This window comes from Cypionkella sp. (genome assembly GCF_034376685.1).
GTDB lineage: Bacteria > Pseudomonadota > Alphaproteobacteria > Rhodobacterales > Rhodobacteraceae > Cypionkella.
The window spans coordinates 1-56,829 of sequence record NZ_JAXMJJ010000086.1; the positions used below are offsets into that span (position 1 = coordinate 1).

Genomic DNA, 56,829 nt, shown 5'->3' on the forward strand with positions numbered 1-56,829 from the left:
GACATGGGCACCATCGTTCCGGCCATCTCGGGGCCCAAGCGCCCGCAGGACTATCTGCCGCTGACCGATGCGAAAGCCTCGTTCGCCACCGAAATGGCGGCCTCGTTCAAGCGCCCACTGGGCACCGAAGTGGCCGTGAAAGACCATGATTTCACCATGTCGAGCGGTAAAGTGGTGATCGCCTCGATCACCTCTTGCACCAATACCTCGAACCCCTATGTGATGATCGGCGCGGGGCTTGTGGCGCGCAAAGCGCGTGCTTTGGGCCTGAAATCAAAGCCTTGGGTGAAAACCTCTCTCGCCCCTGGCAGCCAAGTTGTCAGCGAATATCTCAATGCCGCAGGTCTGCAAGAAGACCTCGACGCGGTGGGCTTCAACCTTGTCGGCTATGGCTGTACCACCTGTATCGGCAACTCTGGCCCGCTGGACCCTGCCATTTCGGCCGCGATCACCGAAGGCGATCTGGTTGCCACCGCTGTTCTGTCCGGCAACCGCAACTTTGAAGGCCGCATCAGCCCCGATGTGCGCGCCAACTATCTGGCCTCGCCGCCTTTGGTCGTCGCCTACGCGCTGGCAGGCGATATGAACATCGACATCACCACCGAGCCTTTGGGCATGGGCACCAACGGCCCGGTCTATTTGAAAGACGTCTGGCCGACCAACAAGGAAATCTCTGACCTTGTCGAAGCCACCGTCACCCGCGCCGCGTTCCAGAAGAAATACGCCGACGTGTTCAAGGGCGATGAAAAATGGCAAGCGGTTGAGGTGACGGATTCGGAAACCTACGACTGGCCGCCGACCTCGACCTACATTCAGAACCCGCCCTATTTCAAAGGCATGCCGAAAACGCCGGGCGTGATCAGCAACATCCAGAACGCCCGCGTGTTGGCTTTGCTGGGCGACCTGATCACCACCGACCACATCTCGCCTGCTGGGTCGTTCAAAGCTGGAACGCCTGCGGGTAAGTATCTGACCGAACGGCAAGTTCCGGTATCCGAGTTCAACTCGTATGGCGCTCGGCGTGGCAACCATGAAGTGATGATGCGCGGCACCTTCGCCAACATCCGCATCAAGAATGAGATGCTGGACGGCGTTGAAGGTGGCTACACCAAGGGCCCAGACGGCGTGCAGACCAGCATTTTTGATGCCTCTATGGCCTATCAAGCCGAGGGCACGCCCTTGGTGATCTTCGGCGGCATCGAATACGGCGCAGGCTCCAGCCGTGACTGGGCTGCCAAGGGCACAGCCCTGCTGGGCGTCAAAGCCGTGATCGCGGAATCCTTCGAGCGTATCCACCGCTCCAACCTCGTCGGCATGGGGGTGATCCCGTTCGAGTTCACCGGCGGTGATACCCGCAAGACGCTGGGCCTGAAGGGTGACGAAGTGGTCAGCATCGACGGCCTTGCAGGCGATCTCAAGCCGCTTTCGACCGTGCCCTGCACTATCACTTATGGCGATGGCACCGTAAAAGTCATCCAGATCAAGTGCCGGATCGACACCGAGATCGAGATTGAATACGTCGAACACGGTGGTGTGCTGCACTATGTTCTGCGCGATCTTGCCTCACGCTAAACGCACGACTCAGCTCTAGATTGCACGCCAACAAGCACCCTTCGGGGTGCTTGTTTCGTTTACTTGATCAGAAATACGGGTAAATTCCCCAGTTATTGCGTTCATATCGGAAGCGCTGCGTTTCCAAATGTGAAACAGTTTACCGTCTTTTCACGACAAACCGTGGACAATCCGGGAGCAGCGCTTCCTGCAGAAAGGCCCCGCATCTTCTAAAATAACTAATAAAATCAACGGCCTTAGTAAAACTGCGCAACGGCGGGCCTCGCGGGTTTCCCCGACAGCCCCCAACAACAGCAAAATGAACACTGCCCGAAGCATTAATACATCCCAAGGTTGTCATTTGATTCAATCGCCGCTTCGATTTACATAACACACAGATATTTTATCAACCTAAAGGCGACTTCTCGCCTCCGCCCGAGGAGATGCTGCCATGCCAGACCGCACCAGAGACATCGAGCTTTACGAAAATGAGGGCGCGCTGCTCACCTTGGGGTCTAGTCAGGTCATCAGCTTTACCAACTTCGACAGCTCGAGCTCTGCTACGGTCACTTTTGACGATTCCGCGCCCAATAATGGCGCATGGAACTCGGGTGAAACCGCGACCATCGGGGATGATCCAGCGACCGTTCTGGGCACGGGGCTGTCTTATGCCGGGGTCAAGGTGACCATTCTGGGCATCACTCTGGCCAATATCCAACTCAGCACTCCGGTGCAAACTGCCCTGCTGGATGTCAACGGCACCCAGATGCTGCATTTCTATAACGCCGATGGTTCTGAGGCTGACCCAGCCGCCCTGCTGGATTCTCTGGCCACACAACTGGTGACCGCACTCAGTAGTGGCATCCCACCACTGTTGCAGGGGGCGGTGAAAGCCATCCTCATGAATCCGCTGCAATTCGTGCAGAACAACGCCTTGCTGACCATGACGCTGACAGCAGGCGGATCGGTGCCTTTTGTGCCCTGCTTTACAGCGGGCACGATGATCATGACCCGCAAGGGTGAGGTTGCCGTCGATAGACTGCGCGTTGGCGATGAGGTGCTGACGGTGGACAAAGGTTTCCGCCCGATCCGCTGGATCGGCAGCCGCACCCTGAGCGCCCGGCAGTTACAATGTGCACCGCAACTGCGCCCGATCCGCTTTGAAATTGGCGCCTTGGGCAATGGCCTGCCGCTGCGCCCGCTGGAAGTCTCGCCGCAACACCGCTGTCTGATCCGCTCGGAGATCGCGCAACGCATGGTTGGTGCGCGCGAGGTTCTGGCCGCCGCCAAGCATCTGCTGGCGGTTGAGGGTGTCTCGGTGGTCGAGACCAACACACCAGTGACCTACTTTCACATCTTGCTCGACAGCCACGAGCTGCTGATTTCCAACGGTGCGGCGACAGAATCGTTCTTCATCGGTCCGGTGGGCATGTCGTCGATGTCAGCCAATGACCGGTTGGAGATCATCACACTGTTCCCCGAACTGTCCACCGAGGAGGCTCATCTTGTCATGCCACCTGCCCGCAAATTTCTCGTCGGTCACATCGCAAAATCCATCGTCGCCCGCGCCATCAAGAACACCAGCCCCGTCGTCGAGCCGCGCAACTACACAAGTGCCTAAGCCAGACGACAGCGAGGGCAGCCGCAAGAGTTGGTGGATTCTGCCCTGTATCGGCGGTGGCGCGGCGGTCTGGGCTTTGCTGATCTACAGCATCCTCCCCTGAGCTTCAGACCGGACTTTTGCATATTGCGCAACAGTTTGTTTCTCCTGCTATGCTCCGTAACATCTGCAACCTTATGTTCTTGTTAAGTTCTTACGGGCATTCTGAGGATATCCGCTCAGAAAGATGCCTCGATGCCGCAACGCTTTCCACCCCTTGCCCCGCAAGAACCAATGCGCAGCCGGTTTCCCGCAGTGGTGCAGGCGCTGCCTCTTGGCGAGTTGGGTCTTTTCGCCCTGATCGGCCTTGTGCTGCTGCTGGCTTGATCAGCCACCACAGGCCACCGCACCCGCAGGCAACGGCCACAGCGTGAACGCAGCGCCATCTGCCGCGCGGCAGGTCAGGATCGGGCGATTGTAACCGTTGTTGTGAAACAGGCACTCCACCGTGACACCGGCTTGCGTTCCCGTCATCAGATTGGTGACCTCGAAGGCCGGACCGAAGCTCATCGTCAACGCGGCCCCGGTGCAGCCCGCGATCACCACACCCTGCCCGTCCGGGGCAATCGTCACCCGGTCGTTTTGCAGCATCGCATCGCCGCCCTGCCGCCCGATCCGCTCATAGCTGCCGCTGAAATAGGCTGGCCCCGGCGTGCCGGGTTTTGCCAGAACCGGGCTTGCCGCACATAGCAAAAGCATCAGGGCGGATACGGCCCTCACTCCGCCAAGGCCTTCTCCAACTCGGGCCGGAAGCGTTGCAGGTAGTCGTCGCCCACCATCGGCCCGATGAACTTATAGGCCACCGAGCCATCGCCGCGCAGAATGAACGTCTCGGGAGGCGCGGTCACCCCCCAATCCAACCGGGTCTTGCCCTTGGGATCAAAGGCAATCGCCGCAAACGGGTTGCCATCATCCGCCAGAAACGCCGCTGCATCATCCGGGCGGTCCATCATATTGACACCAACGACATGGATACCTTCGGCCGCCAGCGCCTTAAGCGTCGGATGCTCGGCGCGGCAAGGCGGGCACCAGCTGGCCCAAAAGTTCACCACCGTCACCTCACCCGTCCGCAGATCAGCATCGGTCAGGGCCGGAAACCCCGGCAAGACGCCCGCATTCAGGCTCGGTGCCTGCTTGTCGATGAACATCGACGGCAGCGCATTCGGATCGCTGCGCTGCATGCCTATGTAGAACGTCGCGGCCAGCCCTGCGAACAACAAGGGCGGCACAAACATCAGCCATTTAGCCATTCTTCTTCTCCTGCCGCGCCTCAACTTCATTCAGCGCGCGCTTGACCCGCGCGCTTTGCCAGATCGACAGCGCCACCAGCGCCACAATCAGCACCACCGAGGCCGCATAAGACCCAATCACCGCGCCCGCATATTTGCCCAGCTCCATCATGCCAACCGCTCCCGTGCCAACAGCGCAGACAACCTGCGTGCGCGGATTTCAGTGCGGGTGCGCAGCAGCACCAGCGTCAAGAACAGCAGGATAAAGCCTGCGATGCAGACATAAAGCGGGTTGGAATACACATCCGCCACATGCTCCTCGCGGTCCAGCGACAGGCTTGCACCCTGATGCAGCCCCTGATTCCAGAACAACACCGCATAGCGTGACAGAAACGCGAACACCGATCCCACGATGCAGAGCACGCTGGTGAGGTCAGCCGCCGTATCGGGGTCTTCGACCGCCGCCCACAAGGCAATATAGCCAAGATAGAACAGCGCTAGGATCAGGAACGAGGTCAGCCGTGGGTCCCAAGCCCACCACGTCCCCCACATCGGCTGCCCCCAGATCGCCCCGGTCACAAGGCCGATCAGCGTGAAGGTCAGCCCAATCGGCGCCGCCGCCTTGGCCGACAAAGCGCTGACATGGTGACGCCGGATCAACCAGATCAGCGATGTCACCAGCATCATCATCCATGCCGAAATCGCCATCATCGCGCTTGGCACATGCAGGTAGATGATCTTCACGGTCGAGCCGAACTTATCCGCATCCGGGGTGAAAAACGCGCCCCAGACCAGCCCGACCACAAGGCACAGCACCGCCGCCCCGGTCACCCAAGGCAGCAGCAGGCTTGAGGTCTGCATGAACCGCTTCGGGTTCGCATATTCCCAGATCGACATCGTCATCCTCATCTTCGCACTCGTAGCACGCCTACCTCAGCGCAGGTTGACGCGGATTGCCGCAGCCGAGGCAAACGGCAGCAGGGCCACCGCCCCCGCCGTGATCCCCGCCAACAGCGCCAAGGGCGTTGCTACCGCCAAACCCTGCCCGCCGCGCTTCACAACTTCGGCACCAAAAATCAGCGTCGGCATATACAGCGGCAGCACCAGCAGGCTCATCAGCAAGCCGCCCCGCTTCACCCCCACTGTTAGCGCCGCGCCAAAACTGCCTATTACCGACAGCGCGGGCGTGCCCAATGCCAAACTCGACACCAGCCAGACATATCCCGCCACCTCAAGGTTCAGCAGCACCCCCAACACCGGCGACACCGCCACCAGCGGCAGGCCCGTCACCAGCCAATGCGCCAGCGATTTCACCGCCACCACGGCCTCTAAAGGCATCGGAGAGGTCGCCAGCAAATCCAAGCTGCCATCCTCATAATCCAACGCAAAAATCCGGTCGAGCGACAACAGGCAGGCCAGCAGCGCGCCCACCCACAGAATCCCCGGCGCGATCCGCGCCAAAACCGCAGGCTCCGGCCCCACGCCCAGTGGCACAATCACCGCCACCAGCAGGAAAAATGCCAGCCCAAGGCCAAAGCCGCCGCCCGCCCGCATCGCCAGCCGCAAATCCCGGATCAGCAGCGCGATCATCCGAAAGCCTCGTCAAAGGCGCCAATCCGGCCACCCGCCGCAGGGCTGCGCGCCTTGAACGGAGTCAGGTCCAGCACTTCGGCCTCAAGCCCCAGATCAATATGGCTGGCAATCAGCGCCGAGCCACCGCCGCCGAGATGCCGCGCCACCACGCCCGCAAACAACGCCACCGACGCCGCATCCAGCGACACCGTCGGCTCGTCCATCAGCCAGATCGGCCTGCCCGTCACCAGCAGCCGCGCCAGCCCCAGCCGCCGCTTTTGCCCCGCCGACAGATGCGCGGCCCGGCGGTTCGCCAAAGCCTCAAGGTTCATCGCCGCCAGCGCCTGCGCCACCTGATGCGTGCCGTAGGTCGCCGCCCAGAACGCCAGATTTTCCGCCACCGTCAGCACGGCTTTGACGCCATCGGCATGGGCAGCATAGGCCATAGCCTCGGCGCCCACCGTCACCTCCCCCGCCAAAGCGGGTTGCAATCCGGCGAGGGTGCGCAGCAAAGTGGTCTTGCCAATGCCGTTCGGCCCGCGCAACACCAGCGCCCGCCCCGGCATCAACCGGAACGTCACCCCTTCCAGCACCGCCACGCCGCCACGGGCGACGGCAAGATCATTGACCTGCATGTCCATGCCTCACCCCTAACCCATCGACCGCCTTGCGAAAAGGCCCTGCGACAGCATGGCCTTCCCGCCGCACGCCGCTATATTGCCCCGAAACAGGAGGCTATCATGACCCTATCGACCACGCCTTTCGGGCGCACCGGCAAAACCACCACCCGCATGGGCTTTGGCGCTTGGGCCATCGGCGGCACATGGGGCGAAGTCAGCCTAGAGGATGCCAAAGCCGCGCTGCACGCCAGCCTTGATGCGGGCGTGACTTTCATCGACACCGCCGATGTCTACGGCGATGGCCGTTCCGAGCGGATCATCCGCGAGGTTCTCAGTGAACGCAAAGGCGCGCGGCCTTTTGTCGCCACCAAAGCCGGACGCCGCCTGAACCCGCACACGGCTGAGGCCTACACCGGCGCGGCGATTGAAGCGTTCATCGACCGTTCATTGCAAAACCTTGGCGTCGACTGCCTCGACCTCGTGCAACTGCATTGCCCGCCCACTCCGGTTTATTCAAATCCCGCCATGTTCGAAGCCCTCGACGCCATCAAGGCCAAGGGCAAGATCGCGGCCTACGGCGTGTCGGTGGAAACCATTGCCGAGGCGATGACCGCCATTCAGAACCCCGGCGTGGTCTCGGTGCAGATCATCTACAACTTGTTCCGCCAACGGCCCGCCGAGGAATTTTTCAAAGCCGCGAAAGCCAAAGATATCGCCGTGATCGTGCGGGTGCCGCTGGCCTCGGGTCTGCTCACCGGCAAAATGTCGGCGCAAAGCCAGTTTGCCGCCGATGATCACCGCAGCTTTAACCGCAATGGCGAGGCGTTCGACAAGGGCGAGACCTTCTCGGGCGTGCCCTATGACGTCGCTCTGCAAGCGGTCGAAGAACTGCGCCCGCTGGTGCCGCAAGGTGCCACGATGGCCGAATTCGCGCTGCGCTGGATTTTGATGGAAGATGCCGTGACCGTGGTGATCCCCGGCGCGAAATCACCGGCGCAGGCGCAGGCCAATGCGAAAGCCGATGCGCTGGCCCCGCTGCCGCCCGCCACAATGGAAAAGGCGCGTGAAATTTACACGCGCCTGATCGCCCCGGAAGTGCACGCTTCTTGGTAAACTAAACCACAAAAAGGGCCGCTGCAATGCGGCGGCCCTCGCCCAACAAGACGTTATAGGTGCGGCAGGCGGCAGGCGTGTTCATCGGCTCCACCCCAATGCCCTGCGCTTCCAAAGCCTGCCGGAACGCTTTTGGCACCACCGACACTTCCGCGCCCAGCCCCAGCAGCAAAACGTCAATCTTGCCCACCAGCGAGAGCGGCCCGGCCAGATCGTCAAACCCGCCCCAAGCCCCGGCATCCCATGGCGTGATCAGGCTTGGCCCGCGCAGCACATGGGTGCCGACCCGAAAAAACGCCGGCCCATAGCTTTCAATCGCCAAAGCCGCGCCATAGGTGATTTCGGTCAGGCGCATGATCTAGGCGTCGATATTGGCGAATTCGTGATCCGACGGCTTGCCACCTTTCGGCTTTTCGCTGCGGTCCAGCCCAATCATCAGCACGATATTCTTCGCGACATAGACCGACGAATAGGTGCCCAGCAGAACCCCCATGAAGATCGCAAACGCGAAACCGCGGATCACATCGCCGCCAAACACCATCATCGAGCCGACCGCGATCAGGGTGGTGATCGAGGTCATCAGCGTCCGGCTGAGGGTTTCGTTCACCGACAGGTTCATCACATCGCGCAACGGCATGGTCTTGTATTTCACCAGATTTTCCCGCAGCCGGTCAAACACCACGACTGTGTCGTTGATCGAATAACCCAAAATCGTCAGCAAAGCCGCCACGATGGTCAGATCGAACTTCAGCTGGAAGAAGGCGAAAATCCCCACCGTGATGAACACGTCATGCAGCAGCGCCAGCACGCCACCCAAAGCGAACTGCCACTCAAACCGCATCCAGATATACAGCATGATGCCAATCGAGGTGACCGTCATCGCCAGGACCGACGAATACACCAACTCGCCCGAAACCTTCGGCCCGACGGTTTCTTCCGAGACAAACTTGATCGCCGGATCCAGCTTGGTCAGCGCGGCTTTCACCTCCGCCAATTCCGTCTCACTCACCGCCTGATCGGCTTCTTCCGACGACAACCGGATCATCGCCACATGCTGATCGGCGCGGAACGACGGATCGAACACTTCAGTGATCACCACATCGCCGATTGGCAAACCGCTCATCGCCTGCCGGTAAGCCCCGACATCAATCGCTTGCGACGAATCGGTGCGCAAGGTGGTGCCACCCTTGAAGTCGATGCCGTAGTTCAGCCCCATCGTGCCCCAGAACAGGAACGCCGCCAGCATCAAGACAATCGAGCCGCCAAAGGTCAGCCACTGATGCTTGAAAAAGTCAAAGTTGGTCTTCTCGGGTGCAAGTCGCATACGCCAAGCCATAGGGAAGTCTCCTTACACCACGATTTCTTTAGGCTTGCGCCAGTTGAACCAGAACTCGATGATCAACCGCGTCACCAGCAGTGCGGTGAACACCGAAGTGATAATGCCGATCCCCAAGGTCACCGCAAAGCCACGCACCGGCCCCGCCCCCAGAAAGAACAGCACCGAGGCGGTGATCAGCGTGGTGATATTGGCATCGACAATCGCCGACATCGCCCGCTCATAGCCGATCTCAATCGCCCGCGCCGTGGTCTTGTGCACCCGCAATTCCTCGCGGATCCGCTCGAACACCAGCACGTTGGCATCCACCGCCATGCCGATGGTCAGCACGATCCCAGCGATCCCCGGCAGCGTCAGCGTGCCGCCAATCGTCGACAGCACCGCGAAAATCAACGCCATGTTGATCACCAGAGCAATATTCGCGAACACCCCGAACAGCCCATAAGATGCCAGCATGAACAGCGATACCGCCACCACACCGATGATCGCCGCCGTCTTGCCCGCATCAATGCTGTCCTGCCCCAGTTCCGGGCCAATCGTGCGCTCTTCCAGGAAGTTCATCTTCGCAGGCAAGGCCCCAGCCCGCAGCAGCACCGCAAGGTTGGTCGATTCCTCCAGCGTGAACGTGCCGGTGATGATGCCCGAGCCACCCTGAATGGCGCTCTGGATCGTCGGGGCCGAAATCACCTTGTCATCCAGCACGATCGCAAACGGCTGGCCGATATTGGCCGAGGTGTATTCGCCGAACTTCCGCGCACCCGAGACGTTGAACTTGAAGCTGACCGCAGGCCGGCCGTTCTGGTCAAACGACGGCTGCGCATCGGTCAATTCCTCGCCCGCGACCACCGGCTCATCGGCGACGATGTAATAGACGTCCTTCTCATCCGACGAGGCCAGCAGCGAATTGCGCGGCCCCGGATCGGTCGCCGGATTGGTCGTGCGCCCCACCACGGTGTTGAAGGTCAGCTTCGCCGTGGTGCCGATGATCGCTTTCAATTCGGCCGCCGAACCCAGACCCGGCACCTGAATCAGGATCCGGTCGGTGCCTTCGCGCTGAATCGTCGGTTCCCGCGTGCCGACCGCATCGACGCGGCGGCGGATGATCTCAAGGCTTTGCTGCATGGTGCGGGTATCCGTCGCCACCCGTTCGGGCTCTGACAGTTGCACGACAATCTCTTGTCCCTCGGTGGTGACTTCCAGATCGTTCTGGCCCACCCCGGTCAGGCTGACCACCGGGGTCGCCAGTTCCTGCACCTTGGCCACCGCAGCCGCCAGACCATCGGCATTGCTGACCGAGACCCGCAACACACCCGGCACCGACGGCATCCGCCGCACGGCGCCAACCTGATCGCGCACCTCACGCAACGCATCGCGCACTTCCGGCCACAGGCTGTCGATGCGTTGCGCATAAACGTCCGAGACCTGCACTTCCGCCAGCAAATGCGCGCCGCCGCGCAAATCCAGGCCCAGATTGACCAAGGCCGAAGGCAACACGGCGGGCCATTTCGCCAGATCCGCGCTCTGTTCGGGTGTCGCCACCCCGGCAGTCGCTTCAATCGCGGTGGCGGCGTCGTTGTGCAGCTCCACTTGCGTGTAAAACAGGTTGGGAAGCGATGCGAGAATGCCCCAGGCGCAGAGCGCAAGGATCAAAAGGCGCTTCCACAGCGGCGAATAGAGCATGATGTTCTGTCTCAGGTTAGGGTCGGGATCGTCGAAGGCGGGCCAGCAGACTCAGACTTCAGACAGCTTTCGCTGGCTCGGTCTTGTTCATCACCTGCGAAATCGTGTGACGCGGCATTTTCACCTTCACGCCCTCGGCAATCTCGACCTCAAGCACGCCATCATCGCCAACCTTGGTGACTTTGCCGATGATGCCGCCCTGGGTCAGCACCTGATCGCCGCGCCGCAGACCGTCGACCATCGCTTTCAGATCTTTCATCTTTTTTTGCTGCGGGCGGATCAGCAGGAAATACATGATCGCAAAGATCAGCACCAAAGGCAGGAACGAGGCAAAGGCCGAACCTGCACCAGAAGCACCAGCGGTTTGCGCGAAAGCGGGGGTTACGAACATGGAAGTCCTTTCTGCTCGGGGGCACGCCCCCTGATGGATCTTTCGGGGCTATTTCCCCTGATTTGTCGGCGGGCACCCTACCCGCGCTCCGTGGGATAGGCAAGCCAACGCCGATCTAAGCGCTTTGGCACGACAAACCAGATCATAGGGTCATTTTCAGCGCAGATTTCTGCAAATTTCTGCGCAATCATGCTTGATACGCTGGAAAGACCGCGCCCATCTCGGGCCGCAAGGAGGCAACCATGCCCTATGTCAAAGTTGAAATCGCCAAAGGCATCGCCTCGGTGGAACAGAAGCGTGCCGTGATCCGGGGCATGACTGACGTTCTGGTCAAGGAACTCGGACGCAACCCAGAGTATATTTTCGTGGTGATCGACGAGATTGACACCGACAATTGGGGGCGCAAAGGCCAGTCGCTCAGCGAGCTTTGGCAGTCAGCCAATCCCGATGCGGCAGACCCGGTTACAAAAACCGATTGACCCAAGGCAGGCGCTGCAACGCCGCCGTCAACGCCCAAGCCAAAGCAAACGCGAACAAAGCCGCAAAGCTGCGATCCACCGTCTCAGAGAACAGCTTGAACGCCACCAGCATGGTTGCGGGGTGCAACAGATAGATGCCAAAGGCAAATCCCGCCAACCACGTCGGCCAGCTTCCCTTGATATTCAGCCGCCAGATTGCCTCGAACACCACAGCCACCAGGATCATCTGCACCGAGGCAAATTCCGGGCTGTGGTAATACAAAATCCCGCTGACCACCGCAGCCGCCACAATCACCGGCCAAACCAGCCCCATGCGTTTGCCCACAGCCAAGATCGCGCCAAACCAGAACAGCGGCAGCGAAAAGAACCATTGCGGCAATGGCTGCGGGAAAGTGCCGGGGTTGATGAACCACGCAGCCGGGGCCAGTTCTGCATGCAACAGCCCCAGCGGAACCGAGACCACAACCAGCAGCGCTGCCGCCAGATACATCCGCACCGGTCGGTCAACAAAGCGTGACACCCACGGAATTGTGACCAGAAAGATCATCACAAACGGCAAGAACCACAGATGAATTGACGGCCCGATCAGCAACGTCCAAGGATCCGAAAGCAGATGAAACGGCTCATCCGAGACCACCTCGAACACCAGCCGGAAAAACACGCACCAGAACAGCCACGGCAGCGCGATCCGCTGCGCCCGCGACAGCCAGAACCGCTTGCCGTCAGAGCGTTCAAACGACCCCACCGCCAGAAAAGAGGTCAGCACCAGAAACAGCCCCAAAGCCGTGTAGCCAATATCGGCATAGGGCGCGCGCGCATGATCCCAGACAATGCCAAAGGCCGCGATAAACCGCGCAAGGTCCACCGACCGCCTGTAACCCACCTTGACCGCTGCTCCTGCCACGCCCGCTCCTTGCCTGTTCCATCGGCCTTAGCTGATTGCCTACCTCAAACCTAGAGCAAGTTCGGAAACGATGCGTTTACAAGCCAAGCCCAGACCGCCACCGACAAAGCCGGGTCTGGCGCAGGTTAGACTGCCTGTGTTGGTTAACAAAAGCAAAACCTTTGCCCAGAAGCCCTTGATATTGCACAAACGCAAGCCCTGTCCACGCGTGGACACGCCTCCCTTCCCCTTCGGCTGCAAATCGGGCATAACCTGCACATTCCAGTTTTCAAGACGAGGCCCCCATGCACGACATCCGCGCCATCCGCGAGAATCCCGCCGCCTTTGAGGCCGCTCTCGACCGCCGTGGCCTGTCGGGGATCTCGGCCACCATCCTCAAGCTGGATGAAGCCCGGCGCGGCAAAATCCTCGCCTCCGAAACCGCGCAAGCCATGCAAAACGCCGTCTCGAAAGAGGCAGGCGCTGCCAAGGGTCGCGGCGATGAGGCCGAATTCAACCGCCTGCGCAGCCTTGTGGCCGAAAAGAAATCCGAAGTCGCCGCCCTCGCCGCCGAAGCCGAGCAGTTCGACCGCGAGCTGCGTGATCTTCTGCTGGGCCTCCCCAACCTGCCGCTGGATGAGGTGCCCGATGGCGCCGATGAAGACGGTAACGTTGAGATCCGCCGCTGGGGCAACCCGCGCAATTTTGAGTTCACCCCGAAGGAACACTTCGAGATTGCAGGCGTCAAACCCGGCATGGATTTCGAGACCGCCGCGAAACTGAGTGGCGCGCGTTTCGTGGTGCTGAAAGGTGCGGTGATCCGCGTCCACCGCGCCCTGTCTCAGTTCATGCTCGACACCCACATCGAAGAACACGGCCTGCAAGAAACCTGGACCCCGGTTCTGGTCAAAGAAGAGGCGATGTATGGCACCAATCAGCTGCCGAAATTTGCCGAAGACAGCTACCAGACCACCAACGGCTGGTGGCTGATCCCGACCTCGGAGGTCACCCTGACCAACACCGTCGCAGGCGATACGCTTGACGCCGCCGCCCTGCCGATCCGCATGACCGCCCACACCCAATGCTTCCGTTCCGAAGCGGGCTCTGCGGGCAAAGACACCTCGGGGATGCTGCGCCAGCACCAGTTTGAGAAAGTCGAGATGGTCACCATCTGCACCCCCGACACCGCTTTGGCGGAACACGAGCGGATGACCAACTGCGCCCAAGCCATTCTTGAAAAGCTGGAAATCCCCTACCGCACCATCGTGCTCTGCACCGGCGACATGGGCTTTGGCGCGCAGAAAACCCATGACCTTGAGGCATGGTTGCCCGGCCAAAACAAGTACCGCGAGATCAGCTCGGTTTCCACCTGCGGCCAGTTCCAAGCCCGCCGGATGAACGCCCGCTTCAAAGTGCCGGGCGGCAAGCCGGAATTCGTCGCCACCCTGAACGGCTCGGGTCTGGCGGTTGGCCGCTGCCTGATCGCGGTGCTGGAGAATGGTCAGCAAGCCGATGGCTCGGTCAATCTGCCCGTAGCACTGCATCCCTATCTGCGCGGCAAGACAAAAATTTCGGCGGCAGGCGTTTTGGAGTGAACCAAACCCCGGATCATGCGTATCCCTTCTATGAAACGCATGATCCAACCCGCCCTGCTGCTTGCCACGCTGGCTTTTGCCGCGGCCCCCTTCATCACCCCGCCCTTCATGGGCTACGATCCGGGCATCTTTCCGGTTCGGATTGAGCGCCCCTCGGTGCAGCCCGCAGGCTATGCTTTCGCGATCTGGGGGCTGATCTATCTGTGGCTGATCCTGCATGCCGCCTTCGGTCTGATCAAACGCCGCGATGATCCGGCTTTCACCAAACCCGCCCTGCCGTTGGCGGTCGCCGTGGCTTTGGGCACGGTCTGGCTTGCCATTGCCCTTGCCGCGCCGATCCCTGCCACGCTGGTGATCATCGGCATGGCAGCCCTTGCGATCTATGCCTATGTGATCGCCGACCCCGATCAAGACCGTTGGCTGCTGGCCGCCCCGCTCGCAATCTTCGCGGGCTGGCTCACCGCCGCAGCCGCCGTCTCGACCGGCGTGATTTTGGCAGGCCACGGCGTTCTATCCGACACAGCCTCGGCCCTCGTGATGCTGACAATCGTGCTGGCGATTGCGATCACCGTGCAAGTGAAACGGCCCGATATGCCGATCTACGGCGCAACCGTGACTTGGGCGATTGTCGGGATTGTCGTGTCGAACTGGGGTCTAAACCCCAGCGTTGCCTATGCTGCGCTTACCGGGGCGGCGGTGATGGCCGGGGCCACCGTGGTCAAACTGCTTCGCTAAGCAAAGTCAGCCGCCAAACCAACAAAAACGGGCGCTGGTGATGCCAACGCCCGCTCAAATCCAAACCCCAAAGCCTATTGCCCGGTGTTCTTTTCCTTGTGTTTCCGCAACCGGCTAGGGGTGTGGAACTTCGGATTGCGGAACGGGTTTTTATCGGCCTGTGAGCGGAAGGTGATGCGAATAGGCGTCCCCGGCATGGCGAAATGCTCGCGCAGACCGTTCACCAGATAGCGGCGATAGCTGTCGGCCAGATCATCCGGGTGGCTGCACATCACAATGAATCCCGGCGGGCGCTGCTTCACCTGCGTCATATAACGCAACTTGATGCGGCGGCCTTGCGGCGCGGGTGGCGGGTGCGATTCGACCATCGCCCCCAGCCAGGTGTTCAGACGGTTGGTCGGAATCCGGCGGTTCCACACCGCATGGGCAGCCAGAATGGCATCGTGCAATCGGTCCAAACCACGCCCGGTCTTGCCCGAAACCGTGATCATCGGCGCACCGCGCAGCTGCGGCAGCAGGCGTTCGAACATCTCTTTCAGCTCGGCCAGCTTTTCCTGCTTTTCGTCCTCAAGATCCCATTTGTTGATGGCGATTACCACCGCACGGCCCTCGGTTTCGGCAAAGTCCGCGATGCGCAAATCCTGCACTTCAAACGGAATTTCCACGTCCAGCAGCACCACGACCACCTCGGCAAAGCGCACGGCGCGGATACCATCCGACACCGACAGCTTTTCGAGTTTCTCATTGATCCGCGCGCGTTTGCGCATCCCCGCGGTGTCAAAAATCTTGATCGGCGTGCCCAACCATTCCGCCTTGATCGAGATCGCATCGCGGGTGATCCCCGGCTCTGGCCCGGTCAGCAGGCGGTCATAGCCCAGGATCTTGTTGATCAGAGTCGATTTTCCGGCATTCGGGCGACCGATCACCGCGATTTGCAACGGCTTCTTGGTGGTCGGGCGGAAAGCCTCGACATCTTCTTCAAGTTCAGCCTCTTCCTCCGACACATCGACTTCGGTATCCGGCGTATTCTCGGCCTCACGCTCGGCAAATTCGCCCTGAAGCGGCAACAGCAGACGATAAAGATCGTCCATGCCCTCGCCATGTTCGGCAGAAATCCGCAAAGGCTCGCCCAGACCCAAAGACCAGCCTTCAATCGCGCCCGCATCGCCGGCTTTGCCTTCGGCTTTGTTCACCGCCAAAATCACCCGCGCGCCTTTTTTGCGCAGGATGTCGGCGAAGGTTTCATCCGAAGGCGTCACGCCAATGCGCCCGTCGATCACAAACAGGCTCACGTCAGCCATATCCACCGCGCGCTCGGTCAAGCGCCGCATCCGGCCTTGCAAGCTGTCGTCGGTGATTTCCTCAAGCCCCGCCGTGTCGATCACGGTAAAGCGCAAATCGAACAGCTTGGCATCGCCCTCGCGCAAGTCGCGGGTTACACCGGGTTGGTCATCGACCAACGCCAGTTTGCGCCCGACAAGGCGGTTGAAAAGCGTCGATTTGCCCACATTGGGGCGGCCGACGATGGCAAGGGTAAAGCTCATTTCAGGCGTCCGGGTATAACTAAGCTGCCCCCATACACGCCCCGCGCCTTAACGGAAAGCGTGAAGTTGGCCGTTGCCACCGACCACGAACAGCAAACCCTGCGCCAAAGCCGGGGCAGAAGCCGCACCGCCGGGGATCTCAACGCTGTAAACCAGATTGCCATTGGTCGGATCAAAGCCGCGCAAGCTGCCGTCAGACGAGGCCACAACGATACGTCCGCCCGCCAGAACCGGCCCGTAATGTGCATAGATGGCGCGGCGTTTCTTCGGCTTGTCCTTGACGAAATACGGCATCTCCACCGACCAGATCACCTCACCTGTGCCTGCATCCAGACGCACCAGACGGGCTTCGTCGTTGACGACAAACACCGAGCCCCCAACCACCAGCGGCGGGTTCAAAGCGCCTTCATTGGCCGTCCAGATCCGCCCGCCCGTGGTCATGTTGATCGCCACCGTACGGCCAGCCGCCGTGCCCAGATAAACCGTGTCCCCCACGATCACCGGATCGCCCGTCACATCGCCCATCGCTCCATAGCTGCGCCCTAGCCGCTGCCCCGAAACCCCCGCGTTCCAGATCGGATCGCCGGTTGCGGCCTGAACTGCCGAGATCTGGCCACTGGCAAACGGCAGCACCGCCTCATTGTCACCCACCGCAACCGAGGCCGTGCCAATCATGCCACTGGCATTCGGCGCGCCCGGCTGTTGCCACACCTGCTTGCCGGTATCGGCTGAAACCGCCATTGCCGAGCCATCCCGGCCCATCGCATACACCACGTTGCCTGCCACGGTCGGCGCCCCGGTCAGCGGGCTGTCAAAGCGCTGCCGCCAGACGATCCCACCGGTGCTGGCGTCCAATGCCACCAACTCGCCATAGCCCGAGGTCGCGTAAACCCGGTTGCCAGCAGCGGCCAGACCGCCGCCAACCACTTTGCTGCCTTCTCCCGAATCCGGCGTGATATTCGCTGTCCACAGCGCCGCGCCCCCGGTCGAAACCGCCGTGATCCGTGCCGTGGCATCCATCGTGAACACCCGTCCACCCGCAACCACCGGCGAAGCCGCGATCCGCGCCCGCTTGCTGGCACCCGCACCGATATTCGTGCTGAACACCCGCTGCGGATTGGCGGAAAGCGCACTGTTGCCCGCAGCATGGCGCGCATTGCCGCCGCGATGGCCCCAGTCGGCATTGGCCGCAGCCCCCGGCAGCGCGATCGGCACCGAGGTGTTCAGAGGCTCCGACGCGGGTGCAACCGGGGCTGCTTCGCCCTCGACCGCCACAGAATCCTCAAGCGGCGCACGCACCGCAAAACGCGTCCCTTCCAGGATCACGTCTTTCTTTTGGCACCCAGCCAAGCCGATGCACAGCATCAGTCCCGCCATCCCGATCTTGCCGCTGGTCATCACGCGAAACACCCCTACATTCATTCCTTGACGCCCGAAGGGCGGTTCAGCCCGCATCCGCAGCCGGTTCAGCTGCAGCGCCCGCCGCAGGCTCAGGCGGCGTGCCGCCCAAAGCGGTGATCATCTGCCCTGCCCGCGCGCGCAAGCCGCCCGGAGCCTCCTGATCCTGTATCAGCGCGACAAGTGCCGCAATCGCCGCGTCTTTCTGACCGTTTTCGATCAGCAGATAGGCCAGTTGCTCGGACGCCAGGGGGCGAAACGCCCGCCCCGGCACGGCAATTGCCTCAAGCGCTGCGCGACGATCCGCAATCGGCTGATCCTTGCCCGCCAGCATCACCCGGCGCAACACCGCCAGATCGCGGTAGATCTGCGGCTGACTTTGATCCGCTGCCAGTTTGTCCAGTGCCGCCAAAGCCGCCGCTTTGTCGGTGCCGGCATCGGTCGCCAGCAACAGCTCTTTCAGCGCAAGCTGGCCACCATCCGCCGGGATCGCCGCCATCGCTTCTGCGCGATCTTCCGGCGCGCCCAGATCCACCGCATCCAGCACGGCATCGCCAAAGCTTTGCGCCCGCGCGGCAGCCGTGGCCTTGCTCCATTCGGTGTAGGCCGCACCGCCCACCACGCCCAGCACGATCACCACACCGATCCAGCCATATTTGCGGAACATCGCATAAAGCCGATCCCGGCGGACCTCTTCGGTGACCTCGCTGATAAAGCTGTCCGGGTTGCTCACGCTGGCCTCTCTTTCGCGCCAAAGCTTGCGGCCTTTGGCTTTCATCTTGGCCCCGCCATTCTGCGGGATCTCTTGGCCCTGTCTTACAGGCAAAGCCCGTAACTTGCCAAGCCCCGCGACAGTCCAAGCCGCCAACCCTGCCGCAGGCCAAGCGGTGGCTGATCCCTAATCCGCGCAGATCAGGCAAACTGCCGCGATTAGGACGAATTGTTAACATATTTGCGTGAAATCTTTCGCAAACCTGTCCTTATTGCCAGAGTTGTTTGATGGAACCCGCGATCCTTGCCAATATCTTCCTGTTTCTCGGCGCTTTGGGCCTGAACCTCGGCGTCGGTAGCTCGGATGACGAGTCTGATGGCGGCCGCTCAAACGAAGATCCGCTGTATGACCGGCAAAACTACGCCGATAGGCATGACGGCACCGATGGCAATGACACTGTCAGCGCAGAGTCTGACAATCAGGCGTGGTTCCTGCACGACGGCGATGATGATCTGACCGGATCTTCGGCGGATGATTATGCCAATCTTGGTGAGGGCGATGACGCGGCTGAAATGGGCGCGGGCAATGATATCGCTCTGGGCGGTGCGGGCAATGACAGCCTTGCAGGCGGTGTCGGCGCAGATTCGCTGTTTGGCGGCGCGGGCAATGACCAGCTTGAGGGCAATCTTGGCGATGATGGCCTTGCGGGTGGCGACGGCAATGATCAGCTGTGGGGCGGCACCGGCAATGACATTCTGAACGGTGGTCTGGGCGATGACACGCTCTCCGGCTTCATGCCGGGGGCCGCAGGTGCTGGCGGCATGAACGGGGTTGAGGGCCGCGATCAGCTTGTCGGCGGCGATGGCAATGACCTTCTGCTGATCGGCCGCGGCGATATTGCCCAAGGTGGCGCGGGCAATGACACGTTCAATCTCGACACCCGCTGGAACGATGGCACGGCACTGACCCATATTCTTGACTACAATGCGGCGCAGGATCAGATCCTGATCAGCTATACGCCGCAATATTCCTCTGACAGCTCGGTCGAGGTCGCCCCGGTGATGACGCTCACCCACACCACCGATGGCAGCACCGAGATTCGCATGAACGGCGCGATCGTCGCGCAGTTGGACGGCGTGGATGATTTCGACCTGAACGACATCGTGCTGGTGCCCGACGCCGCCACCGATACCCAATATGTGCCCGGCAACTACACCGAAGAGCAGCAAGGCACCGATGGCGACGACAGTCTGAGCGGGGGCAGCGATCCCACGGCTTGGCATCTGGAGGGTGGCGCAGACCACCTGACCGGCTCGTCAGGGGCAGATTATGCCGATCTTGGCGCGGGCGACGATGATGCCGCGATGGGCGACGGTAATGATTCGGTGCTGGGCCAGGCCGGCGATGACAGCATCGACGGTGGCTTGGGCGCTGACACGCTGCGCGGCGGCGACGGCTTGGATACGCTGCATGGCGGTGATGGCGCGGACCGCATGGCAGGCGATAGCGGCAATGATCTGATGTCAGGCGGGGCCGGGGCTGACAGCCTGCTTGGCGGCGGTGGCGACGACACTCTGTCAGGCTATTCCGACACCCATTCCGCCGAAGCCAGCATGACAGGGAATGACGGCGCAGACACCCTGTCAGGCGGGGATGGCAATGACACGCTGATCATCGGTCGCGGTGACACCGCCACGGGTGGCGCAGGCGCGGACCGTTTTGAGATCGAGGGCCAATGGGCCGATGGCACCGCCGCCGCGACGATCACCGATTACGCCTTCCAGACCGATCAGCTGGAGCTGCATTACACCCCGCGCTACGATGCCGACCACGTTGAAATCCCGCCCGTCGTCACCGTGACGCAATCGCCCGACGCCATTTTCACCGCGATCCGTCTCGATGGTGTGGTCGTAGCCAATGTGATGGGCAGCCGTGCGGTGGGCTTGGGCGAAATCGCACTGGTGCGCGAGGAATAGCACCTAGGGTGCCGCCACCTGCGCCTCAATCATCCCGATCCAATCCGCCCGCCCCGGATCAAGCCGCCCCTCTGCCTGCAATGCCTTCAGCACCACCAAAGCCTCACGCAGGCGCTGCTTGGGGTCATCCTCATAGATCGCCACCCGCACAAGGCTGGCCACCAGATTCATCTGGCTCTCCACATTACCCGGATCGCGCGCGGCCATCGTTTGCGCAATCGCATAGCTTTGCTGCACCAGATCGCGCGCCCGCAAAGGATCGCCCTGCATCAAGGCCACGTCGCCCAAACGGTCCAATGTGCCCGCCAAATCCTGCTGATGCAGGGCATTGGCCGGTTCCGCCGCCGTCAGCGCCTGTGAAATCGCAAGGGCCGCCGCAAACCGCCGCTCGGCCTCGGCAAAGTCTTTGGCCTTGAAAGCAAAATCCCCCAAGCGCGACTGCGCGACTGCCACGCTACGCTGCCAGTCGCCATTGGCAGGATCAAGCGCGGCCAGTTTCATCCGCACCTCCAGCGACCGGGTGTAAAGCTGCACCGCCTCGGCTGGCGCGTCCAGCGCCGCGCGGGCCTCGCCCAATTTGGCATAGCCCATCGCGAGATCGCTTTGCCATTTGGTCTGCCCCGCATCCTTGGCCACCAGCGCCTCAAGCAGAGCCACTTCCGCCTTGAACCGCAGCTGCGCCGCCTTCGGATCATTCAGCGCCAGAAACACATCGCCGATCTTGTCGAGACTGCTCGCCAGATCACCCCGCAGATCATCCCGCTCGGGCAGCCGCGCCAGCAGAGCCTGCCGCAGCGCCATCGCCTCATTGTAAACCACCAAAGCCCCGCGCGGATTGCCCGCCAGCTTGCGCAAATCGCCCACCCGGTCCAGCGACAGCCCCTGATCGCGCCGCACGTCATCGCGGGCAGGATATTCGATCACGAGCAGCCGCAGCACAGCCAGCCCGGCCTCTTGCAGCGCCAAAGCCGCCGCCAGATCGCCGCGCAACTGCGCCACATCACCCAGTTTGGATTGCACGACGAACATATCATGCCGCCATTTCAGCGGCGCGTTGGGCCGTACGGCCAGATCTTCATCCACCACCAAGGCGGCGCGAAACTCTGCCTCTGCCGCGTCCAGATCACCTTGCAACAGCAGCATGTCGCCCACATTGACCCGCGCCACCGACCAGTTGCGCAGGAAATCCGCATCTTCGGGGCTGGTCTGAACCCGTGCCGCCGCCACCGCCTCCCACGCGCGATAGCTGCGCAGCGCAAAGCGGGTATTGCCGATGTTGCGCAACAAATCGCCCTGATCCCACAAAAGGTCGGTGTAGGCCTCACGATCCGCGCGCGGCAGCGCTGCGCCCTCCAGTTCCGCATAAAGCGCCAAGGCGCGGGCCAGATCGGCCATCGCCAGATCGTAGCGCAAATCCGCCTTCGCCGCCGACGCAGCCAAAGCATGGGTCTGCGCCTCGGACAACGTCCTTGCGCGGTAATTGTCACGCAACGCGTCCCGCGCCTCGGCATCCAAGCGCGCCGCCTTGTCCAAAGCCGCACGCGCCAGATCAAACGCACCCAGATCCAGCGCCTGTTCGGCCTCTGCCCGAAACGCGGCCACCTTCGGATCATCCGCCGCCAACAGCTGCACCTGCGCGCGAAACCGCAGGAACGACTCCGCCGATTGCACCAAGGCTTGCGCCCGCGCAGCCCTGTCCTTTCCCGCCAGATCCGCCGACATCAGCGCGCCATATAGCGGCGCCAGCGGCATGTCCTTTTCCCGCGCCAAAGCCTCGACTTCCGCGCGCAATTCCGCTGGCAAGCCCGCCATCGCCACCAACAGCCGATCGCGCTCGCCCAGTTCCCCGAACTGCGCCGCGAAAAACAATTTCGGCAAGCCGCTTTCGATATAGGGCAACTGCTTGCCCCGGCTGCGGTCATAGACATCCTGCTGCACCAAGGTCAGCGCCGTGCGCACCTCGACCCCCGGCGTTGCAAAGTTCCGCAACAAGGCTTCGGTGAACGGGCTGTCCTTGCCCTCACCATCCGCCGCGACCTCGCCGGGGGCTGCCGAGAACGCAAACAACACGCCGTCCGCACGGCCAACCCGGCCCAAACCGGGGCGCGGCGCATCAACAGCATCGTCCAAAGCCACAGCCGAGCGCCCCTGCCCCGTGGCCCCACCACCCCAAGGATCTTCCCGGCAGGCATCCAGCAACACAATGCCAATCGGCGCAACCGAGGCCAAAGCCGCCTGCACTTCCGCCAGTGGCAAGGCACTGTCCGCCACCGCAGCCGCCGTGCCCGCCTGCGCATCCACGGGCAAAAGGTAATTCACCCCGGCAATCTCAACCCCGTGGCCTGCGTAAAACAGCAAAGCCACATCCGCCCCCGCACCATCCTCGCGGAAATCCTCCAGCGCCCGGCGCATCCGCCGCAGATCGCGGTTGGTTTCAACCGTAACCTCAAAGCCAAGCCCCGACAGCAAGCCTTCGACCGCCACAGCATCATTCACCGGATTGTCCAGCTTGCGCAGACTGCGGTAATCCTCTGCCGCCAGCACAAGCGCCACCCGCCGTTCGGCCAAGGCCTGCACGGGCAGCAGAAGGCAAAATATCAAAAACAATCGGGGCAGCATGAAATTCACCGAACAGCGGTTTTCTTTCAATCTTGTTCAGATTGAAAGAAAACCAAGACAAGATCAGCCTGTGAATAGTGTGTTCCTAAGGTGGTTCATCCTGCCCCTAAAACCGAAGTCCGTAAAGCAAAGCCTCTGGCGCAGCTTACGCCGCCTCTGCGGCTTCTTCCTCGGAAGATTGCCGCGCCCACATCGCCGCGTATTTGCCATCGCGCGCCAGCAACTCGTCATGCGTGCCGCGTTCTGTCACCACGCCATCTTCCAACACCAGAATGCAGTCTGCATCGGCAATCGTCGACAAACGGTGGGCAATGGTGATCACCGAACGGCCCTGCCCCATTTCGCGCAGACTTTCCTGAATGCTCTGCTCGGTCTGGGTGTCCAGCGCCGAAGTCGCCTCATCCAGCACCAAGATCGGCGGGTTCTTCAGCAAGGTGCGCGCAATGCCAACCCGCTGCTTCTCGCCACCCGACAGCTTCAAGCCACGCTCGCCCACCGTGGTCTGATAACCATCCGGTAGCGAGATAATGAAGTCATGGATCTTCGCCGCCTTCGCCGCCGCCACAATCTCGGCCTCGGTCGCATCGGCACGGCCATAAGCGATGTTGTAATGCACGGTATCATTGAACAACACCGTATCCTGCGGCACCACACCGATCAGCCCGTGCAGGCTGGTCTGCGTCACATCGCGCAAATCCTGCCCGTCGATCCGAATGGCTCCGCCGGTCACATCATAGAACCGGAACAACAGCCGCCCAATCGTCGACTTGCCCGAGCCCGAAGGCCCGACCAAAGCATAGCGCTGCCCGGGCTTCAGCGTGAAACTGATCCCCTTCAGAATGGGCCGCGACGGATCATAGGCAAAGCGCACATCGTCAAACGTGACCTCACCGCCCGTCACCTGCAATGCGCCAGCCCCCGGCTTATCGGTGACTTCTTCCGGCTGCCCCAAAAGATGAAACATCGCCGCCATATCGACCAAAGCCTGTCGGATTTCGCGGTAAACCGTGCCCAGAAAGTTCAGCGGCATGGTGATCTGCACCATATAGGCGTTGACCATCACAAAATCGCCGACGGTAAACTGCCCGGCCTCAACCCCATAAGCGCTCATCACCATCACCAGAATAAGCCCGGTGGTGATGATGAAACTCTGCCCCATGTTCAGCACTGACAGGCTCTGCCCAGTGCGCACGGCAAAGCCCTCATAAGCCGCCATCGCGCCATCATACCGCGCAGCTTCCCGCGCCTCGGCGTTGAAATACTTCACCGTCTCAAAGTTCAGCAGGCTATCAATCGCCTTCTGGTTGGCGTCGGTGTCCTGATCATTCATCTGGCGACGGATTTGCACCCGCCACTCGGTAACCTTGAACGTATAGGTCACATAAATCGCAATCGTTGCCACCACGACCACCGCATAGGTCCAGCCGAAATACAAAGCGAAGATGATGGACACCAGAGACAGCTCCAAAATCAACGGCCCAATCGACAGCAGCATGAAGCGCAGCAGGAAATCGACCCCCTTCACCCCACGCTCGATCACACGGCTCAGCCCGCCGGTTTTGCGGGTGATGTGATAGCGCATCGACAAGCGGTGAATATGGGTAAAGGTCTCCAAAGCCAGCTTGCGCAGCGCGCGTTGGCCCACCCGCACAAACACCCAATCGCGCGCCTCACCAAAAGCCACCGAACCGAAGCGCGCCAGACCATAGGCAATCGTCAGGCCGACCGCACCCAAAGCAAGCATCGTCGCTGCACTCGGGTCTTTGCCGACCAAAGCATCGACCGCCTGCTTGTACATGAACGGCATGGTGATCGACACCAGCTTGGCCGCCAGCAAGAACAGCAGCGCCGCGACCACCCGCACCTTGATCCAGGTCTCACCCTCGGGCCACAGATACGGTGCCACCCGCTTCATCGTCGCCCAGCCACCGGCATGGCCGTCAGTGTCATTTGCCGGGCTGGCCGTTGTCGAACTGGCTGTGGCCGCGCTGGCCTTGACTGTCGTATTCCGCATCACTTGATCCCTCATCGCAGGGGCCCAAAGGCCGCACCCGCTTTACCGACCCCGCTTTATCCGCTACACCAAGATAGTTCAATGATTCATGAGCAGTTGAAACGTGGAGAAATCCCAAGCCCTCGCCGCCCTGTCCGCGCTTGCCAATGGGGCAAGGCTGGATCTGATGCGTCTGCTGATGCCCTTGGGCGATCAGGGACTGGCCGCAGGCGAGATCAGCCGCGCGCTGGGCCTGTCGTCGTCTCGGCTGTCGTTCCATCTGGCGGCGCTGGAGCAAGCCGGCCTGATCCGCTCGCGCAAACTGGCGCGCAACGTGTTCTATTCGGTCGACGCTGCCGGCATGGGGGCGACGATCAGCTTTCTTCTGAACGATTGCTGCATGGAACACCCCGAGGTGATGGCCTGCTGCCGCCACGGCCAAAGCGTGGCGGCGCCAATTATAGCACCCGCTAAGGAGCCGCAGGAATCGTAAACACCTGCCCCGGATAGATCAGGTCAGGATCTTTGATCTTGTCCTTGTTAGCCTCAAACACATGCACATACAGCACGCCATCGCCAAAATTCTGCTGCGCGATGCCCCACAGCGTATAGCCCGGCTGCACCGTGACAGAAACCGGAGCCGTTTTTGCAGGGGCCACAGCCGCAAGTTCGTCTGCCGCAGGTTCAGCGGCAACAGGAGCGGCGGCGGCGGCGATGGCAGCAGCAGGCGCAGTTTCTGGAACAGGTGCTGGGTCAGGGATCGCTGCGGCGGCGTCAACAGGTGCGGCCTCGATAACAGGTGCTGTATCCGCGGCGGCGGTTTCAACCGCAGGTGCGGCATCGCCCACCGCAACCTCTGCCCCGGCAGCAGGTGACGCCGGAGCCACCTCGGCAGCAGCATCCGCAGCAGTCGGAGGTGCAGGAACAAGCTCAGGCGCAGTGTCCTCGGCCACGTCCACCACACTGGCTGCCGCGTCCACGCTGATCTCAGGTGCCGCCGCAGCAGCAGCCAAAGCCGCCAAAGCCTCACGTTTGAACGGCGTCTCAAACCGCGACGTGACCGTGCCATCCCCCGCCAACTGATCCACCCGCAGCGTGTAAATCCCAGCCGCCACATCGGCCAATGTTGTGGCCCAAGCCCCCTCCGGCCCCGCCATGACATCCGCAATCGCAGCACCGTCCAGATAGACCCGCAAGCCCGCGCCCGCCGCAGCCCGACCGCCCAGCATCACCGCACCATCGGGGGCGTAGCTGATCGTATCCACCACCACATGCGCGGCCATCTCGGCAGGTTCCTCGCCTGCGGACTGCAAAACCTTCACCCCCTCAGGCGCGACCAACACCGCCGCCGGGGCCTGCAACGTGGGCTCTGCCGCACCTGCCGCCGCCACATCCGTCGCGCCAATGACCGGAGCCAGCGCCATCCTCTCAGGCCCCCGCACCGCCACGCCATCCGCGCCCGTCGCCTGCAATGTCAGCAGCCGCGCAACCGGGCTGGGCGGCAGATCGAACAATGCCGCAAACTTGCCCTGCCCGTCTGCGACAGCCTGCGCCACCTCGACCTCATCCACCAGCAACGCCACCGTCGCCCCCGGAGCAGCCACCCCCGCCACCGTCGCAGCCCCATCCGGGGCCACGCGCGCCACGTCAAAGCGCGGCAGAATAGCCGCAGCCGCATCAACCGGGGCCTCACTCGGGGCAACCCCTTCCGCAACCGGGGCAGCATCGCTCGCAGCGGCTGCTGGCTCGGCCACCGCAGTTTGCGCCGCAGCAACTTCTGCCGAAGCCGCCGCCGCCGCGCCCTCATCAGCCGCTGGAACCTCAGCGACAGGTGCAACCACCGCCACCTCATCTGCCACCGAAGGCTCACCCTCAGGCGCACGCAAAAATCCGAAATATCCCGCGACGGCCACCACCGCCGCGCCTCCCACCAGCACCGCCCCACGCGCCGCAGCGCTCAAGCCATTCCAACCAGCCATCGTTTCCCCCGATCTGGGCCTGTTCCCGGCCCTTCTTTCTTTCGTCATGGAACCGCTATATCAGGCGTTAAAGCAACAATTTTCGGATAGATATGCTCATGGCCCGTGCTCTGCCTTCGATCTGTGTCTTCTGTGGCGCGCGTCCCGGCCACAACCCGGCCCACACCGCCGCGGCCCGCGCGATGGGCGCAGCGATTGCGGAACAAGGCTGGCGCTTGGTCTACGGCGCGGGTGATGTGGGGTTGATGGGTGAGGTCGCCCGCACGGCCCAAACCGCAGGCGCGCCCACCTTCGGCGTCATCCCCACCCATCTGATGTCTGCAGAGCGCGGCAAGGGCGATCTCAGCCAATTGGTGATCACCGAGGATATGCACGAGCGCAAGAAGGTGATGTTCATGAACTCGGATGCCGTCGTGGTGCTGCCGGGCGGTGCCGGATCGCTTGATGAGTTTTTCGAAGTGCTGACCTGGGCGCAAATCGGCTTGCACCGCAAACCGATTTTCCTGCTGAACTCGGAAGGCTACTGGACCCCGCTGATCGCCCTGCTTGATCACATCATCGCCGAAGGCTTCGCAGACGCTTCGATCAAAGGCTATTTCACCGCCATCCCCGATGTGCCTGCATTGACCATTGCCCTACGCGCCGCCTTGGCCTGAGGCCTCTCGAAAACAGGCAGAAAAGTTGCGCCCGCTCAGGACAAATCCACCACGGTAATCTCGGGGGGCACACCAAAGCGGATCGGCAGACCCGAGCACCCAAGCCCACCCGACACCACCAGATCGCGCGCGCCCTCGCGAAAATGCCCATAATCAAACCGCTGACCAAACCGCGACGGCACCACCGGGGCCCAAGGTCCAAAGCGGATCTGCCCGCCATGGGTATGGCCGGAAAGCGTCAACGCCACCCGGTCCGGCACGGTGATGAACTGATCCGGTTCATGCGCCAGCAAGATCGCCGGATCATCCCCCGACATCTGCGCCACCACCCCCGGCACATCTGACATCCCAATAATATCGCGGCGGTTCTCGCGTTGAAAACAGGCTTGGCTTTCGGTGCCGCCCAACCAGAACGCCGCCCCGGCCGCCCCCAGCTTGACCGCCCGATTGGCCAAAACCGGGATGCCAGCCGCCTCAAGCACCACCTGCGTGTGGCAAGGCCCCGCCCTGCGCGCCATCGCTTCGCGGTCATCCCACCAATCATGGTTGCCCGTCACTGCGTAAACTCCCAGCGGAGCCCGCAACCCCGCCAAAATCGGGGCCACCACGTCAATCGGCACCTTGCGGGTCTGAAACCGATGCGAGGCCCGGTAATCCCCCATCAGGGCAATCAGATCGGCACCTTGCGCATTGGCAAGCTCGACCACCCGCGCCACCCGCCGCTCATCCATGCCAAAGCTGGATGCGTGCAAATCCGCCACCATCGCAATCCGCAGCCGCTGCCCGCGCCGCCACCCCGCTGGCTGCAGCGCCCAGTTTTGCACATGCAACCGCAAAGCCGCTTCTGCCACAGAATAGCCTCCCATGAAAAAGCCTGCCAGGGTTCCCCCCAGCAGGCTTTTCAAAAATCCACGCCGACTGATCATGGTCGGAATGTCATCGCGTTACAGCTTTGCCGCAACCGCTTCCCAGTTCACCAGCTTCTCAAGGAAGTTCGACAGATAAGCCGGGCGCTTGTTGCGGAAGTCGATGTAGTAGGAATGCTCCCACACATCACAACCCAGCAGCGCGGTCTGCCCGAAGCACAACGGGTTCACGCCGTTCTCGGTCTTGGTGATCTTCAAAGCGCCGTCCTTGTCTTTCACCAGCCAAGCCCAGCCCGAACCGAACTGACCAGCGCCTGCGGCGGCGAAATCTTCCTTGAACTTGGCAACCGAGCCAAACGCCTCAACCAGCGCCTTTTCCAGATCACCCGGCATGGCTTTGCCCGCAGGCCCCATCACTTCCCAGAACAGGTTGTGATTCCAGTGCTGGCTGGCGTTGTTGAAGATGCCATTCTGAGCGACCGAACCGGCGACATAGGTGCCTTTGACGATCTCTTCCAGCGACTTGGACTCCCACTCGGTGCCCGCAATCAGCTTGTTGCCGTTGTCGACATAGGCCTTGTGGTGCAGATCGTGGTGAAATTCCAACGTCTCTTTCGACATGCCAAGGCCTGCCAAAGCGTCATGCGCATAGGGAAGATCGGGAAGGGTAAAAGCCATCGGATTAACTCCTGTTCAGATGTGCGTTGCCCTCTATAAGTGACTTTGAAACGCCAAGGTCAAGGGCAACTGCGGCATTTCCCGACTTCTTTACTTATTCTCGCGCAACACCTTGGCAGCCGTCACTTGCTGACCGTGCAGCGCCCCTCGCTGGAGAAGTGGTTGTCATACCCCACGGGCGTCACCGTCATCGACAGCCGACCGTCCTTGAACACCCGCGCGCGATACTGCCAGGATGTTGTATTGGTTGGGCCTTTCAGCGATTTCAGCCGCCAGTCAAACACAGCGCGCACATCGCTTTCCGACTGCAACTTGCCTTGAATAGGCTTGCCGACGGTGCTCATGATGATCGGATCATTGACCAATACCTCACCCGAGGCTTTGTCATACGAGATCACATATTCGGGCTGGATCACCGAATCCGAGCGGCCAATGACCGGTTTGCAATTATAAATCACCGGCTTGGCGCTGGCGGCACCTGTGGCCAGGGCCAAGGCAATCGCAACCATGCAACCTTCAACAAACGACTTCATATTCACATTCCCTGTTTGAATAGCCCAGAAATCCGACGCATCGCGACTGACAACGGCTTAGCCTTTGGATTTCGACTTTTTGGCCTTACCGGTCTTTTAGTCAGTGACTTCGCATTTGCCTGAAGCGGTAAAGTTTATCGCCTCGCCCGGCACGCCTGCGGCCATAGCAGTCATTTTTGCCGTCATGGTTTTGGGATCAAGCGTATTGCGATAATACATATTGGCCGTCGCACCATACATGTCTTTCACCGGAATTTTCCAAGTGAACAGAAGCTTGTCGCCTCTGGCCTCAAGCTTGGCATCCTGCGGTTTTCCAAGCTTGTATTTGATATAGCCATCAATCACAGCCGCTTCTGGATTCCCCTGCTCGTAAGCGAATATATAGCGGTCCGTAATGAAAGACTTTTCGTTCGTCTTATACGTACAATCCACAACTTCGGCGTGCAGAGACGACGCCGCACACATAACGGCGCCAAGCGCCAAACCAAATTTGAACATCATTTCCCATTCTGATCATGCCTGACCTGACGCTAGCGGAGCAATTGCCCGCCAGCAAGATTGCTCAAATGGGAAATCAATGAAATCTGATCGAAACGACGTCAATCCAACTCGCTGCCCGGTATCGCAGAATGGCTCAGCAAGCCCATGACATAAGCGGCAACCGAGCGGAAACACACCAGCGTATAGCCGTCGCCGTCTTTCCAGAACGCCGCTGCCACTTGCGCGGCACGGGTGCGGCGCAATTCCTTCGGCCCCAGGGTCGCGAAATCCACCGGGGAAAGCTTCGCCAACACCTGATCGGCCTTCGCCCCCTCAATCCGAAATACCGCGCGGGCATCCGACAGCGTCACTGCCAGATGATGCTGACCGCGCAAAGCCTCGGCAATCGCCGCCAGCGCCGCATCGGTTTCGCCATAAGGCAGCATCAGCAGATATTCATCCGGGCTCATCCAGCCCGCCGCCTTCTCGCCCGCAATCTCGATCTGGCGCGGCTCTGGCACGCCCGTGCCCACCGCCGCCATGATTGCCGCCGCCAAGCCCGGCAGATCGGATTTGGCGCGCAAGGAAATCATCCCAACCGGGCCAATCTCCCGCACCTTCGCAAATCCGTCAAACGAGGCATGTCCTAAAGCGCTGACCACATTAGACATTATTCTTCTCCCCGTCTTTGTCATAGAACACCGGATCAACCACCTTGGCCTTCACCACACCGCCGGTGATCGTGGTAAACTCCACCACATCGCCAATCCGGTCCAAGCCACCCTTGATCAACCCCATCGCAATGCCCTTTTTCAAGGTTGGCGAGTAATAGGTCGAGGTCACCCGACCTTGGGTATTGCCCTGCCCATTGGCGTTCTTGCCCGCCGAGGGAATATAAGCGCCGTCCTGAATGACCGAGCCATCCAAAGTCTCAAACCCAGCCAGCTTCCAGCGATCCGGCGAGGCCAGGAAATTGCGCTCCTGCCCGCGCTTGCCCAGGAAATCAGCTTTCTTCTTCGAGATCGCCCAACCGAGGTTCAAATCCTGCGGAATAATGGTGCCATCCGTCTCATCGCCGATCATGATAAAGCCCTTTTCGGCCCGCATGATGTGCAGTGCTTCCGTGCCATACACCATCGCGCCAAACTCAGCGCCCGCCGCGTGCAAAGCTTCCCAGAACGCCAACCCCATGCTCGCCGGAACTGCGACTTCATAGGACAACTCACCCGAGAAACTGATCCTGTACACCCGTGCAGGAAAGCCGCCCAAGGTGCCATCTGCCCATTGCATGAACGGCAAGGTTTCCTTGGAAACATCCATCCCGCCCAGTTTCTCCAGCACTTTCCGCGCATTAGGGCCAACCACCGCTACCTGAGCCAGCTGCTCGGTCACGTTGGCGGTGTAAACCTGCCAATCCCACCACTCGCATTGCAGCCAATCTTCCATCCAAGCATGGATGCGATCCGCCCCGCCCGAGGTGGTGTGGCAAAGCCAGGTATCCTCATCAATCCGCGCGACAACGCCGTCGTCTGACAGGAACCCCTGCTCGGAACACATCAACCCATAGCGGCACTTGCCCACCGGCAAAGTGCTCATGACGCCCGTGTAAAGCATGTCCAGAAACTTGCCCGCATCCGGCCCTTTGACGATGATCTTGCCAAGCGTCGAGGCATCCAGCAGGCCCAGATTGGTCCGCGTGTTGATCACCTCACGATGCACCGCCTGCTCATGGTTCTCACCCGCGCGTGGGAAGGTATAGGGCCTGCGCCACAGACCTACAGGTTCGAAATAGGCATGGTTCTTCTCATGCCACGCGTGCATCGGCGTCTTGCGCAACGGCTGGAAGATATCGCCGCGCGACTCGCCTGCCAAAGCGCCCAAAGTTACAGGCGCATAGGGCGGGCGGAAGGTGGTGGTGCCGACCTGCGGAATCTCTTCATGCAACGCATCAGCAAGCACGGCGAGTCCATTGATATTGCTCAATTTACCCTGATCCGTCGCCATGCCCAAAGTGGTGTAGCGCTTGGTATGCTCGACCGAAGTATAGCCCTCGCGCGCCGCCAGCTGAACGTCCGAGACTTTCACATCGTTCTGATAATCCAGCCACATCTTGGCCTTCAGCTTCGGCCCGGCACCCTGCGGCATGATCCAGACCGCTTCCATATCAGCCTCGGGCGAGGCTTCCGCCATCGCAGCCACAGCCTCGGCCTTGAAGCCCGCAGCCTCGGCAGCAGTTTGGCCACCCTTGGCCGCATCGACCAAAGCCTCAGCCGCCGTCATCGCACCATTGGCGTTACCCACTGGCACCACCATCGCCAAGCCATCCTGCCCGGTCGGCGGACGCGTCGCATCGGGGCGGAAATGCGCATGGGTCTTGTCCCACACCAGCTTACCGCCGCAATGGCTCCACAGATGCACCACCGGAGACCACCCCCCCGACATCGCCACCGCATCGCAGGAAATCTCTTCCAGAACAGCGCCTTCGCCTGCCTGCACGCAGAGCGACACGCCCGTCACCCGCTTGCCGCCCTTGACCTTGGCAATCGCGCGGCCCGCCTCAATGCGAATACCCATCGCACGCGCTTTCGCAGGCAAGGCCCCGGTCAGAGTAGCACGCGCATCAACGATACACGGCACCGCAAGCCCCGCCTCCTTCAGTGCAATCGCGGTGCGATACGCGTCGTCATTGTTGGTCACAACAACCGTGCGGTCGCCCGGCGACACCGCATAATTCACCACAAACTCGCGCACCGATCCAGCCAGCATGACGCCCGGAATATCATTGCCCGCAAACGACAACGGCCGCTCAATCGCCCCTGTCGCCGTCACGATCTGGCTCGTGCGAATCCGCCACAACCTATGCTTGGGCCGCCCATCGCCCGGCGTGGTATCGGCGATCTTTTCTTCCGCCAGCACATAGCCGTGATCGTAAACCCCAGCCCCCATCGTGCGCAGCCGCATCGTCACATTCTCAAGTGCTGCAAGGCTTTGCACGGCGGAGTTAATCCAAACCTCAGCCGGTTTACCCTCAATCACATCGCCATCGACAGGCGCACGCCCACCCCATTGCGCCGATTGTTCCAGCAGCATCACCCGCGCACCAGAGGCCCCCGCGACCAGCGCTGCCTGCAGACCCGCAATGCCGCCGCCAATCACCAGCACATCGCAGAAGCTGTAGGTATACTCATAGCGATCCGCATCGCGCGCGGTCGGAGCCTTACCCAAGCCAGCCGAACGCCGGATGATCGGCTCGAACACATGTTTCCACGCAGCCCGCGGCCACATGAAGGTCTTGTAGTAGAACCCCCCCGGCAGGAACCGCGCCAGAGTGTTGTTGATCACCCCCACGTCAAATTCCAGCGTCGGCCAGTGGTTCTGGCTGGCCGCTTCCAGCCCGTCAAACAATTCCGTGGTGGTCACGCGCTGGTTCGGTTCAAACCGCCCCTCACGCCCCAGACCGACCAAAGCGTTCGGCTCTTCCGGCCCCGCCGCCACCAACCCACGCGGGCGGTGATATTTGAAGCTGCGGCCCAGCAGCATCTGGTCATTCGCCAGCAGCGCCGCCGCCAGAGTATCCCCAGCCAAACCGCGCATCTTCTTGCCGTTGAACGAAAATTCCTGCGGAGCCGAGCGGTCGATCAGACGACCACCTTTTGAGAGACGGGTGCTCATTTGTAGCCCTTCCAGTCCGGCCGTTTGGCCTTGATCTTGTCTTGCAGATCGGCAGGCGGTGCCGAAGTTTGCGCCGGATAGGTGCCGAACACCTCCAAAGTGTTGGTATCCCGCGCCGCCAAGAACCACTTGCCGCAGCCATAGACATGCCGCCACCGCTCAAAATGCACCCCTTTGGGGTTCTTGCGCGCGAACATGTAGTCTTCAAACTCGGTGTCCGAAGACCCCGGTCCAAACCGCTTCAGATGCGCCTCGTAGCCGGGGCTCAGTTCGGTTTCTTCGGCTTTGACGCCGCAATACGGACATTCCAGAATCAGCATAGCGTCATCCCTGTTGGCAATTTGACCGCAGCAGCCGGGGCCATCTGCGGATACGAGAAAAGGGCGGACACCGCACGGTGTCCGCCCAAAATTAGGTTATCAATACTAGCCCGCAGGCCCGCAGTGTTACGGGTTAGCAGGGGCTGCCGGAGGCGTGGCAGGTGCCGGGTCAGCGGGCGCAGGCGTGACTGGATCAGCGGGCGAGGGAGTGACCGGATCGGCAGGAGCCGGAGCGATGGGGTCAGCCGGGGCTGGTGTAACGGGGTCAGCCGGAGCTGGGGCCACTGGATCAGCCGGAGCGGGAGTTTCAACTGTGACAGAGTTGGTCGTGCCGTTGTTGTCCGCCGCCGTGGTCGCTCGGTCGCCAAAGACGAACCAAAGCAGCAAAGCCACCGCGACGACAAGACCGCCGACGATAAAGCCGATGTTGCTGGATTTGGTGACAGGCACATTACTTTCGGGTGGGCGATATTGGTCAGACATGATGCAGTCTCCTTGCAGAAGGTATCTGCCAAGATAACGCGGCTCAGCCCGTTTTGGTTCCACAAGGGCGCAAAACCCGCCATCAATGCGCCACCCCAGCCGCCACTGACTCGTCAATGAACTGGCCTTCCTTGAAGCGCCACATGTTGAACGCCTCGGCCAAAGCCCCCGGCTCGCCCTTCGCCATCAACTCGGCCATCGCCCAGCCAGAGCCCGGAATAGCCTTGAAACCACCGGTGCCCCAACCGCAGTTGATGAAGCAGTTCCCCAACGGCGTCTTCGAGATGATGGGTGAGCGATCGCCGGTCATATCGACAATCCCGCCCCATTGCCGCAGCATCTTCAGCCGCGAGATCATCGGGAACGTCTCAATCAGCGCCCGCAGGGTTTCCTCGATATGGTGGAAAGACCCGCGCTGGGTGAAGTTGTTGAAACCATCGGTGCCGCCGCCGATCACCATCTCCCCCTTGTCGGATTGCGACATATAGCCGTGCACGGTGTTGGCCATCACCACCACATCCATGCAGGGCTTGATCGGCTCCGATACCATCGCCTGCAAAGCCACCGCCTCAATCGGCAAACGGAAGCCGGCCATTTCCGCGACCTGGCCGGAATGCCCCGCCACCACCACGCCCAGCTTTTTACAACCGATGAAGCCCTTGGTGGTCTCAACCCCGGTCACAACGCCAGCCTCAGACGTAACGCCCTTCACCTCGCATTGCTGAATAATATCCATACCCATATCGGAACAGGCCCGCGCATAGCCCCAAGCCACCGCATCATGCCGCGCCGTGCCACCGCGCGCCTGATACAACGCCCCCAGCACCGGATAGCGCGGCCCGTCGATGTTGATGATGGGCACCAGTTCTTTCACCCGCTGCGGCGAAATCCATTCGGTCGCCACGCCTTGCATGTTGTTGGCATGCACCGTGCGCAAATATCCCCGCACCTCATGATGGGTCTGGCCCAGCATCAGCAGGCCACGCGGGCTGAACATCACGTTATAGTTCAGATCCTGCGACATCGTCTCATACAGGCTGCGTGCCTTCTCGTAGATCGCAGCCGAGGGGTCTTGCAGGTAGTTCGACCGGATGATCGTGGTATTCCGACCAGTATTACCACCGCCCAGCCACCCCTTTTCGATGATCGCGACATTGGTGATGCCGAAATTCTTGCCAAGGTAGTAGGCGGTCGCCAGACCATGCCCACCCGCCCCGACGATGATCACATCGTAGTGCTTTTTCGGCGCGGGTGCTGCCCAAGCGCGCTCCCATCCAAGGTGATAATTCAGCGCCTCTTTGGCGATGGCGAAAACCGAATAGCGTTTCATGGGCTGGCCCTCATATCTTCCGCCGCTTATCGCGTGATCCCTGCTTTTATCCCGCAACAGCAGCGGCACAATCGGGAAAATTGCGACATGGCTGGCGGTTTCAGCCAGATCACCGCCCTGCGGCAGAATCCCCCCTTTTGTGCAGGGGGCAAACCGCCTACATCGGGGCCAGTGTGTAAGGGGCGGATGATGCAGGATTGGATCTTTTGGGCGGCTTTGGTGGCGCTGACAATCGGAGTCGGGGCGATCCTGCTGCAAGCCTACCGCCGGGGCGATGCTAGCAGCGACAATGACGCCGCCCTGAAAGTCTACCGGGATCAACTGACAGAGGTCGACCGCGATCTCGCCCGTGCCGTGATCTCGCCCCCCGAGGCCGAGCGTCTGCGCACCGAAGTCTCGCGTCGCCTGCTCGACGCCGACCGCGCGCGAAAATCTGCCCCCGCAGCCGGCAGGTCGGGCAAGCTTTGGCCCACCGCCCTTGCCCTGATCCTCGCCGCAGTGGCAGCGCTTTACACCTACGACCGCATCGGTGCGCCCGGTTATGGCGACCTGCCGCTGACCGATCGCCTTGCCATCGCCGATCAGGTCTACCGCGACCGCCCGAGCCAAGCCGCAGCCGAGGCAGCCGCCCCAGTGCAGCCCAGCCCCGTGCAGCCCGATCCCGAATTCACCGCCCTGATGGAAAAACTCCGCGCCGCCGTGATCGCGCGCCCGGACGACGCGCAAGGCCTTGCCCTGCTTGCGAAAAACGAGGCCCAGCTTGGCAATTACATCGCCGCCCGCACCGCCCAGCAACATCTGCTGGATCTGATGGGCGACAACGCCTCGGCCAATGATCACGCGGGCCTTGCCCAGACCATGATCTTTGCAGCAGGTGGCCTTGTCACCCCCGAGGCTGAAAAACACCTGATCCGCGCGCTGGAGCTTGATCCTACCAACCCGCTTGCCCGCTATTTCTCCGGCCTGATGTTTGCCGAAATCGGCCGCCCCGACCGCGCCTTCGCGCTGTGGGAACCCTTGCTGCGGGAAAGCCCCCCTGATGCACCGTGGATCGCGCCCATTCGCGGTATGCTGCAAGACACCGCCGATGCTGCGGGCATCAAGTATCAACTCCCCGCCGCCAAAGGCCCCAGCGCCGAAGATGTCGCCAACGCAGGCGAGCTTTCCGCCGCTGATCGGCAAGACATGATCAAAGGCATGGTCAACCAGTTGGAAACCCGCCTGACCACCGAGGGCGGCCCGGTCGAAGAATGGGCCAAACTGATCACCTCGCTGGGCGTGATCAATGAAAAAACCCGCGCCAAAGCCGCCTATGACAAGGCGCTGGCCGTGTTCCAAGCTGACGATGCCGCCTTGGGTCAGATCGAAGCCGCAGCCTCGACCGCCGGAGTCACCCCATGATCCTGACCGACATCACCGAATTCCTCGCCGCCCTGCCCGCCAACCGCGCCATCTGCGGCCTTGATCTTGGCGACAAGACCATCGGCATCGCGGTGTCTGACCTGCGCCGCAGCGTTTCAACCCCGATCCACACCGTCCGCCGCACCAAGTTCACCGAAGACGCCGCCGCCCTGCTGAAAATCCTCACCGAGCGCAATATCGCCGGCATCATCCTCGGCCTGCCCCTGAACATGGACGGCTCTGAAGGCCCCCGCGTGCAATCCACCCGTGCCTTTGCCCGCAATCTGATCAAGCTGACCGACCTGCCAATCACCTTCTGGGATGAACGCCTGTCCACCGTTGCGGCCGAACGCGCTTTGATCGAAGGCGACACCTCACGCAAACGTCGCCGCGAAGTCATTGACCAAGTCGCCGCAGGCTATATCTTGCAAGGCGCGCTGGATCGGCTCAGCTACATGGGCCGCACCCCACCAGCCCCCGAACGGGACGAGGACTGAATGGACGAAGTCTGGAAACGCGAAGAAATCCAAAGCCCCTGCGTCAAGCTGTGCGTCGTCCATCCCGAGGCCCGCATCTGCGTCGGCTGTTTCCGCAGCATTGACGAGATCGCCAGCTGGTCCCGCCTGACGCCCGCCGAACGCAAAGCCATCATCGCAGACCTGCCCTCCCGCGCCGGAACCCTCAGCAAACGCCGCGGCGGTCGCATGGCCCGCCTTGGCGGCAAAGATTGACACGATTCAACGCTCCAACGCTTTCCCCATAGCCCACCGGACCTAGATGGATGCGCTGAAGCGCCCAGACCTAGCTGACCAGCAGATCATCCGCCAGCGCGGCCTTGGTGGTGTTCAGCACGGTCAGAACATCGCCAGCGCCAAAATTGAACACCACATTCGCACCATATTGCATCGCATGGCTCAGCGCCTGCGCCGCCGTCGTCACCCCGGCAAAGCCGCTCAGCACGATCGTATCCACGTCATTCTCGAAATCCATCACCCGATCCGCGCCATAGGCTTTCTTGAAAATGAACTGATCCGCCCCCGCGCCCCCGGTCAGCAAATCCTGCCCGCCACCGCCATCCAGACGGTCTGCGCCCGCACCGCCAAACAAGCTGTCTTGCCCGCCAAGCCCGTTCAAGCGGTCATTGCCCGCCCCGCCGATCAGACGATTGTTCAACGCATTGCCGGTTCCGGTGAAATCCCCGGTGCCTATGAAGCTCAAATGCTCCACTTGTGTCTGCGCCTCAAGTCCCGGACGGTTCAGCGCGTAAATCCGCGCTTTGCTCAGCACCGTATCGATGCCCTCACCTACCAATTCGCGCACAGAATCAGCGGTTTGGTCGACGATGTAGACATCATTACCCATGCCGCCATAAAGCTGATCGCGCCCGGTGCCGCCATCCAGCGTGTCATTGCCGCGCCCGCCAAACAGCGCGTCAATCCCCGCGCCACCGATCAAATGGTCCAAGCCATCCTGCCCGAACAGGAAATCATCCCCCGCCAGACCCGAGATCAGATCATGCCCGGTGCCGCCATACAGAAAATCATTCGAGATCGCGCGCCCGGTGATCGTGTCATTGCCGCCATAGCCAAAGCCAAAGCCTGCATATTCCGCTGCATCGGTGCCCGGCTCTCCGGCCGCGATTTCATAGGCTTCATTGCGCAATTTCATCTTGACCATGCTGACGCTGACCACTTCGCCTGCCGCCTCATCGGCGGTGCCGCGCTGACCTAGCGAGAACGCATTCAACGCATGGGCCAGAGAATGTTGGTGCCGCGCGGTCAAACTGCCATCCGCATTGATCACCATCAGGCTGGAGGCCCCGGTCTGCAGCCCCGGAAACCAGCCCAAGCCCATCCCCTGCCCGGCAAACCATTCATAGCTTGCGGTCGAGAGATCATTTTCATCCAGCGGAACCTTCGGATCATCCACCTTGCCATCTGCATTGGTCTCGGTGATCAGCACCGCATCCCCGGCAACCGGTGCAAACAGCGTTGCCAACAAGGCAGTCAATTCTGCAGTGGTGGTCGGCAGATCGGTGCCCATCCAGCCGGGATAGAGATGCGACGACCACACCAGACTGTCGCCCACGCCGGCGCGCAGATAATCCAGCGCCGAGACGCCATCAATCATCGTGCCCGCCAGCGTCAGAAAATCACCGTTATAGCCCCAGCCGCCGACCAGTATTTTGCCCTCGGCCCGCGCCTCAATCAACTCGGTCAAAGCAATCGCATGATCGGCGTAAAGCTTGACGAAATCGGTCTTGTCGAGATCACCCTGCGTGCCATTGGCGCGCACCGAATGCTTGTAGCCAGCGGATTCGTTCATCAGCTCCCAACCGTAGACCGCATCCTCCACCGCTGGATTCTGGTCCATCCAGTCGAACAGTTTGGTCCAGGCCCCGGCGACATCGCCATAGTTTTCTTCAAGCGCGGCATAGGCTTCGGCATTCGTCAGCGCGGGCCAGCCTTCAATATTGCGGCCAATGTTCTGCGCATCGCCGCCCGCGTAAACCATCGTCAGCTGATAGCCCGCAGCCGTGGCCGCCGCCAGAAAACGCTCCATCTGCGGATGCAGAGAGCCGTCAGCGTTGAAGGAAAACTCGTTGAACTGCACCCGCAGATTGTTCACCAGCGGCAGCGCGGTTTTCATGCTGGCGACGAATTGCTCGGGGTCGCCATACATGTCTTGCGGGATCAGTTGCACCGGATCTTGCCAGGTGCCGCCCGAACCGTCCGCCGCCTTCATCACGATGTTGATCATCGCAATCGAACTTGTCGATGTTCCCGCAGTCAATGCCATGCCAAGCAGCCTTCTGAACTCATGCGCCCAAACCGCCCGACAAGAAGCCCCCCAGCCCCCTGCAAGCGCAGAATGATCGCTGCCGCGCAACCAGCGCACCAAGGATCAATCTGCGAAAGATGTGGCGTAACTTCGTGGTAAAACTTGGGCAATTTCGCGCAGATGGCACGGCCATTTTGCACGAATGTATGCAGTGTATCACTGCAACCTAAGGTTGCATATATGAATAATCTCTAAATTCAGAACAGTAACGCTCTGATTTTCCTATGTTAAATTTGGTCCCGAGTTGGGACCAGGCCCAAAACCTACCAGCCCAAAACCTTGCGCAGCATATTCAATGCCACCAGCGTGATGAACACCGCAAAGGCCCGTTTCAACGGCTTCGGATCCATCGCATGCGCCAGCTTCACCCCCCAAGGCGTGGTCAGCATGGTCGACCCAATCACCACAAGAAACGCCGGCAGATTGACCGCCCCCACCGTATAGGGCGGCGCATTTTCAATCGGCACGAATAGAAACCCCAGCACCGAAGGCGTCGCAATCAACACCCCCAGCCCGGCCGCCGTGGCGACAGCCCGGTGGATCGGCACGCCATAAAGGCTCATCAACGGCACCCCAAACGTGCCGCCGCCAATCCCCATCATCGCCGAACAAAACGCCAGCACCGACGCCATGATCCCGCGCGTCGGCTGCCCCGGCAGTTCAGTGCCCAACCGCCAGCTAGGCTTGCCAAACGCCATGTAAAGCCCCGCCAACCCCGCCAGCACCCCGAACACCACCTGCAACACCACCGACTTCACCAGCGCCGCCACCAACGTCCCCGCCAAGGCCCCCGCCACAATAAACGGCGCCCATTCGCGCAGCATCTGCCAATCCACCGCGCCCTTCTTGTGATGCGACGCGACCGAACGCGGCGAGGTCACCACGATCGTCGCCAGCGATGTCGCGACACAAATCTGCATCAGCTGCGGCCCGTCATAGCCGAGATGGGTGAACGCATAGAAAAACGCAGGCACCAGCACGATGCCGCCGCCCACCCCCAGCAACCCAGCGACCACCCCGGCCACCCCGCCGATCACAAATAACAACGCCACCATCGGCAAGAGTTCAGAAATGTCAGGCATGGCGGCTCCTCTTTCGGATACGAAACATCCGCCCAGACTTAGCCGGACTTCGCGGCGCATACCAGCCGTTCAGACCTTTCCCTCCTGCACAATCCCAGTTAAGTCTCACCTCTTGTCTGACATTTGAGGTCACCCATGCCGAAATCCGTCTCGCTCATGCGCTACTCTTTGATCCTTGGCCTTGTCGCAGCCGTCGGTCCGTTCGCGATTGATATGTACCTGCCCGCGATGCCAAATATCCAAAGCGATCTGGCCACCACGATGCAGGCGGTGCAGTGGACGATTGTGGCGTATTTTCTGGCCTTCGGTGTGGCGCAGCTGATTTATGGCCCTTGGGCCGATCAGGCGGGCCGCAAACCTCCGATGTATGCGGGGCTTGCGCTGTTCATGATCGGCACGGTGATCTGTGCCGTAGCCCCAACGGTGGAAATGCTGATCTTCGGCCGCTTCATCCAAGGCATCGGCGGCGCGGCCAACATGGTCGTGTTGCGCGCGATGATCCGCGATCTCGCGACCGGAGCCGATGCCACGCGGATGATGTCCACCATCATGATCGTCATCGCCATCTCGCCGCTGTTGGCTCCGCTCTCGGGCTCAGCGCTGATGGCGTTTGGTTCATGGCGGTTGGTGTTCTGGGCCTTGTTGCTGGCCGCAAGCCTCAGCTTCTTCATGATCTATTTCATGGTGGATGAGACTTTGCCCCCGGAAAACCGCCAGCGCTTTGACCTGATCACCATGCGCAAAGGTTTGGGTGTGTTGTTCACCGACCGCGGCTTTCTGGCGATGACCTTCCTTGCGGGCTTTGCTTTCGCCAGTTTCTTCGTCTTCATCGCCTCGGCCTCGTTCGTCTACACTGGGCAATTCGGCCTCAGCCCGACGCAGTTCTCCTTCGCCTTCGCGGTCAATGCCTTCGGATTTTTCGCGGCGTCACAGTTTGCCGCCACCATCAGCCGCCGGGTTGGTGCGAAGAGGATGATCGTGCGCGCGACCACCGGCTTTGCGCTGGCCACTTTCGGCCTGTTCGCACTGGCCTTGCTCGGCTTTGCCAATCTCTACGTCACCATTGCCGGGCTGTTCTTGGCCAACATGTTCCTTGGCGTCGTGCTGCCGACAGCACAAGTGCTGGCACTCGAAGAACAGGGCGAACATGCGGGTTTGGCGGCGTCTTTGGGCGGCACCATGCAGATGGTCGCGGCGGGGGTTCTGGTGGCGGCAACCGGGCCGTTGATGGATGGCACCGTGGTGCCGATGCTGGGCGCGATTGCTTTGTGCGGCGTGATCGCCTTGGTGCTGTCGCGGCTGATCCCGCGTCACGCGGCGGTGGCAGCTGCCTGAAGTTCGGCCAAAGCGGCGTCTAAAACATCCAAGCCAGCGCCGGGTTTGTTGGCCCGTTCCGACAACACCCGGCGCCATCCCCGCGCGCCGGGACGCCCGCTGAACAACCCAAGCATATGTCGGGTGATCTGGTGCAACCGCCCGCCCTGCGCAATGTGATCTAGGATATAGGGCCGCATCGCCTCAACAGCGCCGAAGGCATCCAAGCCCGAAGCCTCACCCCACAAAGCATCGGCCCCCACCAGCACCGAAGCCGGATCATGGTAAGCCGCGCGCCCCAGCATCACCCCATCGAGCCCCTGATCCAGCAGCGATTGCGCCTGCCCCAGCGAGGTAATCCCACCGTTGATACAGATCGTCAGCTGGGGAAACGCCGCCTTCATCCGCAGCACGAGGTCATAGTTCAAGGGCGGAATCTCGCGGTTTTCCTTGGGGGAAAGCCCCTTCAACCAAGCCTTGCGGGCGTGGATGATAAAATGCGTCACCCCCGCCGCCGCGACTCTTTCGATGAAATCCGGCAGAACGACCTCGGGGTCTTGATCATCGACGCCAATCCGGCACTTCACCGTCACCGGCACATTTGCCTCAGCGATCATCGCCGCAACACACTCGGCGACTAATGAAGGCCGCTCCATCAGCACCGCGCCAAAGCAGCCCGATTGCACCCGGTCTGACGGACACCCGACGTTTAGATTGATCTCATCATAGCCCCAAGCGCCCGAAATCCGGGTCGCCTGCGCCAACTCGCGCGGGTCCGAGCCGCCTATTTGCAGCGCGATTGGATGTTCCTCGGCGCTGTAATCCAGCAGGCGGTTTTTTGGCCCATGCAGGATGGCGGCAGCCGTCACCATCTCGGTATAGAGCATCGCGCGGCGGGTCATCTGGCGGTGGAAGAACCGACAATGCCGATCAGACCATTCCATCATCGGCGCCACCGACAGGCGGTGCGCCGTGGAAAGATCAGAATTTTGCGCGATGCTTGACACGTTTCAACCCGTTATAAGCCGACCATGCGGCAATGCAGCGGGCAAAATAGCGCCAAGCCGACAGGAAGCCAAGCCGCTTCGACCACCAGCGCCGTTTAACGCAACCTTGCACCCGCGGCATCGAACAAACGCGCGCGGGTCGCATCAAAGTATAGATCCAGCGTCGCACCGGGGCGCGCGGTGGTTTCGCGTTGTTCGGCCACCACAGCCTCGCCATTGCCAAGGCGCGCATGGATATAGGCCGTCGCGCCCAGTTTTTCGACCACTTCAACGGTGATGGGCAAACGGATGCCCTCGGTCTGGTCAAGATGCTCGGGCCGGATGCCGAGTTGCACAGCGGCTCCGAAGGCGAGGGGCGTTTGCAGCGCGGGCAAAGGCACGGTGATGCCGCCCAGATCAAGCCCCTGCGCGGTCACCGTGGCGCTCAGAAAATTCATCCGGGGTGAGCCGATAAAGCCCGCCACAAACGCATTGTCAGGATCATCATAAAGCTGCATCGGGGGGCCGACCTGTTCCACTCGCCCCGCCCGCAGCACGACGATTTGATCGGCCAGCGTCATCGCCTCGGTCTGATCATGCGTCACATAGATGATGGTGTTGCCAAGTGCCTGATGCAGCTTGGCAATCTCCACCCGCGTCTGCACCCGTAGTTCGGCATCCAGATTGGACAGCGGCTCGTCGAACAAAAACACCTGCGGATCGCGCACGATGGCGCGGCCAATGGCGACGCGCTGGCGCTGGCCGCCCGACAGTGCCGCAGGCTTACGCTCCAACAATGGCTCCAGTTGCAAAATCGCGGCGGCTTTGGCGAGTTTCTCGGCAATCTCGGCCTTGGGGCGATGCGCCATCCGCAACCCAAAGGTCATATTCTCGGCGACCGTCATATGCGGATACAAAGCGTAGGATTGGAACACCATCGCCAGCCCGCGCGCCGCGGGATCGGTGTCATTCATCCGCACGCCGCCGATGTTCAGCGTGCCCGAGGTGATCTCCTCCAGCCCCGCAATGCAGCGTAGCAGGGTGGATTTGCCACAGCCCGAGGGCCCGACGAACACCGTAAACGCGCCCTTCTCGATGGAAAGCGAGACATCGCGGATCACATCCACCCCGCCGAAGCGCTTGCACAGATTGAGCAATTCGATTTGCGGCATGGCTTAGCCTTTCACTGCGCCAACGGCGATGCCGTCAACGATCTGGCGCTGGAAGAAGATGTAGATCGCGATGATCGGCGCTGCGGCCAGCGCAATCCCGGCACACAGCAGCGGCACATTGGTGGTATATTCACCGCGCAGAGCCGCGATGCCGACCATCACCGTGCGTTCCTTTTGCAGAACGAGCAGCGAGATCAGCACGTCGTTCCAGCAATAAAGCGTGTTCAAAATCCCCAGCGTCAGCAGCGCGGGCTTGCCCATCGGCAGCATCACATTCCACCAGATTTGCAGCAGAGACGCGCCATCCATCCGCGCCGCCTCGACCAGTTCGCGCGGCAGGCGGGAATAGAATGCGGTCATCAGATAGACGCAGAACGGCAGGAAAAACGCGGTATAAGCGATGATCAGACCGATCCGGGTGTTGATCAAATCCAGCGCCAGCATGGTGCGATAGAACGGCACCAGCACCACCTGCACCGGGATCATCAGGCTGGCGAGGATCACGATGAACAACGCCCGCCGATACGGAAACCGCAGCATCGCCAGCGCAAACCCGGCCATCGACGAGGTCAGCAAGAGCAATGCCACCGCCCCGGCCGTGACCGTCACCGAATTCAGCAGATAATCGCCCAGATGCGACCGCGTCCAAGCGGCGAAAAAGTTTTCCAGACTGGGCGCATCAACCACCCCAAAGCGATCCAAAATATAGCCCTTGTTGGTTTTCAGCGCATTATTGACAGTGAAAAACACCGGATAAATGCACGACAGCGCCAGCAGCGCCATCGGCACACTCGCCGCGCGCAGCAGCCATTTCTCATGCCTATTGCGGATCGCCATGCCTGCCCCCTACGCGTTCGCGTTGCGCGACATGATGCGGATCTGCACATAGGCCAGCCCCGCCATGCCGACAAACAACACCATCGAAATCGCCGCCGCATAGCCGGGCCGGTTCATCTTGCCCTGCTCCATCCAGATCAGAAACTCGGGCAATGTCGTCGCCGTCCCCGGCCCACCTGCGGTCAGCACATAAATCAGCCCAAACATGGATGTCAGCACGCCGATCGTGGTGACAACCGCGACAAACTCCAGAATAGGCCGCATCGCAGGCAGGATCACATGCCACCAGATTTGCCCCGGTTTGGCGCCATCCAGACGCGCAGCCTCAACCAATTCACTCGAAACCGTCGACAGCCCCGCCATGAAGATCAGCACCGACATGCCGAACGTCGCCCAAAGCTGCACCGCGATCAGGCAGGCCAGCGCCGTCGCACCCTGCCCCAGCCAATCCACCGCCTCAATCCCAACCGATCTCAGCGCCGCATTCAGGCTGCCATCATAGCGCAGCACCACGTTGAAAATCGAGCCGATGATCACCGCCGACAGCACCGCCGGAAAGAAATACACCGCGCGGAACAGCTTGCCGCCCGGCACGCCCTGATGGATCAGGATCGCCAGCAGCAACGGCAACATCACCCAGATCGGCAGGGTTGCGAGCAGGATCAGCGTGTTGATCAGGCTGTCATGGAACGCCGCATCCGTGGTCAAAGCCCGGTAGTTGTCCAGCCCTACGAACTTCGCCCCTCCCGCGCCATCGCCAGAGGTGAACGACAACAAGAACCCCCAAGCCAAGGGAAACATGCGGAAAATCGCGACCAAAGCCACGGCGGGCAGCACGAACAGGATCGCGATGCGTTGCTCGGATCGGTTTGCCATTGGGGCCTCTTGCAGAAGAAATGGGCCGCCCAACACCGGGCGACCCAAGGGAATGAACCAAGCCTACTGCCGCGCGGCCTTCGCCACCACGTCCATTGCCGCCGCCGCCTCGGCTACCGTGGTCTCACCATTCAGCAACAGCTGGCTTTGACGGTGGATTTCCTCCAACTCCTGCGCCGTCGCATTGGTATGCGCCATCGGCACCACATCCGTCGCCAGCCAGCCAAAGATCGTCTTCGCCGCAGGGCTGGTCACCGCCGAAGTGTCCATCTTGGTGTTGGCGGTCACAGCGCCCGCATCGTTGAAGAACACCTGCAACACTTCGGGGGCCGCCAGCGTCTTGGCAAATTCCACCGCTAAATCGACGTTTGGAGACTTCGCGTTCACTGCATAGCCAATCCCCCCCGCCGCCGGAATTTTCGCAGCCGCGCCACCGAGCGCAGGCAGCAGGAACACCCCCACATTTTCCGCCCCCAACATCTCATCAAACGATTTCCAATGCGCTACATCCGAGATCAGACCGATGGTGTTGGCAGACTCGCCGCGCATGAAGCCTTCATATTCATCCATGAACTTCGCGGTAGAATTGGCCCCCTTCGGAAACCACCCCGCCGCATTGGCATCGACCCAGGATTGCAGCACCGCCAGCACCTGCGGACTGCTCCACGCCAGCTTGCCCGCCGCGAAATCCACCTGGTCCTGCGGCGTCCACAAGCTGGCTGCAATCGCCGAGAACCAGAACTCCATCCCGAAGCCTTCCTTGTTGCCAAGGGCGATGCAGGGCACCGTGCCTTGTGTCACAAAAGCCGCGCAGATTTTGCTCAGATCGTCCCAGCTTTTCGGCGGCACGTTGGGGTTCAGCCCCGCAGCCGAGTACAGCGCCTTATTATAGTAAACCACAAAGCCCTGAATGGTCAGCGGAATGGCATAGATGCCGTTTGCATCCGAAAACTCTGGCAGCCCCGCCAGATCAGCCTTCATAGCACCGATCTTGTCATCCAGCTTAACCGCGTTCTCAAACCGCGCCCGCCCTGCGCGCCACCGTTCAGCAAGAACAAATCCGGACCGCCATCCGAGGCCAAAGCCGTGCCAAGCAACGTGTAATATTGATCATTCGGCTGCATGACAAACGTCACGGTGTCACCCGGATGCGCCGCTTCAAACACCTCTTTCGCCTTCTGAAAATACGGCGCTGCCAACGGATCGCCAGATTTCCAATCCCACACCATCAGTTCCGTGGCGAAAGCGGGCAGCGCCGTAGCGGCCAAAAGTGCGGCAGTTACAAGGGTCTTCATGCGTCATCCTCCCGAGATGTCGTGGCGCGGATCAGGCCGCCCCTCCTGAAAGCAGCAGTCGTTAAAGCGGTAAGCGTGGGTTGGCAGGTGCCGCACCAAGCTGGTCGCGCGGCAGCAGATGCGGGCGCGCCCAGGTCGCACGTGTGGTTTCAGACAGGATCAGCCCGTGGCCCGGACGATCCGGCGCAATCGCATAACCATCGCTGATTTCAATCGGTTGCTCGACCAGATGGTCAAAGTTCTGGAACGAATATTCCAGCCACTCCACCTCGGGCAAAGCGCAGGCCATATGCACGCCGACCTCCAGAAACGTGTTACCCAGTGAGACCGGCACGCCCAATTCCGCCGCGAGCCAACCAATCCGCATCACATCGGAAACCTGCCCATGCACGTTCAGCAAATCGGTGCCCTCTGCTGCCAGCAGCGCGCGCTTGCCCGACAGATCGAGATATTCGCCCGAGTTGATCTGCGTCCAAGGGGTAGCTTGCCGCAGTAACCGCAGCCCCGCGAAATCATGCCGCAGGATCGGGTCTTCCACCCACAACAGATCATGCCCGGCATCGCGAATGGCGGTGATCTTCATCAGCGCCTCTTTCGCAGCCCACGCCTCATTCGCATCCGCCATGATCTCCGATCCCGCAGGCACCACCGCTTTCAACAACGCCAATCTATGCAGATCGCGGGCGAAATCAGCGTGACCGACCTTGATCTTGAACGCCCGGTAGCCACTCGCCGCCGCATGAGCGAATAAGGCCTGAAACGCGCCGTCATCCAGATGAAAATCCAAACCGCTGGCATAGGCCCGCACCCGATCCCGCGTCGCCCCCAGCATCCGGTGCAACGGCAGCCCCGCCTCTTTCGCCGCCAGATCCCACAGGGCCACCTGCAATGCCTCATGAAACGGCAGTGAAGCGCTGCGCTGATTGCCGCCGCGCGGACGGCTGACCCGGTGCACCAAACCCAAGGCGGTTTGTCCGACCAGCCCCGGCCAAACCTCGGCCCGGAAAATCCGCTCGATCTCGGCCTGATCCGGCAAAGCCGAAAACAGCGTCTGCACAAAGCCCAAACCCACCGCGCCCGAGCTCGATACCAGCTCCAGCGCCGCGACATTGGCGTCATCCGCCCGCACTTGGCTGTCGCCAATCACCCGGTCGCGTGCGAATTGGAACCTTGTGATACGAAAATCGGCTAGACTCATTTGGACGACTCTCTGATCGCTTTACATTTGCTATCTGATCTATCAGTTAAAACATCTGAACTGTCAATGACGGAACGTCCCCCATGCCGCCCAAACCAAAACCCGACACCAGCCCCGCCCCACGCCTGTCCGAACTCGCCTATGAGCGCATCCTCGAAGGCCTGTTCGCCCGCCGCGTGCAGGTCGGTGCGTTCCTGTCGCAAGGCGAACTCTCCGCCCTCGTCGATGTCCCAATCGCCCCGCTGCGCGACGCCTTGCGGATGCTGGAGGCCGAGGGCGTGCTGACCATCCACCCCCGCTCTGGCATCCAATTCGTGCGGCCGGGGCTGGAGTTGACCCATGCCACCTATCAATTCCGCAGCATCATCGAACGCGCCGCCGTGCGGGTGTTTGCCGAAACCGCCGACGAAAGCCTGTTGGAAACCCTGACCACCCGCCACACCGCCCTGATCGCGCAGATCGAAGCCCACGGCGTCACCCCCGACGATCTGACAGAGGTCGATGCAGTGGAACAACTGATGCACGCCTCGGTGATCGGCATCATGCAGAACCCTTTGATTGATATCTCTTATCGACGGATGATGAACTACCTGCGCCTGCTGCGGCTGGATCGAAAATTCACCGCCCCGATCATCCTGCGCACCCTGCGCGAGCATATTGAGATCCTATCCGCCTGCACCCGCCGCGACGCGGATGCAGCCGAAGCCGCCCTGCAAGCGCATCTTCACGCGGCAATCCAGCGCAATATTGGCTTTATGTGATCCGGCGCAGAAACTCCGCCTGCTCGGCGGGGTCCATCTGCACCACATGGCTGTCCTCGGGGTAAGCCCCCGAGGCGACATCGCCAATGAACTCGCGGTAAGCGGCAACCCGTTCGCGCTGCAGCCGATCAAACTCGGCGGCAAAGTTGCGATAGACCTTGGCATGGCGCGGTAGATGGCCCCGGTTTTCGCCCAGGATGTCCTCGGAAAACAGATACTGCACATCGCAGCCCGGCCCTGCCCCCATCGACCACAGCAGGATATTCACCCGCCGGCTGATCTCGGTCGCAACCTCAACCGGCACCACCTCGATCTCCACCGCAAACGCGCCCGCAGCCTCATAAGCCTGCACTTCGGCCAGCAAAGCCACCGCAGCCTCCGCCGTCTTGCCCACCGCCTTGAAGCCCCCGGTCCAGGTATTGCGCGACGGCACCAGCCCGACATGCCCCACCACCGGGATATGCTCATCCGCCAAGAATTTCACCGTCGCCAAACTGCCCGAGCAATAGATTGCATCCGCCCCCGCGTTCAGCATCTGCCCCGAAAACCGCAGATAATCCTCGCGCGTACCCGCCGAGCGGTGATCCACCCCCGTCATCGAAAACAGGCTGGGCGCGACCTTCCGGTAGTCAGGGTGCGTCACCAGTTCCGACGGCACCGACACCACATCAATCCCCGCTTCCTCGGCGGCCGCCGCTTCCTCCAGCGTGAACAGCCGCAGCATGGTCAACTGACCCTTGCCCTTTTTCGCCCGCAAATCGGCGACCGTCGGTTTCTTGCGCATGTCCCTACCCCAACTCAATTTCAACGCGGTCGCCCACCACCCGCACCGGATGCCGCTTCAGATCAACGCAAACCGGCGCGCGCAACGCGGCCCCAGTGCGGTAGTTGAACCGCCCATTGTGCTTGGGGCACTCAATCGTGTCACCATCCACCAAGCCATTGCAAAGATGCACCTTTTCATGTGTGCAAAGCCCGTCCGTCGCGTGAAACGTGCCATCCGGCGCGTGATAGATCGCATAGGTTTCCCCCCCGTGATCAAACCGGATCAGGTCTTCCGCGTCGATGTCATCCACACCGCAGGCATCAATCCAGGCCATATCAGACCCCTTCTCTGGCAACTTCAATTTCATGGAACTCATCGCGATAAGGCCGCGCCGTGGCTGGCAAGGCTTTGCGCGCATAGTGCGTCGGATCTTTGCGCTGCCGCAGCAACGCCCGCGTCATCTCGACATAAGCCGCAAAGATCGACGGGTTTGGCGCGGGCAAATCATGCTTGATCACCTCATGCAGACGCGGCAGCGCGTGATACGGCACCATCGGGAACATATGGTGTTCAACATGGTAATTCATGTTCCAGTATAGCCAGCGGCTGATCGGATTCATGTAGACCGTCCGAGAATTCAAGCGGTGATCGACCACATCTTCGGCCAAACCGCCATGCTGGATCAGCCCGGTCATATACATATGCCAGCAGCCATAAATCCGCGGCCCGCCAATCAGCATCAACGGCAGCCAAGACTGCAAGCCAATCGCCAGCAAGATCGTCGCGGCATAGATGCCCATATGCAGCCGCGCCCAGAACACCGCCTTATGACGTTCCGACTCAGGGATATAGGTCTTCTCACCCTCATTCAGCCCGACAAACGCATGCCGCGCCAAGGTGCGCAGATCGTAGAAAATGAACGGAATCCCGATGAAATTCAACGCCGCCATCACGATGCGCGGCGGGCGCATGAAGCCGATTTCCGGGTCCAACCCCACAATAATCGTGTTGGTGTGATGCCGCGCATGGCTCCACCGCCACGTCGTTGGATTGCGCATCACCATGAAGCTGGCTATCTGGTAAACCCCGTCATTCATCCACGGCGTCTTGAACGCAGTGCCATGCCCCGCCTCGTGCCAGCGGCTGTCGCAGGCAGAGCCGTAAAGCAGCCCATAGACGAAGAAAAACGGCACGCAGGCCCATGAGCCCCAGAATAGGCTGCCACCAATCCCGGTCAAAACCAACAGCCCCAGCCAGATCACCGTATCGCGGATCGCAGGCCCATCCTTGCGCTGCATCAGCTCTTTCATCTGCTTGCGCGGCACGTCCGAGTGATACCATTCCGCCGAAGCCAAGCCGATTTCCTCGGCATGCGCACGGCTTTCGCCCGTCAGGCTATAGTCGCGGGGGGAATAGATGCGGGTGAAAATGCTCATGGCATGGTCCTTCGTCTGTAGCCCTCAGCGCCCGCTCAGGTGCGGAAACTGGCCAGAGGGCGTGGGAAAATCATCTTCGGGCTGCGCCGCGATGGCGCGGATAGCGGCCTCGGATCTGGCGATCTGTTCCGGCCCATCCAGCACCTTGAACCGGGTCTGATAGGCGCGACTGTCCTGCGGCCCCAGCCAGATCATCTCGCCCCGATCGCGCGCGGCTTGGTTGCCCAAAACATGATGGGTCGAGGGTTCAATCCCCATCACATAAGCGCCGGATTGGTAATATTGCCACTGATAGGCGCAGGGGAATTGTTCCTTCAACATGGTAACTTCGATGCCTAAGCCAATGCGATCATTGACCAAAGCTACTGGCACCTCGCCTGCCGCATTGGCCGCCATCTCATGCTGCCAAACCTGCTCGGCAAAGCCATTGCTAGGGGCCGGTGCGGTTTTATATCCCACCCCCTGCACCCGATACCGCCCCTCATGCGCCGCCCAAATCACATCCTTGATCGGCGCGAGATAGCGCGCGCCTTCCTCCAACACCGGATGGCCGATGTTGATGTGGTAGAACATCATATGCGGCGTTTTGAGGAACCCCTCATTCACCACGCGATCGATCAGCCGGATTTCATCACCGCCCACATCCGCCTCAATCCGCCGGTACAGCACCAGATTCTCGCCAAACACCGTGGCCTGAGAAATCACCCCCTCGGCCCAGAGGATACACCGATCCACCTCCCAAGCCTCGCCATATCCCGTCAACCGCGCTGGAATCGTAGACACCCGCCCGTGCAGACCGTGGCTCGCCGTCTTGCGCCCCGGATAGTTGTAGCTTTCGGTCGAAACCACCTCTGGCCCCAGAATGTGATCCAGCCCACAGGTCACCAGAAACCCCGAGAAACTGCGCGCCCAGCCAAAACCACCCTCGGCTTCCACATCATGCAGCCCCGGATGCCGAAACCCCGCCGCCGAGTGCCAACCCACAGCCCGCCCCTGATGCTCGACCTCAGCAATATCCATCGCCCGGTCCACCAGCACAGAGAACCGCAAGCCCGACCCGGTGCGAAACTCCAGCATCCGCAGGCCACGCTCCAGCCCGTCGCCCAACGTCATCAGCCGCACACCGGCAAACTGGCTCAGGCTGCCTGCATGGGCCGCAACCTCGCCCCGAGTCATGGATTTTCCGTAAAGCTGCGGCACTGGCGCAATCTCCTGCAAAGAACCGGGCGGCATGGCCTGCACGCCGCCCGGAATATCTCAAAGCCCGTGGGCCGTGAATTTTCCGTCCATGAACGCCTTCGAGCGCGGCACGTCGGCCTCGTCCAGATGCTCGACAATCATCGGAATGTTCGGGTGCTTTTTCGCCAGCAGTTGCAAATAGAGGTCGTAGTTCAAAGACCCCGTCCCCGGCGCGTTCAGCACAATCTCGCCCACACCCCGGAAGGTGTGCGAGGCCAGCGCCTCATCATCGCCAATATCCGCGTGCTTTTCAGACTTATCATCGCCGGCCCGCGCCACATCCTTGGCATGGGCAATCTTGATCTTGTCCGACAGCGTGTCGAACACCTGATGCAGAATTCCGTCCATGTTATCAATGTTGTGCGACTCGAAGTAGTTGGTCGGGTCCATCAACAGCCCCAGCCCCGGATGATCGACCTGTGCGAACATCTTCACGGTTTCCTCAACCGAGCCCACCACGTTGTTCACATAAGTCTCCAGCAGGAACATCGAACCGTGGTCGTAAGCCTCTTGCGCCAGTTCCGCGATGATCTTGCGGCAGGCTTCAAAGCCTTCCTCGGTCTTGTTTTTCGGGTCAGACATCCACTCGGATTCGGTGTTGTAGGTGCCGGTTTCCGAGATCACATAAGGCGAACCCAGCGCCCGCGCGTTGCGGATGATGTCCTTCAGACGGTCCACATTGGCTTTGCGATGCGCCATATCCGGGTGGATGATATTGGTATAACCCGAGATGCAGCTCACGGGCAGATCATGCGCGCGAAAGGTGTCGCGCACCTTTTTGCAGTTCGCCGCCGTCAGATTGCCGTGGCTCAGGTCAATGTCCTTGAAATGCAGGTCCAACTGCACGGTGTTAAAGCCGTGGCTGCGGATTTTCTTGGCTGACTCTTCCAAGCCATACGGGAAATACCCCGAAAAAATACCCAGTTGCATCATGGTGAAGTTCCTCCCTCAGTTCGTTGAAATTTCAGACAATTTAACGGTGCGCCCCTCTGCGATTGAACGGTAACCCGCCTCAATCAACGCAACCGTCTTGACGTTATCGGCCACCGAAAGCGCCGGTGGCGTGCCAGTTTTCACCGCATGTTGCAGCTGCTCCATCACGCCGATGAAAGCCTGCGGAAACCACATGCTGTCCCATGTCGGTGTCAGCCATTTGCCCCCCGTGGCAGTCTGCGAGGCATAGCTCAGCGTCGACGCCGTCCCCGTCGGCCAGCCAATCGAGCCCTTGGCGACCCCCGCCGTCCCCTCCACCCGGAAGGTGATGCTCTGGTCGTTGTCGTAGCCTTCCGCGCGCGGGCCTGACCACACATCCTCAAGGCTCACCGCGAGCACGCCCGTTTCAAACCGCAGCGTTGACACGGTAATTCCGTCCGAATGTTCAAACGTCGTGCGCGGGTCTTTGCGGGTTTGCGTGGTGATCTCTACAGGTTCGCCAAACAAAAACCGCAGCACGTCCAGATGATGCACCGACATATTCGCCAGCGTCAGCCGGTCGTAACCTTCCAGAAACCCCTGCCAATGCGGGATTGCGTGCATGTCGATCTGCGCGAACACAATCTCACCCAGATCGCCCCGGTCGATGATCTGTTTCAGCACCCGCATCGACTGATCATAGCGCATGTTCTGGTTAACGCTGAGAACCTTGCCCGCCTTCGCCGCCGCATCGCGTAACGCAATCGCATCTGCGAGGGTCAAAGCCAGCGGCTTCTGCGCCAGTATCGCCTTGATATGCGGCTGCTTCAGCGCCGCATAGATCAGCGCAGGCTGCTGATCCGGCGGATAGGCAATGTCCAAAACCTCAATAGAGGGGTCCGCAATCAGCGCCTCTGGCGTGGCATGAACCTTCGCAATCCCCCAGCGCTCCGCCACCGCCGCAGCCTTGCTTTCGGTCCGGCTGGCAATCGCGCCCACCTTGAACCCCGCCTCATGGTAAGCCGCCAAATGGCACTCCGCCATGATCATGCCCGCGCCAATGCAGCCGATCACCAGATCCTTGGTCCGCACCACCGGATCGGGCTGAAACCCCAACGCGTCGCTCATATCCTGTCCCCTCCCAAGGATGGGGCTGCGGATTTAGGCAGCGCCTCACCACCAGCCCCGAAATACATCACCTTTGCCGGATCGCAGCCGAGGCCCACCAGCGCCCCCACCCGAATATCCGGCTGCCCGCGCAGCATCGCCCGCAATGGCTGCGCGCCAGCGGTCAAAGTCACCACCGTGTAGCCGCCAAGCGGTTCAACCTCGGAAACCGTCGCAGGTACCCCCGCGCCGCCTTCCCAGTGCGACACCCGCAAATCCTCGGGCCGCAGCCCCATCTCCGCCACGCCCGCCTGAGCCTGTGCCGAAACCTGCAAAGCCCCCGCCGCCGCCTCAAACCCCGCGCCAGTAGCTTGCACGGGCAAGATATTCATCACCGGGCTGCCCAGAAACCGCGCCACATAAGTCGTTGACGGATGGTCATAAATCTCCACCGGGCGGCCAATTTGCCGGATCGCCCCGTTCTGCAAAATCGCCATCCGGTCGGCCACCGACATGGCTTCTTCCTGATCATGCGTGACATAAATCAGTGTCCGCCCGGCCTCGCGCTGGATGCGCTTCAACTCCACGCGGGTCTCCTCGCGCAACCGCGCGTCCAGTGCCGAGATCGGATCATCCATCAGATACGCCGCCGGATCGCGCACCAAAGCCCGCGCAATCGCCACCCGTTGCCGCTCACCACCCGAAAGCTGTCCCGGCATCTTGTGCAGGATATGGCCGATATGCAGCTTTTCCGCCGCATCGCGCAGCCGCGCCTCAATCTTCGCAGGCGCTTCGCGGCGTTCCACCAACGGAAACCGCACATTATCCGCCGCCGTCATATGCGGGAACAACGCGAGGTTCTGGAACACCATCGCGATATTCCGCGCCGCTGGAGACACCTCGTTGACCGCGCGACCGTCAATCAAAATCTCACCGCTATCCGGCTTTTCCAGCCCCAAGATCAGCCGCAAGATCGTGCTTTTTCCTGACAGAGGCGGCCCGAAAAAGCAGAAGAATTCATTGTCCGCCACGGTGAAACTGGCATCATCCACCGCCAGCACCGACCCATACCGCTTGGTCACATTGCGAAAGGCAATCTCGGCCATGTTACTGCCCCCTCAATGCAGCACCAGAGGCGGCATCGAACAACCGCACGGCACTTGGATGTGGTGCAAAGTGCAACGCCCGCCCCATCTCAAACCCGGCGTCATTTTCAAACACCGTTTTGGCGCTCGCCGCGCCCTCGCCCAGATGCAAAATCGTCCGCGCGCCGATGCGTTCGACAAAGCTGATCGGCATCGCCATGCCCTGCCCTTCGCCCACCCGAGCTGCCTGTTCTGGCCGAAACCCGAACACCACATCGCCCTTCGCCTTGCGCGCCGCCGCCGCCTGTTCCGGTGCCAAAGGCAGTGAATGCCCCAAAGCCCCCAGATCAATCGCCATCGAACCCGCCACGTCAACCGGACACCCAGTCAGCAAATTCATCCCCGGTGATCCGATAAACTTCGCCACAAACAGGTTGG

57 protein-coding genes (1 of these 57 only partly in view) are annotated in these 56,829 nt (G+C 61.1%); 14 read left to right on the plus strand and 43 right to left on the minus strand.

Going from position 1 to position 56,829, the window contains the following annotated elements:
• Both acnA and U1A24_RS16405 read left to right on the plus strand, forming a co-directional pair.
• On the plus strand, positions 1-1,572 hold a 1,572-nt coding region (gene acnA, locus U1A24_RS16400), incomplete at its 5' end, for an aconitate hydratase AcnA (protein WP_322323058.1).
• A 430-nt stretch (positions 1,573-2,002) separates the two neighbouring features.
• A complete protein-coding gene (locus U1A24_RS16405) occupies positions 2,003-3,172 on the plus strand; it encodes a Hint domain-containing protein (RefSeq protein ID WP_322323059.1) in 1,170 nt (389 codons plus the stop codon).
• Positions 3,173-3,538: 366 nt separating this feature from the next.
• On the opposite strand, the gene U1A24_RS16410 is transcribed toward U1A24_RS16405, so the two are convergent.
• Genes U1A24_RS16410 through ccmA form a run of 6 tightly spaced genes read right to left on the minus strand, consistent with a single transcriptional unit; the run spans position 3,539 to position 6,653 of the window.
• Positions 3,539-3,910, minus strand: coding sequence for a hypothetical protein (locus tag U1A24_RS16410; RefSeq protein ID WP_322323060.1), 372 nt, complete (start codon positions 3,908-3,910; stop codon positions 3,539-3,541).
• Positions 3,911-3,927: 17 nt separating this feature from the next.
• A complete protein-coding gene (locus U1A24_RS16415; protein WP_322323061.1) occupies positions 3,928-4,461 on the minus strand; it encodes a DsbE family thiol:disulfide interchange protein in 534 nt (177 codons plus the stop codon).
• The gene (ccmD, locus tag U1A24_RS16420; protein WP_322323062.1) at positions 4,454-4,612 is read right to left on the minus strand and encodes a heme exporter protein CcmD; all 159 of its coding nucleotides are present in this window, start codon (positions 4,610-4,612) and stop codon (positions 4,454-4,456) included. The genes U1A24_RS16415 and ccmD overlap by 8 nt, the downstream gene beginning before the upstream one ends.
• Positions 4,609-5,337 carry a heme ABC transporter permease gene (locus U1A24_RS16425; RefSeq protein WP_322323126.1) on the minus strand — a complete coding sequence of 243 codons (729 nt, stop codon included), beginning with the start codon at positions 5,335-5,337 and terminating at the stop codon, positions 4,609-4,611. The genes ccmD and U1A24_RS16425 overlap by 4 nt, the downstream gene beginning before the upstream one ends.
• A gap of 36 nt (positions 5,338-5,373) precedes the next feature.
• On the minus strand, positions 5,374-6,030 hold the full coding sequence (gene ccmB / locus U1A24_RS16430) for a heme exporter protein CcmB (RefSeq protein ID WP_322323063.1): 657 nt from the start codon (positions 6,028-6,030) through the stop codon (positions 5,374-5,376).
• Complete coding sequence (gene ccmA, locus U1A24_RS16435; RefSeq protein ID WP_322323064.1) at positions 6,027-6,653, minus strand: heme ABC exporter ATP-binding protein CcmA; 627 nt, start codon at positions 6,651-6,653, stop codon at positions 6,027-6,029. Before ccmA ends, ccmB begins: the two co-directional genes overlap by 4 nt.
• Positions 6,654-6,752: 99 nt before the next feature.
• On the opposite strand from ccmA, the gene U1A24_RS16440 reads away from it, so the two are divergent.
• Positions 6,753-7,745 carry an aldo/keto reductase gene (locus U1A24_RS16440; protein WP_322323065.1) on the plus strand — a complete coding sequence of 331 codons (993 nt, stop codon included), beginning with the start codon at positions 6,753-6,755 and terminating at the stop codon, positions 7,743-7,745.
• Between the two features lies 1 nt (position 7,746).
• On the opposite strand, the gene U1A24_RS16445 is transcribed toward U1A24_RS16440, so the two are convergent.
• The 4 genes from U1A24_RS16445 to yajC are packed head-to-tail and all read right to left on the minus strand — an operon-like array spanning position 7,747 to position 11,152.
• Positions 7,747-8,100 (minus strand): Mth938-like domain-containing protein, encoded by a 354-nt coding sequence (locus U1A24_RS16445; RefSeq protein WP_322323066.1) that lies wholly within the window; start codon positions 8,098-8,100, stop codon positions 7,747-7,749.
• A gap of 3 nt (positions 8,101-8,103) precedes the next feature.
• A complete protein-coding gene (gene secF / locus U1A24_RS16450) occupies positions 8,104-9,081 on the minus strand; it encodes a protein translocase subunit SecF (RefSeq protein ID WP_322323067.1) in 978 nt (325 codons plus the stop codon).
• Positions 9,082-9,093: 12 nt separating this feature from the next.
• Positions 9,094-10,761, minus strand: coding sequence for a protein translocase subunit SecD (gene secD, locus U1A24_RS16455; RefSeq protein WP_322323068.1), 1,668 nt, complete (start codon positions 10,759-10,761; stop codon positions 9,094-9,096).
• Between the two features lie 58 nt (positions 10,762-10,819).
• Complete coding sequence (yajC, locus tag U1A24_RS16460; RefSeq protein ID WP_322323069.1) at positions 10,820-11,152, minus strand: preprotein translocase subunit YajC; 333 nt, start codon at positions 11,150-11,152, stop codon at positions 10,820-10,822.
• A 242-nt stretch (positions 11,153-11,394) separates the two neighbouring features.
• On the opposite strand from yajC, the gene U1A24_RS16465 reads away from it, so the two are divergent.
• The gene (locus tag U1A24_RS16465; RefSeq protein WP_322323070.1) at positions 11,395-11,631 is read left to right on the plus strand and encodes a 4-oxalocrotonate tautomerase family protein; all 237 of its coding nucleotides are present in this window, start codon (positions 11,395-11,397) and stop codon (positions 11,629-11,631) included.
• On the opposite strand, the gene U1A24_RS16470 is transcribed toward U1A24_RS16465, so the two are convergent.
• Entirely contained in the window at positions 11,615-12,535 is a 921-nt protein-coding gene (locus U1A24_RS16470; RefSeq protein ID WP_322323071.1) for an acyltransferase family protein, read from the minus strand. The two genes, U1A24_RS16465 and U1A24_RS16470, sit on opposite strands and share 17 nt — an antisense overlap.
• 284 nt (positions 12,536-12,819) lie before the next feature.
• Here U1A24_RS16470 and serS point away from each other — a divergent pair, with 284 nt between their 5' ends.
• Together serS and U1A24_RS16480 are read left to right on the plus strand one after the other, a co-directional pair.
• Positions 12,820-14,109 carry a serine--tRNA ligase gene (gene serS / locus U1A24_RS16475; protein ID WP_322323072.1) on the plus strand — a complete coding sequence of 430 codons (1,290 nt, stop codon included), beginning with the start codon at positions 12,820-12,822 and terminating at the stop codon, positions 14,107-14,109.
• Between the two features lie 30 nt (positions 14,110-14,139).
• Positions 14,140-14,844 carry a hypothetical protein gene (locus tag U1A24_RS16480; RefSeq protein WP_322323073.1) on the plus strand — a complete coding sequence of 235 codons (705 nt, stop codon included), beginning with the start codon at positions 14,140-14,142 and terminating at the stop codon, positions 14,842-14,844.
• Between the two features lie 74 nt (positions 14,845-14,918).
• Here the strand turns inward: U1A24_RS16480 and der are convergent, their stop codons facing one another.
• From der to U1A24_RS16495, 3 genes are read right to left on the minus strand one after another with little or no spacing between them, the layout of a single operon-like run.
• Entirely contained in the window at positions 14,919-16,388 is a 1,470-nt protein-coding gene (gene der / locus U1A24_RS16485; protein WP_322323074.1) for a ribosome biogenesis GTPase Der, read from the minus strand.
• 48 nt (positions 16,389-16,436) lie between these two features.
• Positions 16,437-17,786, minus strand: a complete 1,350-nt coding sequence (locus U1A24_RS16490; protein WP_322323075.1) for a PQQ-binding-like beta-propeller repeat protein — start codon at positions 17,784-17,786, stop codon at positions 16,437-16,439.
• 46 nt (positions 17,787-17,832) lie between these two features.
• A complete protein-coding gene (locus tag U1A24_RS16495) occupies positions 17,833-18,519 on the minus strand; it encodes a hypothetical protein (RefSeq protein WP_322323076.1) in 687 nt (228 codons plus the stop codon).
• Between the two features lie 266 nt (positions 18,520-18,785).
• Here U1A24_RS16495 and U1A24_RS16500 point away from each other — a divergent pair, with 266 nt between their 5' ends.
• Positions 18,786-20,474 carry a calcium-binding protein gene (locus U1A24_RS16500; protein ID WP_322323077.1) on the plus strand — a complete coding sequence of 563 codons (1,689 nt, stop codon included), beginning with the start codon at positions 18,786-18,788 and terminating at the stop codon, positions 20,472-20,474.
• Positions 20,475-20,477: 3 nt separating this feature from the next.
• Here U1A24_RS16500 and U1A24_RS16505 read toward each other — a convergent pair whose 3' ends face one another.
• Both U1A24_RS16505 and U1A24_RS16510 read right to left on the minus strand, forming a co-directional pair.
• A complete protein-coding gene (locus tag U1A24_RS16505; RefSeq protein WP_322323078.1) occupies positions 20,478-23,075 on the minus strand; it encodes a caspase family protein in 2,598 nt (865 codons plus the stop codon).
• 163 nt (positions 23,076-23,238) lie between these two features.
• Complete coding sequence (locus U1A24_RS16510) at positions 23,239-25,008, minus strand: ABC transporter ATP-binding protein/permease (RefSeq protein WP_322323127.1); 1,770 nt, start codon at positions 25,006-25,008, stop codon at positions 23,239-23,241.
• A 202-nt stretch (positions 25,009-25,210) separates the two neighbouring features.
• Between U1A24_RS16510 and U1A24_RS16515 the strand changes: the two genes are divergently transcribed.
• The gene (locus tag U1A24_RS16515; protein WP_322323079.1) at positions 25,211-25,579 is read left to right on the plus strand and encodes a helix-turn-helix domain-containing protein; all 369 of its coding nucleotides are present in this window, start codon (positions 25,211-25,213) and stop codon (positions 25,577-25,579) included.
• Here U1A24_RS16515 and U1A24_RS16520 read toward each other — a convergent pair.
• Positions 25,557-27,065 carry a LysM peptidoglycan-binding domain-containing protein gene (locus U1A24_RS16520; RefSeq protein ID WP_322323080.1) on the minus strand — a complete coding sequence of 503 codons (1,509 nt, stop codon included), beginning with the start codon at positions 27,063-27,065 and terminating at the stop codon, positions 25,557-25,559. The genes U1A24_RS16515 and U1A24_RS16520 overlap by 23 nt on opposite strands.
• 98 nt (positions 27,066-27,163) lie before the next feature.
• On the opposite strand from U1A24_RS16520, the gene U1A24_RS16525 reads away from it, so the two are divergent.
• Complete coding sequence (locus tag U1A24_RS16525; protein ID WP_322323081.1) at positions 27,164-27,721, plus strand: TIGR00730 family Rossman fold protein; 558 nt, start codon at positions 27,164-27,166, stop codon at positions 27,719-27,721.
• Positions 27,722-27,756: 35 nt separating this feature from the next.
• On the opposite strand, the gene U1A24_RS16530 is transcribed toward U1A24_RS16525, so the two are convergent.
• From U1A24_RS16530 to U1A24_RS16570, 9 genes are all read right to left on the minus strand, one after another.
• Entirely contained in the window at positions 27,757-28,647 is an 891-nt protein-coding gene (locus U1A24_RS16530; protein WP_322323082.1) for a metallophosphoesterase, read from the minus strand.
• An 18-nt stretch (positions 28,648-28,665) separates the two neighbouring features.
• On the minus strand, positions 28,666-29,265 hold the full coding sequence (locus U1A24_RS16535) for a superoxide dismutase (protein ID WP_322323083.1): 600 nt from the start codon (positions 29,263-29,265) through the stop codon (positions 28,666-28,668).
• A gap of 122 nt (positions 29,266-29,387) precedes the next feature.
• On the minus strand, positions 29,388-29,798 hold the full coding sequence (locus tag U1A24_RS16540) for a hypothetical protein (RefSeq protein ID WP_322323084.1): 411 nt from the start codon (positions 29,796-29,798) through the stop codon (positions 29,388-29,390).
• Positions 29,799-29,894: 96 nt separating this feature from the next.
• A complete protein-coding gene (locus U1A24_RS16545; RefSeq protein WP_322323085.1) occupies positions 29,895-30,299 on the minus strand; it encodes a hypothetical protein in 405 nt (134 codons plus the stop codon).
• 98 nt (positions 30,300-30,397) lie between these two features.
• Positions 30,398-30,949: a sarcosine oxidase subunit gamma gene (locus tag U1A24_RS16550; RefSeq protein ID WP_322323086.1), complete on the minus strand. Its 552-nt coding sequence runs from the start codon at positions 30,947-30,949 to the stop codon at positions 30,398-30,400.
• Positions 30,942-33,950 carry a sarcosine oxidase subunit alpha family protein gene (locus U1A24_RS16555; protein ID WP_322323087.1) on the minus strand — a complete coding sequence of 1,003 codons (3,009 nt, stop codon included), beginning with the start codon at positions 33,948-33,950 and terminating at the stop codon, positions 30,942-30,944. Before U1A24_RS16555 ends, U1A24_RS16550 begins: the two co-directional genes overlap by 8 nt.
• Positions 33,947-34,270 carry a sarcosine oxidase subunit delta gene (locus tag U1A24_RS16560; RefSeq protein WP_322323088.1) on the minus strand — a complete coding sequence of 108 codons (324 nt, stop codon included), beginning with the start codon at positions 34,268-34,270 and terminating at the stop codon, positions 33,947-33,949. The genes U1A24_RS16555 and U1A24_RS16560 overlap by 4 nt, the downstream gene beginning before the upstream one ends.
• A gap of 126 nt (positions 34,271-34,396) precedes the next feature.
• Positions 34,397-34,753 (minus strand): hypothetical protein, encoded by a 357-nt coding sequence (locus U1A24_RS16565; RefSeq protein ID WP_322323089.1) that lies wholly within the window; start codon positions 34,751-34,753, stop codon positions 34,397-34,399.
• Between the two features lie 82 nt (positions 34,754-34,835).
• Positions 34,836-36,083: a sarcosine oxidase subunit beta family protein gene (locus U1A24_RS16570; RefSeq protein WP_322323090.1), complete on the minus strand. Its 1,248-nt coding sequence runs from the start codon at positions 36,081-36,083 to the stop codon at positions 34,836-34,838.
• A 189-nt stretch (positions 36,084-36,272) separates the two neighbouring features.
• On the opposite strand from U1A24_RS16570, the gene ccmI reads away from it, so the two are divergent.
• Genes ccmI through U1A24_RS16585 form a run of 3 tightly spaced genes read left to right on the plus strand, consistent with a single transcriptional unit; the run spans position 36,273 to position 38,215 of the window.
• A complete protein-coding gene (gene ccmI / locus U1A24_RS16575) occupies positions 36,273-37,484 on the plus strand; it encodes a c-type cytochrome biogenesis protein CcmI (protein ID WP_322323091.1) in 1,212 nt (403 codons plus the stop codon).
• Positions 37,481-37,981, plus strand: coding sequence for a Holliday junction resolvase RuvX (ruvX, locus tag U1A24_RS16580; RefSeq protein ID WP_322323092.1), 501 nt, complete (start codon positions 37,481-37,483; stop codon positions 37,979-37,981). The genes ccmI and ruvX overlap by 4 nt, the downstream gene beginning before the upstream one ends.
• Complete coding sequence (locus U1A24_RS16585) at positions 37,982-38,215, plus strand: DUF1289 domain-containing protein (RefSeq protein ID WP_322323093.1); 234 nt, start codon at positions 37,982-37,984, stop codon at positions 38,213-38,215.
• Between the two features lie 70 nt (positions 38,216-38,285).
• Here the strand turns inward: U1A24_RS16585 and U1A24_RS16590 are convergent, their stop codons facing one another.
• On the minus strand, positions 38,286-40,283 hold the full coding sequence (locus tag U1A24_RS16590) for a calcium-binding protein (protein WP_322323094.1): 1,998 nt from the start codon (positions 40,281-40,283) through the stop codon (positions 38,286-38,288).
• Positions 40,284-40,588: 305 nt separating this feature from the next.
• Positions 40,589-41,407, minus strand: a complete 819-nt coding sequence (locus U1A24_RS16595) for a sulfite exporter TauE/SafE family protein (RefSeq protein WP_322323095.1) — start codon at positions 41,405-41,407, stop codon at positions 40,589-40,591.
• 156 nt (positions 41,408-41,563) lie between these two features.
• On the opposite strand from U1A24_RS16595, the gene U1A24_RS16600 reads away from it, so the two are divergent.
• Entirely contained in the window at positions 41,564-42,742 is a 1,179-nt protein-coding gene (locus U1A24_RS16600; RefSeq protein ID WP_322323096.1) for a multidrug effflux MFS transporter, read from the plus strand.
• On the opposite strand, the gene dusA is transcribed toward U1A24_RS16600, so the two are convergent.
• The 7 genes from dusA to U1A24_RS16635 form a co-directional block, all read right to left on the minus strand.
• Positions 42,718-43,728, minus strand: a complete 1,011-nt coding sequence (gene dusA / locus U1A24_RS16605; protein ID WP_322323097.1) for a tRNA dihydrouridine(20/20a) synthase DusA — start codon at positions 43,726-43,728, stop codon at positions 42,718-42,720. The two genes, U1A24_RS16600 and dusA, sit on opposite strands and share 25 nt — an antisense overlap.
• A gap of 95 nt (positions 43,729-43,823) precedes the next feature.
• Complete coding sequence (locus U1A24_RS16610) at positions 43,824-44,879, minus strand: ABC transporter ATP-binding protein (protein WP_322323098.1); 1,056 nt, start codon at positions 44,877-44,879, stop codon at positions 43,824-43,826.
• 3 nt (positions 44,880-44,882) lie between these two features.
• On the minus strand, positions 44,883-45,716 hold the full coding sequence (locus U1A24_RS16615) for a carbohydrate ABC transporter permease (RefSeq protein ID WP_322323099.1): 834 nt from the start codon (positions 45,714-45,716) through the stop codon (positions 44,883-44,885).
• A gap of 9 nt (positions 45,717-45,725) precedes the next feature.
• The gene (locus U1A24_RS16620; RefSeq protein ID WP_322323100.1) at positions 45,726-46,592 is read right to left on the minus strand and encodes a sugar ABC transporter permease; all 867 of its coding nucleotides are present in this window, start codon (positions 46,590-46,592) and stop codon (positions 45,726-45,728) included.
• Between the two features lie 63 nt (positions 46,593-46,655).
• Positions 46,656-47,573, minus strand: coding sequence for an ABC transporter substrate-binding protein (locus tag U1A24_RS16625; RefSeq protein WP_322323101.1), 918 nt, complete (start codon positions 47,571-47,573; stop codon positions 46,656-46,658).
• Positions 47,570-47,887, minus strand: a complete 318-nt coding sequence (locus tag U1A24_RS16630; RefSeq protein WP_322323102.1) for a hypothetical protein — start codon at positions 47,885-47,887, stop codon at positions 47,570-47,572. The genes U1A24_RS16625 and U1A24_RS16630 overlap by 4 nt, the downstream gene beginning before the upstream one ends.
• A gap of 61 nt (positions 47,888-47,948) precedes the next feature.
• Positions 47,949-49,085, minus strand: coding sequence for a mandelate racemase/muconate lactonizing enzyme family protein (locus U1A24_RS16635; RefSeq protein ID WP_322323103.1), 1,137 nt, complete (start codon positions 49,083-49,085; stop codon positions 47,949-47,951).
• 83 nt (positions 49,086-49,168) lie between these two features.
• Here U1A24_RS16635 and U1A24_RS16640 point away from each other — a divergent pair, with 83 nt between their 5' ends.
• Complete coding sequence (locus U1A24_RS16640; protein WP_322323104.1) at positions 49,169-49,846, plus strand: GntR family transcriptional regulator; 678 nt, start codon at positions 49,169-49,171, stop codon at positions 49,844-49,846.
• On the opposite strand, the gene U1A24_RS16645 is transcribed toward U1A24_RS16640, so the two are convergent.
• The 8 genes in view from U1A24_RS16645 to U1A24_RS16680 are tightly spaced (at most 24 nt apart) and all read right to left on the minus strand, a layout consistent with a single transcriptional unit that may run on beyond the window.
• Positions 49,839-50,630: a 3-methyl-2-oxobutanoate hydroxymethyltransferase gene (locus tag U1A24_RS16645; RefSeq protein WP_322323105.1), complete on the minus strand. Its 792-nt coding sequence runs from the start codon at positions 50,628-50,630 to the stop codon at positions 49,839-49,841. The genes U1A24_RS16640 and U1A24_RS16645 overlap by 8 nt on opposite strands.
• A 4-nt stretch (positions 50,631-50,634) precedes the next feature.
• Positions 50,635-50,946 (minus strand): MocE family 2Fe-2S type ferredoxin, encoded by a 312-nt coding sequence (locus U1A24_RS16650; protein WP_322323106.1) that lies wholly within the window; start codon positions 50,944-50,946, stop codon positions 50,635-50,637.
• A gap of 1 nt (position 50,947) precedes the next feature.
• Positions 50,948-52,048, minus strand: coding sequence for a fatty acid desaturase family protein (locus tag U1A24_RS16655; protein WP_322323107.1), 1,101 nt, complete (start codon positions 52,046-52,048; stop codon positions 50,948-50,950).
• Positions 52,049-52,072: 24 nt separating this feature from the next.
• Positions 52,073-53,281, minus strand: a complete 1,209-nt coding sequence (locus U1A24_RS16660; protein WP_322323108.1) for an aldose 1-epimerase family protein — start codon at positions 53,279-53,281, stop codon at positions 52,073-52,075.
• 24 nt (positions 53,282-53,305) lie between these two features.
• Positions 53,306-54,220 (minus strand): sugar phosphate isomerase/epimerase, encoded by a 915-nt coding sequence (locus U1A24_RS16665; RefSeq protein WP_322323109.1) that lies wholly within the window; start codon positions 54,218-54,220, stop codon positions 53,306-53,308.
• A 15-nt stretch (positions 54,221-54,235) separates the two neighbouring features.
• Positions 54,236-55,327, minus strand: a complete 1,092-nt coding sequence (locus U1A24_RS16670; RefSeq protein ID WP_322323110.1) for a Gfo/Idh/MocA family oxidoreductase — start codon at positions 55,325-55,327, stop codon at positions 54,236-54,238.
• Entirely contained in the window at positions 55,324-56,412 is a 1,089-nt protein-coding gene (locus U1A24_RS16675; protein ID WP_322323111.1) for an ABC transporter ATP-binding protein, read from the minus strand. The genes U1A24_RS16670 and U1A24_RS16675 overlap by 4 nt, the downstream gene beginning before the upstream one ends.
• Position 56,413: 1 nt before the next feature.
• Positions 56,414-56,829 carry the final stretch of an ABC transporter ATP-binding protein gene (locus U1A24_RS16680; RefSeq protein ID WP_322323112.1) on the minus strand. 676 nt of this gene lie beyond the right edge of the window, so 416 of the gene's 1,092 nt are visible here — the last part of the coding sequence; the start codon falls outside the window, past its right edge; it ends in the stop codon at positions 56,414-56,416.

Coding starts and splice junctions, on each gene's coding strand:
- U1A24_RS16545 (WP_322323085.1), bottom strand. CDS start 30,299: ATGATGTTCAAATTTGGTTTGGCGCTTGGCGCCGTTATGTGTGCGGCG.
- U1A24_RS16585 (WP_322323093.1), top strand. CDS start 37,982: ATGGACGAAGTCTGGAAACGCGAAGAAATCCAAAGCCCCTGCGTCAAG.
- U1A24_RS16615 (WP_322323099.1), bottom strand. CDS start 45,716: ATGGCGATCCGCAATAGGCATGAGAAATGGCTGCTGCGCGCGGCGAGT.
- U1A24_RS16555 (WP_322323087.1), bottom strand. CDS start 33,950: ATGAGCACCCGTCTCTCAAAAGGTGGTCGTCTGATCGACCGCTCGGCT.
- U1A24_RS16655 (WP_322323107.1), bottom strand. CDS start 52,048: ATGAGCATTTTCACCCGCATCTATTCCCCCCGCGACTATAGCCTGACG.
- U1A24_RS16665 (WP_322323109.1), bottom strand. CDS start 54,220: ATGATGCAACTGGGTATTTTTTCGGGGTATTTCCCGTATGGCTTGGAA.
- U1A24_RS16670 (WP_322323110.1), bottom strand. CDS start 55,327: ATGAGCGACGCGTTGGGGTTTCAGCCCGATCCGGTGGTGCGGACCAAG.
- serS (WP_322323072.1), top strand. CDS start 12,820: ATGCACGACATCCGCGCCATCCGCGAGAATCCCGCCGCCTTTGAGGCC.
- ccmI (WP_322323091.1), top strand. CDS start 36,273: ATGCAGGATTGGATCTTTTGGGCGGCTTTGGTGGCGCTGACAATCGGA.
- U1A24_RS16620 (WP_322323100.1), bottom strand. CDS start 46,592: ATGGCAAACCGATCCGAGCAACGCATCGCGATCCTGTTCGTGCTGCCC.
- ruvX (WP_322323092.1), top strand. CDS start 37,481: ATGATCCTGACCGACATCACCGAATTCCTCGCCGCCCTGCCCGCCAAC.
- U1A24_RS16565 (WP_322323089.1), bottom strand. CDS start 34,753: ATGTCTGACCAATATCGCCCACCCGAAAGTAATGTGCCTGTCACCAAA.
- U1A24_RS16650 (WP_322323106.1), bottom strand. CDS start 50,946: ATGGCCTGGATTGATGCCTGCGGTGTGGATGACATCGACGCGGAAGAC.
- U1A24_RS16675 (WP_322323111.1), bottom strand. CDS start 56,412: ATGGCCGAGATTGCCTTTCGCAATGTGACCAAGCGGTATGGGTCGGTG.
- U1A24_RS16500 (WP_322323077.1), top strand. CDS start 18,786: ATGGAACCCGCGATCCTTGCCAATATCTTCCTGTTTCTCGGCGCTTTG.
- U1A24_RS16600 (WP_322323096.1), top strand. CDS start 41,564: ATGCGCTACTCTTTGATCCTTGGCCTTGTCGCAGCCGTCGGTCCGTTC.
- U1A24_RS16510 (WP_322323127.1), bottom strand. CDS start 25,008: ATGAAGCGGGTGGCACCGTATCTGTGGCCCGAGGGTGAGACCTGGATC.
- U1A24_RS16645 (WP_322323105.1), bottom strand. CDS start 50,630: ATGCGCAAGAAACCGACGGTCGCCGATTTGCGGGCGAAAAAGGGCAAG.
- U1A24_RS16480 (WP_322323073.1), top strand. CDS start 14,140: ATGAAACGCATGATCCAACCCGCCCTGCTGCTTGCCACGCTGGCTTTT.
- U1A24_RS16560 (WP_322323088.1), bottom strand. CDS start 34,270: ATGCTGATTCTGGAATGTCCGTATTGCGGCGTCAAAGCCGAAGAAACC.
- U1A24_RS16445 (WP_322323066.1), bottom strand. CDS start 8,100: ATGCGCCTGACCGAAATCACCTATGGCGCGGCTTTGGCGATTGAAAGC.
- U1A24_RS16440 (WP_322323065.1), top strand. CDS start 6,753: ATGACCCTATCGACCACGCCTTTCGGGCGCACCGGCAAAACCACCACC.
- U1A24_RS16610 (WP_322323098.1), bottom strand. CDS start 44,879: ATGCCGCAAATCGAATTGCTCAATCTGTGCAAGCGCTTCGGCGGGGTG.
- U1A24_RS16405 (WP_322323059.1), top strand. CDS start 2,003: ATGCCAGACCGCACCAGAGACATCGAGCTTTACGAAAATGAGGGCGCG.
- secF (WP_322323067.1), bottom strand. CDS start 9,081: ATGGCTTGGCGTATGCGACTTGCACCCGAGAAGACCAACTTTGACTTT.
- U1A24_RS16465 (WP_322323070.1), top strand. CDS start 11,395: ATGCCCTATGTCAAAGTTGAAATCGCCAAAGGCATCGCCTCGGTGGAA.
- secD (WP_322323068.1), bottom strand. CDS start 10,761: ATGCTCTATTCGCCGCTGTGGAAGCGCCTTTTGATCCTTGCGCTCTGC.
- U1A24_RS16520 (WP_322323080.1), bottom strand. CDS start 27,065: ATGGCTGGTTGGAATGGCTTGAGCGCTGCGGCGCGTGGGGCGGTGCTG.
- U1A24_RS16415 (WP_322323061.1), bottom strand. CDS start 4,461: ATGGCTAAATGGCTGATGTTTGTGCCGCCCTTGTTGTTCGCAGGGCTG.
- U1A24_RS16490 (WP_322323075.1), bottom strand. CDS start 17,786: ATGACCAGCGGCAAGATCGGGATGGCGGGACTGATGCTGTGCATCGGC.
- U1A24_RS16595 (WP_322323095.1), bottom strand. CDS start 41,407: ATGCCTGACATTTCTGAACTCTTGCCGATGGTGGCGTTGTTATTTGTG.
- U1A24_RS16660 (WP_322323108.1), bottom strand. CDS start 53,281: ATGCCGCCCGGTTCTTTGCAGGAGATTGCGCCAGTGCCGCAGCTTTAC.
- U1A24_RS16535 (WP_322323083.1), bottom strand. CDS start 29,265: ATGGCTTTTACCCTTCCCGATCTTCCCTATGCGCATGACGCTTTGGCA.
- der (WP_322323074.1), bottom strand. CDS start 16,388: ATGAGCTTTACCCTTGCCATCGTCGGCCGCCCCAATGTGGGCAAATCG.
- U1A24_RS16590 (WP_322323094.1), bottom strand. CDS start 40,283: ATGGCATTGACTGCGGGAACATCGACAAGTTCGATTGCGATGATCAAC.
- U1A24_RS16570 (WP_322323090.1), bottom strand. CDS start 36,083: ATGAAACGCTATTCGGTTTTCGCCATCGCCAAAGAGGCGCTGAATTAT.
- U1A24_RS16630 (WP_322323102.1), bottom strand. CDS start 47,887: ATGAAGACCCTTGTAACTGCCGCACTTTTGGCCGCTACGGCGCTGCCC.
- ccmA (WP_322323064.1), bottom strand. CDS start 6,653: ATGGACATGCAGGTCAATGATCTTGCCGTCGCCCGTGGCGGCGTGGCG.
- U1A24_RS16640 (WP_322323104.1), top strand. CDS start 49,169: ATGCCGCCCAAACCAAAACCCGACACCAGCCCCGCCCCACGCCTGTCC.
- U1A24_RS16635 (WP_322323103.1), bottom strand. CDS start 49,085: ATGAGTCTAGCCGATTTTCGTATCACAAGGTTCCAATTCGCACGCGAC.
- ccmB (WP_322323063.1), bottom strand. CDS start 6,030: ATGATCGCGCTGCTGATCCGGGATTTGCGGCTGGCGATGCGGGCGGGC.
- U1A24_RS16530 (WP_322323082.1), bottom strand. CDS start 28,647: ATGATCAGTCGGCGTGGATTTTTGAAAAGCCTGCTGGGGGGAACCCTG.
- U1A24_RS16425 (WP_322323126.1), bottom strand. CDS start 5,337: ATGTCGATCTGGGAATATGCGAACCCGAAGCGGTTCATGCAGACCTCA.
- U1A24_RS16540 (WP_322323084.1), bottom strand. CDS start 29,798: ATGAAGTCGTTTGTTGAAGGTTGCATGGTTGCGATTGCCTTGGCCCTG.
- U1A24_RS16625 (WP_322323101.1), bottom strand. CDS start 47,573: ATGAAGGCTGATCTGGCGGGGCTGCCAGAGTTTTCGGATGCAAACGGC.
- U1A24_RS16410 (WP_322323060.1), bottom strand. CDS start 3,910: ATGCTTTTGCTATGTGCGGCAAGCCCGGTTCTGGCAAAACCCGGCACG.
- U1A24_RS16550 (WP_322323086.1), bottom strand. CDS start 30,949: ATGTCTAATGTGGTCAGCGCTTTAGGACATGCCTCGTTTGACGGATTT.
- U1A24_RS16525 (WP_322323081.1), top strand. CDS start 27,164: ATGGCCCGTGCTCTGCCTTCGATCTGTGTCTTCTGTGGCGCGCGTCCC.
- yajC (WP_322323069.1), bottom strand. CDS start 11,152: ATGTTCGTAACCCCCGCTTTCGCGCAAACCGCTGGTGCTTCTGGTGCA.
- ccmD (WP_322323062.1), bottom strand. CDS start 4,612: ATGATGGAGCTGGGCAAATATGCGGGCGCGGTGATTGGGTCTTATGCG.